Annotated in this window: 41 protein-coding genes; 15 read left to right on the plus strand and 26 right to left on the minus strand. The window is 30.3% G+C overall.

Translation table 11 applies throughout. The features are described 5' to 3' along the window. Positions 1-312: 312 nt before the first annotated feature. From JX287_RS00820 to tpx, 8 genes are all read right to left on the minus strand, one after another. Entirely contained in the window at positions 313-1419 is a 1107-nt protein-coding gene (locus JX287_RS00820) for a YSIRK-type signal peptide-containing protein (protein ID WP_204641345.1), read from the minus strand. Positions 1420-1557: 138 nt separating this feature from the next. Further along, on the minus strand, positions 1558-2751 hold the full coding sequence (gltS, locus tag JX287_RS00825) for a sodium/glutamate symporter (RefSeq protein WP_239650295.1): 1194 nt from the start codon (positions 2749-2751) through the stop codon (positions 1558-1560). Between the two features lie 491 nt (positions 2752-3242). Beyond that, the gene (locus tag JX287_RS00830) at positions 3243-3854 is read right to left on the minus strand and encodes an NUDIX domain-containing protein (RefSeq protein WP_204641347.1); all 612 of its coding nucleotides are present in this window, start codon (positions 3852-3854) and stop codon (positions 3243-3245) included. 22 nt (positions 3855-3876) lie between these two features. Next, positions 3877-4827: a DNA-binding protein WhiA gene (gene whiA, locus JX287_RS00835; protein WP_204641348.1), complete on the minus strand. Its 951-nt coding sequence runs from the start codon at positions 4825-4827 to the stop codon at positions 3877-3879. Between the two features lie 147 nt (positions 4828-4974). After that, positions 4975-6405 (minus strand): ABC transporter ATP-binding protein, encoded by a 1431-nt coding sequence (locus JX287_RS00840; RefSeq protein ID WP_204641349.1) that lies wholly within the window; start codon positions 6403-6405, stop codon positions 4975-4977. 1 nt (position 6406) lies between these two features. Beyond that, a complete protein-coding gene (locus JX287_RS00845) occupies positions 6407-7099 on the minus strand; it encodes an energy-coupling factor transporter transmembrane component T (RefSeq protein ID WP_204641350.1) in 693 nt (230 codons plus the stop codon). 1 nt (position 7100) lies between these two features. Next, positions 7101-7721, minus strand: coding sequence for an MptD family putative ECF transporter S component (locus JX287_RS00850; RefSeq protein WP_204641351.1), 621 nt, complete (start codon positions 7719-7721; stop codon positions 7101-7103). A gap of 11 nt (positions 7722-7732) precedes the next feature. Continuing rightward, positions 7733-8230 (minus strand): thiol peroxidase, encoded by a 498-nt coding sequence (gene tpx / locus JX287_RS00855; protein ID WP_204641352.1) that lies wholly within the window; start codon positions 8228-8230, stop codon positions 7733-7735. Positions 8231-8411: 181 nt separating this feature from the next. Here tpx and JX287_RS00860 point away from each other — a divergent pair, with 181 nt between their 5' ends. Continuing rightward, positions 8412-10361 carry a DUF5776 domain-containing protein gene (locus JX287_RS00860; RefSeq protein ID WP_204641353.1) on the plus strand — a complete coding sequence of 650 codons (1950 nt, stop codon included), beginning with the start codon at positions 8412-8414 and terminating at the stop codon, positions 10359-10361. Between the two features lie 85 nt (positions 10362-10446). On the opposite strand, the gene metG is transcribed toward JX287_RS00860, so the two are convergent. Together metG and pepT are read right to left on the minus strand one after the other, a co-directional pair. Beyond that, entirely contained in the window at positions 10447-12447 is a 2001-nt protein-coding gene (gene metG, locus JX287_RS00865) for a methionine--tRNA ligase (protein WP_204641354.1), read from the minus strand. Positions 12448-12758: 311 nt separating this feature from the next. Beyond that, positions 12759-13985 (minus strand): peptidase T, encoded by a 1227-nt coding sequence (gene pepT, locus JX287_RS00870; protein WP_204641355.1) that lies wholly within the window; start codon positions 13983-13985, stop codon positions 12759-12761. Positions 13986-14181: 196 nt separating this feature from the next. On the opposite strand from pepT, the gene JX287_RS00875 reads away from it, so the two are divergent. Next, entirely contained in the window at positions 14182-14682 is a 501-nt protein-coding gene (locus JX287_RS00875) for an acyl-CoA thioesterase (protein ID WP_048803160.1), read from the plus strand. A 46-nt stretch (positions 14683-14728) separates the two neighbouring features. On the opposite strand, the gene JX287_RS00880 is transcribed toward JX287_RS00875, so the two are convergent. Both JX287_RS00880 and deoD read right to left on the minus strand, forming a co-directional pair. Then, positions 14729-16450 carry a phospho-sugar mutase gene (locus tag JX287_RS00880; protein WP_204641356.1) on the minus strand — a complete coding sequence of 574 codons (1722 nt, stop codon included), beginning with the start codon at positions 16448-16450 and terminating at the stop codon, positions 14729-14731. A 37-nt stretch (positions 16451-16487) separates the two neighbouring features. Beyond that, positions 16488-17198, minus strand: a complete 711-nt coding sequence (deoD, locus tag JX287_RS00885; protein ID WP_204641357.1) for a purine-nucleoside phosphorylase — start codon at positions 17196-17198, stop codon at positions 16488-16490. Positions 17199-17588: 390 nt separating this feature from the next. Between deoD and mbhE the strand changes: the two genes are divergently transcribed. From mbhE to JX287_RS00940, 11 genes are all read left to right on the plus strand, one after another. Then, positions 17589-19955, plus strand: coding sequence for a hydrogen gas-evolving membrane-bound hydrogenase subunit E (gene mbhE / locus JX287_RS00890; RefSeq protein WP_204641358.1), 2367 nt, complete (start codon positions 17589-17591; stop codon positions 19953-19955). Next, on the plus strand, positions 19945-20370 hold the full coding sequence (locus JX287_RS00895; protein WP_003147002.1) for a Na(+)/H(+) antiporter subunit B: 426 nt from the start codon (positions 19945-19947) through the stop codon (positions 20368-20370). The genes mbhE and JX287_RS00895 overlap by 11 nt, the downstream gene beginning before the upstream one ends. After that, positions 20370-20729: a sodium:proton antiporter gene (locus tag JX287_RS00900; protein ID WP_204641359.1), complete on the plus strand. Its 360-nt coding sequence runs from the start codon at positions 20370-20372 to the stop codon at positions 20727-20729. Before JX287_RS00895 ends, JX287_RS00900 begins: the two co-directional genes overlap by 1 nt. Then, positions 20722-22203 carry a proton-conducting transporter membrane subunit gene (locus JX287_RS00905; protein WP_204641360.1) on the plus strand — a complete coding sequence of 494 codons (1482 nt, stop codon included), beginning with the start codon at positions 20722-20724 and terminating at the stop codon, positions 22201-22203. The genes JX287_RS00900 and JX287_RS00905 overlap by 8 nt, the downstream gene beginning before the upstream one ends. A 2-nt stretch (positions 22204-22205) precedes the next feature. Beyond that, positions 22206-22703 (plus strand): Na+/H+ antiporter subunit E, encoded by a 498-nt coding sequence (locus JX287_RS00910; protein WP_204641361.1) that lies wholly within the window; start codon positions 22206-22208, stop codon positions 22701-22703. Then, positions 22696-22986, plus strand: coding sequence for a monovalent cation/H+ antiporter complex subunit F (locus JX287_RS00915; protein ID WP_204641362.1), 291 nt, complete (start codon positions 22696-22698; stop codon positions 22984-22986). Before JX287_RS00910 ends, JX287_RS00915 begins: the two co-directional genes overlap by 8 nt. Then, positions 22973-23341 carry a cation:proton antiporter gene (locus JX287_RS00920; protein ID WP_048803152.1) on the plus strand — a complete coding sequence of 123 codons (369 nt, stop codon included), beginning with the start codon at positions 22973-22975 and terminating at the stop codon, positions 23339-23341. The genes JX287_RS00915 and JX287_RS00920 overlap by 14 nt, the downstream gene beginning before the upstream one ends. Before the next feature lie 310 nt (positions 23342-23651). Beyond that, entirely contained in the window at positions 23652-24995 is a 1344-nt protein-coding gene (gene glmM, locus JX287_RS00925) for a phosphoglucosamine mutase (RefSeq protein WP_204641363.1), read from the plus strand. Positions 24996-25731: 736 nt separating this feature from the next. Beyond that, positions 25732-26460, plus strand: a complete 729-nt coding sequence (locus JX287_RS00930) for a metal ABC transporter ATP-binding protein (RefSeq protein WP_204641364.1) — start codon at positions 25732-25734, stop codon at positions 26458-26460. Next, positions 26453-27289 carry a metal ABC transporter permease gene (locus tag JX287_RS00935; protein WP_204641365.1) on the plus strand — a complete coding sequence of 279 codons (837 nt, stop codon included), beginning with the start codon at positions 26453-26455 and terminating at the stop codon, positions 27287-27289. The genes JX287_RS00930 and JX287_RS00935 overlap by 8 nt, the downstream gene beginning before the upstream one ends. 220 nt (positions 27290-27509) lie before the next feature. Then, positions 27510-28460, plus strand: a complete 951-nt coding sequence (locus JX287_RS00940; RefSeq protein WP_204641366.1) for a metal ABC transporter substrate-binding protein — start codon at positions 27510-27512, stop codon at positions 28458-28460. A 48-nt stretch (positions 28461-28508) separates the two neighbouring features. Here the strand turns inward: JX287_RS00940 and JX287_RS00945 are convergent, their stop codons facing one another. From JX287_RS00945 to JX287_RS00955, 3 genes are read right to left on the minus strand one after another with little or no spacing between them, the layout of a single operon-like run. Then, the gene (locus JX287_RS00945) at positions 28509-29651 is read right to left on the minus strand and encodes an FtsX-like permease family protein (RefSeq protein WP_204641367.1); all 1143 of its coding nucleotides are present in this window, start codon (positions 29649-29651) and stop codon (positions 28509-28511) included. Positions 29652-29655: 4 nt separating this feature from the next. Further along, the gene (locus tag JX287_RS00950) at positions 29656-30336 is read right to left on the minus strand and encodes an ABC transporter ATP-binding protein (RefSeq protein WP_204641368.1); all 681 of its coding nucleotides are present in this window, start codon (positions 30334-30336) and stop codon (positions 29656-29658) included. Next, a complete protein-coding gene (locus JX287_RS00955; RefSeq protein WP_204641369.1) occupies positions 30337-30912 on the minus strand; it encodes a TetR/AcrR family transcriptional regulator in 576 nt (191 codons plus the stop codon). Between the two features lie 134 nt (positions 30913-31046). Between JX287_RS00955 and JX287_RS00960 the strand changes: the two genes are divergently transcribed. Together JX287_RS00960 and JX287_RS00965 are read left to right on the plus strand one after the other, a co-directional pair. Then, positions 31047-31955, plus strand: coding sequence for a TDT family transporter (locus JX287_RS00960; RefSeq protein WP_204641370.1), 909 nt, complete (start codon positions 31047-31049; stop codon positions 31953-31955). 39 nt (positions 31956-31994) lie between these two features. Continuing rightward, positions 31995-32321 (plus strand): hypothetical protein, encoded by a 327-nt coding sequence (locus JX287_RS00965; RefSeq protein ID WP_204641371.1) that lies wholly within the window; start codon positions 31995-31997, stop codon positions 32319-32321. 66 nt (positions 32322-32387) lie between these two features. Here JX287_RS00965 and smc read toward each other — a convergent pair whose 3' ends face one another. The 11 genes from smc to JX287_RS01020 all read right to left on the minus strand — a co-directional run bounded on the left by smc (position 32388) and on the right by JX287_RS01020 (position 53181). Then, positions 32388-35942, minus strand: coding sequence for a chromosome segregation protein SMC (gene smc / locus JX287_RS00970; protein WP_204641372.1), 3555 nt, complete (start codon positions 35940-35942; stop codon positions 32388-32390). Between the two features lie 21 nt (positions 35943-35963). Next, entirely contained in the window at positions 35964-36677 is a 714-nt protein-coding gene (gene rnc / locus JX287_RS00975; protein WP_204641373.1) for a ribonuclease III, read from the minus strand. 101 nt (positions 36678-36778) lie between these two features. After that, complete coding sequence (gene hemW / locus JX287_RS00980; protein ID WP_204641374.1) at positions 36779-37912, minus strand: radical SAM family heme chaperone HemW; 1134 nt, start codon at positions 37910-37912, stop codon at positions 36779-36781. Continuing rightward, entirely contained in the window at positions 37912-39729 is a 1818-nt protein-coding gene (gene lepA / locus JX287_RS00985) for a translation elongation factor 4 (RefSeq protein WP_048802316.1), read from the minus strand. Before lepA ends, hemW begins: the two co-directional genes overlap by 1 nt. 12 nt (positions 39730-39741) lie before the next feature. Continuing rightward, entirely contained in the window at positions 39742-40527 is a 786-nt protein-coding gene (locus JX287_RS00990; protein WP_204641375.1) for a RecX family transcriptional regulator, read from the minus strand. Between the two features lie 138 nt (positions 40528-40665). Beyond that, positions 40666-41397: a Panacea domain-containing protein gene (locus JX287_RS00995; protein WP_204641376.1), complete on the minus strand. Its 732-nt coding sequence runs from the start codon at positions 41395-41397 to the stop codon at positions 40666-40668. Between the two features lie 14 nt (positions 41398-41411). Further along, positions 41412-42044 carry a hypothetical protein gene (locus JX287_RS01000; RefSeq protein WP_204641377.1) on the minus strand — a complete coding sequence of 211 codons (633 nt, stop codon included), beginning with the start codon at positions 42042-42044 and terminating at the stop codon, positions 41412-41414. Positions 42045-42293: 249 nt separating this feature from the next. Continuing rightward, a complete protein-coding gene (locus JX287_RS01005) occupies positions 42294-43808 on the minus strand; it encodes an ABC transporter permease/substrate-binding protein (RefSeq protein WP_239650296.1) in 1515 nt (504 codons plus the stop codon). Then, complete coding sequence (locus JX287_RS01010) at positions 43808-44542, minus strand: ABC transporter ATP-binding protein (protein WP_275576615.1); 735 nt, start codon at positions 44540-44542, stop codon at positions 43808-43810. Before JX287_RS01010 ends, JX287_RS01005 begins: the two co-directional genes overlap by 1 nt. Positions 44543-44933: 391 nt before the next feature. Beyond that, positions 44934-45965: a PDDEXK nuclease domain-containing protein gene (locus JX287_RS01015; RefSeq protein WP_204641378.1), complete on the minus strand. Its 1032-nt coding sequence runs from the start codon at positions 45963-45965 to the stop codon at positions 44934-44936. Positions 45966-46404: 439 nt separating this feature from the next. Then, positions 46405-53181: a YSIRK-type signal peptide-containing protein gene (locus tag JX287_RS01020; RefSeq protein WP_204641379.1), complete on the minus strand. Its 6777-nt coding sequence runs from the start codon at positions 53179-53181 to the stop codon at positions 46405-46407. Positions 53182-53402 lie beyond the last annotated feature (221 nt).

Raw genomic sequence — 53402 nt, forward strand, 5'->3', positions numbered from 1 at the left:
ATTTTGTACTAGTGGTGTTGTTTCATATGCTTGTTGTTTACCATATTCATAACCAGCAAATGCTGACAGTCCGATTACAAGTGAACCACAGGCACTAGTAATAATCATTTTTCTCTTGTCCATACAATTTTCTCCTTAATTTAATAATTCGTAATAATTCCGTTTTATTATAACACGACTTTTCGTTTTTGTAAATAGTAATCTTTACGATTAATTCGTTGCTCACCACGCCTTAAAAACATGTAGCACTATAAAATAAAAAATAAAGAGGAACGATTAATATTTAAATCATTCCCCTTTACATACGGTATCTTAATTATTATTTTGTTCTCTTCTTAATAACATAGCTACTAAAATCAACATAAATCCAATAATTTCTACAGCCATAGATTCTATACCTGTTTTCGGTAATACTGTGTTTTCTTTAGAATTATCTATCGGCTTTGTTAATGTTTTTGGTAGTTCGTCATCTTTGTTCTTAGTATTTTCCATTATTTCTGGAATTACTATTTGTGCTCTTTCTTCTAAATCCTTATGACCAACTTTAATACGTTCTACAATTGTAAACTTACTAAAATGATTAACACTAAATTGTAATTCACCAGATGAATATTTACTATTCATTTTTTCAAGAGAATTATCATTTGCAACATGATATACTTCTAATTCTACATTATCCTTCTTAGCAATTGCTATTGTTACTGTACGTTCTTGATTACTATCTATCTTCTTGTCATCTTTCTCAAAATGAATTTCGAAAGTTTCAACAACTTTATAATCTTTTCCTAACTTATTTTCAATAGATTTATTCAATTTACTATTATTTATAGATTCAACATATAACTTATCAACAGAAATACTTCCTTTTTTATATTCTACTCTTATATCACGTCCTGATAAACTAGCAATCAATAAACCTTTATTAGACGTATTATTTGAATCATAATGTTCTTCTTTGTCCATAATTGTCGGAAATTTATCACCATCTTGTATCTCTGGTGAGTTATCTTCTTTCGATTCTACCAATTGTTTTCTATCCGATTTAACAGATGGCTTACTTGTTGGTTTCTCGATTGTTTTTTCTGTTTGTTTAACAGGTGACTTATCCTCTGTTTTCTCAGTTGGCTTACTTCCTGTCTGTTCTATAGGCTTAACAGATGGCTTGCTTTCTAGTTTTTTGTTTGGTTTTTCTGCCGGTTTAACAGGTAGTTTATTTATCGATTCTTCTGATGAATTTTTTGGAGAAATTGGTTCAACATCTGGTCTTACTCCATTTTCATCGATAATGACTTTTTTATCTGTTGACATTTCAGAATTTGCTGCAGCATTTGTCGTACTAATTTCTCCGGCACTTAACCCAATAATAATACTAGCAATACCAGCAGAAATTTTTCTAATAGAATACTTATTATTCTTCACTTTTTATCTCCTTAATTAATTGTTAAATCTATCAAAACTATCTTACAATTATATTACACATTAAAATTTTCATCAAGTTAAAACCTATAGAAAAGAGTTGATTAATAATTTAAATTACTAATCAACCCTACCTTATCATTATCTTGATAAAAATGAGAAAAATCCACTTATAATAGCAACATTAAAGAAGTCGATAAATAACGCTCCTACTATTGGCATTACGAAGAATGCTATATGTGAATGTTTATACTTATCACAAACGCTTTGCATATTTGCTATACCATTCGGTGTTGCTCCAAGTCCAAATCCAGCGTGCCCTGCAGATAAGACTGCAGCATCATAATTTCCACCCATTGCCCTAAATGTAACGAAGTAGATAAATACCCATGCTAATACTGCCTGAGCTAATAATAACAATGCAAGTTGCCCTGCTACATTACTAAGTTCCCACAGTTTTAAACTTATCATAGCCATTCCTAAGAATAGATTTAACGAAACATCTTCTAAAATATGAACCTCTTCATAGTGCAAATCGAATTTTGTAGTATGATCAGAAATATTTCTTAATACTGCTGCCACAATCATCGGACCTATATAATTTGGAAAATTTAAAAATTGATTTAAAAATGTAGACACATAACTACCGATAAACATTGATAATAATATTAAGAAGAATGCTTTAGCAAAGTTCTCTCCATCTAATTTCTTAACATCATTATTAAATAAAAATTCATCATTTTTTACTTTTTCATTATCAACTTCTTCAACAACAACTTCTAACTTTTTCCCATTTATTAACCTATTAGCTAATGGACCTCCAAGACTTGATCCAGCTATAAGTCCAAATGTAGCTGCCGCTATTGCTACACTCTTAGCTCCTGTATGTCCTAATTCTTCAACAATAGGTGCCATTGCTGCCGCAGTACCATGTCCACCAGTCATAGCCGTTGATCCCGTTAATAAAGCTATTAATGGATCAATACCTGTAGCATATCCAATCCCCACTGCAACAATATTTTGTAATACTACTAAAATTATAGCCATTATTAAAAACATAATGACTTTTCTTCCACCAATTTTTAATAATCTCCAGCTTGCATTAAAACCTATACTTGTGAAGAACAACGTCATAAAGAAACTTTGTAAAGTATTATCAAATTCAAAAATTACTAAATTTGTTTGTCTTAAAATTAAATTTATTATTGCAAATAAGAATCCACCTATAACTGGAGATGGTATACAATATGTTTCAAAAAATTTAACTTTTCTCCTTAGTAATCTACCTATAATTAATATCACAACAGCTAGTCCAACTGTTTGTATCATATCCATTTTTATATTGAACATATTATCATCCTCTCTATATTATGTTATATTTTCTAACACTAAATTATTAACTTTTCTTCAGAAAGTACTTTTTAAAATAAATATTTTTGTAATTTATAAATTTTTATAATATATATTAAATCGTATAACTTTATATTACACTCTTTCATAATTTTATTCAAAAACACGTTAGATTTTATTACATTTTCATATTGAAAATTTTCTTCATAAATAAATGAAGCAACTAAACTCACGATTTTATAGAAATCGTTTAGTCAAGCCGCTCCTATATATTTCATCTAGGGAGTGACTCAAAAATCGTGATTTCGGAGAAATCGATTTTATGAAGTCACCCCCGCACAGGTTATTAGATATCTAAAAAGCTTTTGTAAAGCAAATTTAGATATCAATAAACCACTGCGCCTATGAATTCTCATATACATTTTATTAAAATTTAAGTCTTTTGGGTCAGCCCCATATTTTTCTAATACTATTTGTTAAAAAATTGGTTTTAAAAACTCTGACCAAGTTTCATAGTTTTCTTCTGCTTTAGCTTCATCAGCTGTCATCCATTTGATAACAAGTGTATCATCTTCTTTTACTTCTACTTTACTTTTATCAACTTTACATTCATATACAACACCTACATGTACTTGCCCTACTTCAGTCTTGTCATCATTTATTAAACCTATAAAGTGTAAGTTGTTCAACGCTTCTTCTTCTGAGACACCCACTTCTTCATTTAATTCTCTAGCTGCGTTGATTTTTAACATTTCAAAAATTGTTTTTCCTTCAACCTCATTCATATGACCACCAATACCAACAGAAGCTTTTCCATGAAGTCTTGCTTCACCTCCACCTACTAAACGCTTATATACAAGAACTTCATTTGTATTCGTATCTTTTAATAGAACGTATCCTATTAATTGTTTATAACTTGGATCTTCTTCCATATCCCCACGACGTTTTACTTCATAAGATTCGAATGTATCAATAATTTTCTTTGTTTTTTCATCATTTTTTTCTATAAATCCATAAAAATGATTTTCCTCATTATTAAATAATTCTTTTCTATTTACTACTAGTATTTGTTCATCCCACTTACTCATATCTTTTTCTCATCCTTTCTTTTTATTTTGCTTGGTATGTTCCTTCTTTTAATTCTTTTGCTATTTTTGCAATTTTTCTAAACCTATGATTCAACCCTGATTTTGATAACTTTCCATCCTCAATCATTTCGGCAATTTCTTTCAATGGATATTCTGGATACTTAAGCCTTGCCTCTGCTACAACTCGAAGCTTCTCATCGATATTATCCAATCCTATTCTTTCCTCAATTATATTAATATCCTCAACCTGCTTTGCAGAGGCATTAACAGTCTTATTCATATTCGCCATGTCACAATTTTGCATTCTATTAACGGAGTTATTTATATCTCTAACAATTCTTTCATCCTCAAATTGGAATAGAGCTTGAAAAGCCCCTACTAAATTAATAAACTCAGCTATTTTCTCTGATTCTTTAATATAAACTATGAAACCTTTTTTTCTTTCAAGACTTCTAGCATTTAACTTATAACTATTTAATAATTCATTTAGTTCTTTATTGTGTTCCTTATATGATGAGAAAATTTCCATATGATAACTTGATGTACGAGGGTTATTAATTGAACCTCCAGCTAAAAATGCACCACGCAGATAAGCCCTTTTTTTCTCATCAGTATCAATCAATTCTTTAGCTATATCTATTCTCATTGTATAATTTTCATTTAGAATATAAAGATCTGTTAAAATTTCTTTTACATTTTGATCTAAACGACATATATAAACATTATTTTTCTTTAACTTTAACTTTTTTCGGACCGAAATATTCACATGAACATCATAAAAATATTTGATTAAAGAAAACATTCTTCGTGCAATTGAGGCATTCTCAGTTTGAAAACTTAAACTTAACCTACCATTCGATATATTTAATACACCGTTCATTTTTATAAGAGCAGATAACTCAGATAAAAATTCTCTGTCTTTTGTTATCTCTATTAAAGTTAACTCTTTTTTCATATCTGAAGCGTATGACATAAATTCCCTCCTATCTTCATTTTTCTATAACCTATATATTTTATCATGATAACAGTAAATTAACAAATCATTTGAGTCGAAAATAGAGTTAACATCGTACATTTGTAAATGATGTGAGACAAAAAAAGAGTTAACATACTATGTACATTAACTCATCTTTTCTAATATTTTATTTTTATTATTCTCATTTACCTCTATACGTTCTTTTATCCCTTGTTTATCAAGATAAAGAACTTCATCGGAAACTTGACATAGGAACTCATAATCATGTGTAATTATAAATATTACTACATCATTCTTAGCTATTTGTTCAATTAAATGACTTAATTCTATCATATTCACATAGTCTAGACCACTAGTAGGCTCGTCAAAAATTAAAATTTTCTTATTAGATAGTAAAGCAGATGCTATTGCTACCCTTTGTTTTTCTCCTCCAGATAATGTATTAGGATGGCGATTTAAGAATTTCCTAATGTTTAATTTATCAACTACCTCATCAAATAACTCTAGATTATTACTTCCTAGTTTTATCTCTTTCTCTACAAGATTAGTAAACAATTGATAGTTCACATCTTGCATTACTTGGAAAGTGCTTCGTATTAAATCTTTTTTGTTAAGATTTTTATCGTTCAAATTAACTTTATGCTTAGATCTGTGTAAACCACTTAGCGCATTAGCAAAGGTAGTCTTACCGCATCCATTCTCGCCAATTATAGAATATATTCTCGATGCAGAAAAACTCTCATTTTTCAAATATACTTGATGATTATGTACTTTATAATCAAGCTGTTCTATATTCAAATAATTTTCCTTAATATTTCTAGGTTCTTTCTTACCAAGTTCAACCTTAGATAAATCTATTTGTCTTGTTTGACATGATCTACTATCAAAGTCAGAGAGCTGTTCTTTAGTAACTTCGTGAATCAATCTTCCATCTTTAATAATATACATTCTATCAATTAAATCTTTTAAATAATATATTCTATGTTCAGCAACAATAATAGTCTTACCTTTTTTCTTCAATGTTTCTATTATTGAGGAAATTAACTGAATTGACTTTAGATCTAGATTACTCGTAATTTCATCTAAAACATATACATCAGCATCTAACATCATACTAGCCATAAAAGCTAATTTTTGTTTTTCTCCACCACTTAACTCAAAAATATTTCTATCTAATAGATATTCGGCAGAGAAATCTGATACTACTTCATCTATTCTATTTTTTATTTCCGCTTTAGAATACCCATAATTCTCCATACTGAAAGCAAGTTCGCTAGTAGAGTCCAAATTAAAAAATTGGTTTTTAGGATTCTGAAAAACACTACCTACTACTTTTGAAAATTCTTTTAATCGATCTCCTATGCTTAAATGTGCCACTTTAAATTCACCACTAAAACCACCATCAAAAAATTCAGGAGCTAAACCATTTAAAACTCTCATAATTGTTGTTTTTCCACAACCACTTGCCCCTGTGAAAAGAACACATTCACCTTTATTAATTTCTAGCGACAAATTTTCAATATTTAATTGTTTTGATTCTATATATTTATAATTAAAATTCTTAAATGTTATCAACTTACCACCTCATAAACATAATAAAACAAAAAATTATAGTAACAGCTACCATGACCAAATAATCAATCTTGTTAAATTTCAATTCGATATAACTACTTGGTTTTTCCTCATTATCAATCCCTCTACATAAACACGACACTGAAAGTTCGTTAGCAATATTCGTACTTATAATTACATAAGGAACAAATATATATTCAAAAAATTTAAATGGATGAAGTAAGTAGTAACCTCTACTTACTCCAATCCCCTTCATTTTTAATGAATTTTTAATTAACCTATAATCTGTAAGTAATACTGGGAAAAACCTATATAAGACTGCTAAAACAATAATCATTTTCTTTGGTAATCTTATACTTCTTAAAAAACAGATTAATTCAGACACTTTCGAGCTACTTACTAATGCCATACCAGCACACAATGGAAAATATAAAGTTTTAAACATTAATCCTGTTAGTAATAAGAAACTGTCTATAACTTGAAGTGTCACTGCATGTGCAAAAAACACCTCATAAACAGTAAAGAAAAGATATATCCCAAAAAATCTAGACATTCTTTTTATGTTAGAACTTATACCTAAGTATATCGAAAAACAAAGTGCAACCAACAAGTGAATATTAACTGTCATTATTTTAAACATTAATATATTGGCAACAACTAATATAAAAATCTTAGTTCTAATATCTAGCTTCAACATATTATAATCCCGCTTTATTGAAGTTTTTAAAGTATAATTTTCTACCTAAGTATGTTCCTACTATTGAGAAAATTATTGTAAATATAACTATAAAAACAAATGTCTTCATATCTGTAGTGCTCATAACTAATTTAATTTTTTCATCAGAATAATTTCTATTTTGAAGATGTTTAACATATGAATCTTTCATAAAGAACATCGGTAAAATTATCCCAATAGTCCCTAAGTTAAAGAATAAGTATGATAGATACTCATTACCATATCTAAAAGCAATCTCCGCTAAAATTGCCGCAAAGATTAATACTATTCCTCCCACTACAGAGTGACCAGAAACAGACATGAAAATCCCTATAATTGCAATCATAATGAATATTGCCATATTTTTATTAATTTTGTTAAAAATTAAACTATATACACTTCCACAGACTAATGCTGAAGTTATAGATGTATATGTTGCGAAATAAACCTTTCCGCCAAATACAACAGCGGTTAAAAGTGTAGAAATACCAATTCCAACAGCCATAACAAGAATTAATAAAATAGTATATAATCCTAATGTTATTAAGTCTTTAATTTGTAAGCTCTTATTTTCTTCTTTATTTATATATTTTAATTCTGTCATCTATTACCTCACTATAGTTTCTTAAGCGCTTCTAGAGCATTGTTATAATTTGGCTCTTCACCGATTTCCTCTAACACCTCTTTATAACGAATAACTCCTTCTTCATCAAGAACAAATACAGCACGAGATAATAAACCTAATTCTTCAATTAAAAGACCGTTGTTATTTTCAAAATCACGGTATTTATAATCAGAAACTGTTATCGCATTATTAATTTCTTTATCCGCGCAAAATCTACCTAATGCGAATGGTAAATCTTTCGATACTGTGATTACTACTGTATCCGCTAGGTCTCCTACTGCTTTATTAAAGCTAATAGTTTGTAAAGCACATATTCCCGTATCTACTGATGGAAAAGTATTAACAATTACTTTTTTTCCTTTATAATCAGCTAGTTCAAATTCTGATAATGTTTTTGTAACAGCTCTAAAATTTGGAAATACTTCCCCTACATTTAATTTATCCTCAATAGTTACTGGAGTTCCTTTAAAGCTTATTGTTTTTTTCATAATCAATACCTCTTTTAAATTAAAAATTTGTTGATAAAACTATCTACCCTAATGATAACATATTTCAATTAGACTTAAAAGTTTTTTACATAATTTAATGTGATTTTAAGCGTTTTTTATGTAGTTTTGTTACAATTTTATGATATAATAGAATGGAATATTGCTTGAAAGGATTATTTTTATGTCAAAAGAAGAAAAAGATATAGTAGGTAATAAAGATGCTACAGACACGACTGAAGAAAAAGATAACTCTACATCTTTTTTTGGTCGTATAAAAAAACAAGTTAAGACTCTTAATTTTAAAAACAACGAATCTACAAGTTCTGAAAATGGAGACTCTCATATTGATGAAACTACTTTAGAAAAAGAGCTCCGTAAAAAAGAAGAAGAAGTAAAACATCAGGAACAAGAATTAAAAAAACGCGCTCTTGAATTAGAAAAAGCTAGAAAACAATTTGAAGAGCAACAACGTAAAATAGAAGAAGAGAAAAAGAAAAATGAGCTTGCTAGAGCTGAAAAAGAAAGATTAGAAAAAGAACGTCTTGCTCGTGAAAAGGAACTTGAACGTCAACGTATTGAAAAAGAAAAAGCTGAAAAACTTGAACAAGAACGCCTTGAAAAAGAGCGTATCGCTCGTGAAAAAGAATTAGAGCGTCAGCGTATTGAAAAAGAAAAAGCTGAAAAACGCGAAAAAGAACGTCTTGAAAAAGAACGTATCGCTCGTGAAAAAGAACTTGAACGTCAACGCATTGAGAAAGAACAAGCTGAAAAAAGAAAACGAGAATACAGAAGAAAAGAAAAAGAATTCCAATTACTAGAAGATAGAAAGAAACTAGAATTATTACAAAAAGAAAATGAAATGAAAGAACACGAAAACACACTTCTTTCATTACAAACTTCATTAATTTCTCTAGAAGATAAAATTGAAGAAAAGAAACTGACTGTTTCTACTCTAAAAAATAGAAAAGCTGATAAAGAAAAAATAACTCTTGAAGAAAAAAGGCTTAACAACTTAAATTCTCAAAGACAAATTGTTTTAAAGGATATTACATCTGAGAAAAAAGCAATTGAGAAGATTCAAAAAAATCTAGAAATAGAATATAAATTAGATGGTCTAAAAAAAGAAATACATAGTATAAAAAAAGAAGTTGTTAACGAAGATGAAACAGCCTTTAGAGTTAAATATATTGATAACAAATCAAAAAATATATTTATTGTTTCACTATTAAGCATCAAAGCTTTTATTTCTAAAAATATATTCAAAAACAAAATTGAAAACTATGATAAAATAAGCAAAGTCTCAAAAAACATTAAAGTGAAAATTGCTACATCAATTATTTTAGCACTATTATTATCAATTTGTTTCTTAATTACACTGAAATTTATATCTTCTGCAAAAGAACACTATGTAAGTTTTGGAGAAACTAATACTACATCTGTCGATACAACAGAAGAATTGAAGAAACAGAAAGAAGCTGAAGAAAAAGCTAAAATTCTGAAAGCTCAAGAACAAGCTGATGCTGCTCGTATCGATTCAGATGCGCAAGATGAAGAAATTACTGCAAAACTTGCAGGAACATTTACATCATATTCTTTTGATGTAGATCGTGAAGTAACAGTTAATAAGAAAATTCATGCATTCAAATCTGCTGGTTGGTCTGAGCCTGGCGATGTAATCGAACCTGGAACTAAATTAACAGTCGATAAAATAATTTCGCCTGCTGGATATGTTATGTATCATATTTCTTCTGGAGACCATCAAGGTCAATACATTACAGCTAATGAAAAATTTGTCTCTGTTGATAAGAAAAATGATCAACTTGAGAACTTTATTTCTCGTCCAGTAGCAATTAAATTCTTAACTACACAAAATATTTATTCTGATGAATCACTTAGTAGCGTTAGATCAACTTATGGTAATGGAGCACAGCTAAACATTAATGGTATAGGTATCTCTAAAAACAACAGATTAGTTTATCATGTAACTGATGGAACATTTGTTCCTGTAAATCCTGTGCGTGTAACCGAAGTTAACAGAGAATCTCCTAAACCAAAGAATACCGAGAGTGATAATAAAAATACTGCTAATACAACCAATTCACAAAATACTCAAAAAAGAACAACGAGATAACAAACTAAACTACCTTGGTACTTTATCAAGGTGGTTTTTTATAAAAGAAAAGAGAACATAGCTTTAAGCTACATTCTCTTATTTACTATCTAATTTCTGCACCATTAGGAATTTCAGCATTAATTTCTACTACACGTAAAATTCCATCTTTTTCTGCTGATAAAATCATTCCCTCACTTAATTCTCCACATAATTTAACTGGTTTTAAGTTAGCTACTACAGCTACTTTTTTACCAACTAATTCTGCTGGATCATAATATTTAGCAATACCAGAAACTATCTGTCTTTGATGATTACCTAAATCTAATTTGAATTTTAATAGTTTAGAACTTTTCTTAACTTTTTCACATTCTAATACTTCTGCAACCCTTAAAGAAGTCTCGAAGAATTTATCGATTGTAATTTCTTCAGCAAGCTCTACATAAGTATCGTCTTGTTCTTCTTTTGATTCAGTTTCTAAGTTTTCTAAAGCTTTTGGAGACATCTGAGTTTTAATATACTCTACCTCTACTTCTTTATCAAATCTTGGGAATATTGGTGTTGGTTTTTCTACAACTTTTACAGTCCCATCAAACACTCCAAATGTTTTAGCTGATTCGAAGACTAGTAAATCTTCTTTAATTCCTAATTGCTTAGCAATTTCTACTGGAGCTTTTGTTAAAGCTGGAGCTATTAAAATTGTAGCAATACGAAGACTCTCAGCCAAGTAGTTCATTACCTTATCTAATTCAGCTTGATTAGCTTTATCTTTTGCTAATATCCAAGGTGTTGTTTGATCGATATATTTATTAGTTCTAGAAATAAATCTCCACACTGCTTCTAATGCTTTAGAGAATTGCATATTTTCCATATATTCTTCGTACTCAGCAATAACTTCTTTTGATAATTCTATTAATTCTTTATCAAATTCTGTAGTTGGTTCAACAAATTTTGGAATTACTCCACCACAGTATTTATTAATCATCGAAATAGTTCTATTTAATAAGTTTCCTAAATCATTTGATAAGTCTGAGTTAATTCTATCGATAAAACTTTCAGGTGTGAAAATTCCATCTTGACCAAACGGTACTTCACGTAATAAGTAATAACGAGCTGCATCTAAACCATAACGTTCTATTAGCATATAAGGATCTACTACATTACCTTTAGACTTACTCATTTTTCCGTCTTTCATTAATAACCAACCATGAGCAAAGACTTTTTTAGGTAGTGGTAAGTCTAATGCCATAAGTAATATCGGCCAATAAATTACGTGGAAACGCACGATTTCTTTACCAACTACTTGTACATCTGCTGGCCAGTATTTTTTGAATAATTCTTCACTTTCTCCAGTTGCGTATCCTAAAGCTGTAATATAATTAACTAAAGCATCAATCCAAACATACACCACGTGTTTTGGATTAGATTTTACTTTTACTCCCCAATCGAAACTTGTACGAGTAACAGCTAAATCTTCTAATCCTGGTTTAATAAAGTTATTAAGCATCTCATTTTTTCTACTTTCAGGTAGAATGAATTCAGGATGCTCATCATAGTATTTCACTAATCTATCAGCATATTTACTCATTTTAAAGAAGTAACATTCTTCACTTACTAATTTAACTTCATTTCCACTTGGTGCAATACCACCAATCATATTACCTTCTTCATCTCTGAATACTTCTTGAAGTTGTGTTTCTGTAAAATATTCTTCGTCACTGATAGAATACCAACCTTTGTACTCTCCTAAATAAATATCACCTTTTTCAACTAATCTATCAAAAATTTCAGCAACTGCTCTTTCGTGATAATCATCTGTAGTACGAATAAACTTACTATAGTTAATATCCATCGCTTTCCATAATTTTTTAATATCTTTAATCATTTCATCCACATAAGCTTGTTCTGAAATTCCTTTTTCTTGAGCTTTTTGTTGAATTTTTTGACCGTGTTCATCTGTACCTGTTAAAAAGTATGTATCATATCCACTTAATTTTTTATATCTAGTTAATGCATCACAAGCAACTGTTGTGTAGGCATGTCCTATGTGTAAGTTACCACTTGGGTAATAAATAGGAGTTGTAACATAAAATGTTTTTTTTGTCATCTTACAACCATCCTCTCTTTCAATTTTTTAGTTAATATACATTACTATTGTACCATATATCGCGAGTTAATGCATATTTTTTTATCATTTTTTTCAAATTTCAAAATACTTTTATATAAAAAAGACATTACTCCTTAAGTGAAAAAAATCAAAAGCAAGATTCGTTACAAACCTTGCTTTTGAGCTACTCTTCTATTAAGTTTCAAATTAATTCTTGAACTAATTTCCTCACAATGAACTTAATATTATTATAATCGAGTATATATTATATAGTTTCATAAATTATCTTTGACACCACGGTGTTATTTTTTCTACTTTTTTGCTAGTTTTGCTATCTCCACTATTGTATCAGCTGCTTTTTTCATATGTTCTAAACAACTGAATTCATATTGTCCATGGAAGTTTTCTCCACCAACAAAAATATTAGGCGTTGGTATTCCCATGTAAGAAATTTTAGAACCATCAGTTCCTCCACGTATTGGAATAATTAATGGTGTCACACCAACATTTTTTATAGCTTGTTCAGCTACATCAACGCAGCGTTTATCTTCTCTAATTATATCACCCATATTATAATATTGATCATATAATTCATACTCTACTACATTTCCATATTTTTCATTAATTTTAGCTGCAACTTCTTCTGCAAATTTTTTACGAGACAAGAATTTTTCTTTGTCATGATCACGAATTATATAAACCATTTCAGCTTCTTCTATTCTTGCTTGCATATTATGCAATAAATAGAATCCTTCATATCCTTCAGTATGTTCAGGAACTTCTTTTTCCGGGAATAATGAAGCTAATTCAGCAGCAATCATATTTGCATTTTTCATTTTACCTTTTGCTGTACCAGGATGTACACTTACACCAGTAATTTTATATGTAATTTGAGCTGCATTGAAACTCTCGTATTGAAGTTCTCCAAGAACTCCACCATCCATAGTATAAGCATAATCAGTAGCAAATCCCTTGGCATCAAAATGATCAGCTCCACGTCCAATTTCTTCATCAGGACCAAAAGCAATACGAATATCTCCATGTTCTATTTCAGGATGTTCACTTAAATATTTAATAGCTTCAACAATTTCCGTAATTCCAGCTTTATCATCAGCTCCTAGTAATGTTGTACCATCTGTAGTAATTAATGTAAGACCTTTATAATTGTTTAAATTAGGAAACTCTTCTTTAGTCATTACAATATTTAATTCTTTATTTAAAACTATATCTTCTCCATCATAATTTTCAATAACTTGTGGATTTATTCCTTCTACATTAAAATCAGCTGTATCTACATGAGAAATAAAACCTATTTTGTCATAAGGCTTATCAGTGTTAGCTGGTAATGTCGCAGTTAAAAACCAATTTTCTTCATTTAAAACTATATCACTAAGATTTAGTTCTTCTAGTTGACCTTTCAACATACGTAAGAAATCTTTTTGCTCTGGAGTAGACGGGATTGTTGTACTAGCCGCATTAGATCTAGATTTGAAATTAACATATCCTAAAAAACGTTCTAACATAGTTTCATATTTCATTATTCTTCACCTCATTTGTATTTTCTTTTATTATAATATACTTTTTAACAAAATGTAAAGATTATAATCATATATCTTTTTTATAATATTATAAACAATCTTACTTAATAAATCTTTATATTTATGTTACAATTACATAAGTATTCTAATTTTATATTAGACATTAGTAAAATTAAATTTTAAGGAGATCTTTTTCATGCAAGAAGTTATGAATTATAAAGATACTAGGATTGAAAACTTCCATACTATTTATCCTAACCATATGAACAGACATGACACATTATTCGGCGGACAAACTCTATACTGGCTTGACGATGTACAAGGTTTAGTAATACGTAGATATACACACCTACCCTTCTTTACAGCAAGTATTGATACATATCAATTTTTAGATGTTGTCCATAGACACGAAGCATTAATTATTGATAGTTATATTTCTAGAGTTGGTACAAGAAGTGTAGAAATTTTTGCAGAACTAAGTGCATTTAATCATGAAACTCGACATACTCGTCTAGTTGGAATCTGTTTCTCAACATTCGCTATTAGTAGAGAAACTGTCCTTGAGAAACCTTTACCAAAAGTAGAATATACTGACGAAATTTCGAAATTTGTTAGTTCTTCATACGCAGATAGACAAAGCGGGAAATTATCAGCAAGACAATTTTGTAAAGAATACCTAAAATATTATAATAAATAGCAAAAAAAGGAAGTGAGATTTTTTCTCACTTCCTTTTTTCTTATTATTAATCAATTGAGTAAAGTAATTCTAATACTTTTTCTTCAAATTTAACTAATTTTTCTTCTGCAACCTTCTTATCTGCATCTTTAACATAGATATAAAGTTTTACTTTTGGTTCTGTTCCACTTGGACGTAAAGTATACCAAGATTCGTCTGAATAGCTGAATTTAACAGCATCAGTTTTTTCAATTTCGATATCTTTTTCTTCACCAGTAGTTACAGTTTTTTCTTTTTGTACTAGATAGTCAGTAATAGCTACTACTTCACTTCCAGCAATTTCACGAGCAAAGATTTCACGATATTTTTCCATCATACGTTTAATTCTTTGAGCACCTGCTGCGCCTTCTAAAACGATTGAGATAGTTTTATCTAAGTAGTACCCATATTTTTCATAGAATCCGTCAAGTACGTCAACTAATGTTTTACCTTGTGTTTTGTAGAATGCTGCAGCTTCTACTAATAACATGGCGATTGTTACACCATCTTTATCACGTAAGAATGTACCAACGTTGTATCCGATACTTTCTTCATATCCCATTACATAGTTTTTCTCACCTGTAATATCCCATTCATTTGGTAATGCACAGATGTTTTTGAATCCAGTTAGAACGTCAATTACTTCTACTCCGTATTCTTTACAAAGTGGTTCAACCATTTTAGAAGTTACGATAGATTTAACTAATACTGGGTTTTCAGGAAGTTTATTTTGTTTAGCAAGATTTTCAATAACATATTGTACTAATACCGCTCCAGCTTGGTTACCATTTAGAGAAACTACTTCACCATTGTGAATTACTTCTACAGCAAGACGGTCACAGTCAGGGTCAGTCGCGATGATTACATCAGCATTAACTTCTTTAGCTAATCTTTCACCATATTCAAATGCTGCAGTATCTTCTGGGTTTGGATATTCAATTGTTGGGAAAGTTCCATCTGGATCTTTTTGTTCTTCAACAACATGAACATTTTTGAATCCACGACGAGCAAGAACTGTTGTTACAGCTTTGTACCCCGCTCCATTTAATGGAGTATAAACTACAGAAATGTCTTTATCAATATTTCCATCATTAATTGCACAATTTAAAGATTCTCTATAGAATTCTTCATCAATTTCTTGACCAATGTAAACTAGTAATCCTTTTTCTTGAGCTTCTTCTTCTGTTAAAGTAACATAGTTGTCAAAGATATCCATTGAGTTAATGTATTCTAAAACTTTATCACTTATGTCAGATTTAATTTGAGATCCTTCTTGCCAGTATACTTTATATCCATTATATTCTTTAGGATTATGACTTGCAGTGATATTGATACCACTAGCTGTTCCTAAGTAACGAACTGCAAATGATAATTCTGGAGTCGGACGTAAATCTTCGAATAAGTATGCTTTAACTCCGTTGCTAGCCATTACTAATGCTGCTAACTTAGCAAATTCTTTTGAGAAAAGACGTGGATCGTGCGCAATAGCAATACCTTTTTCTTGTAATCCATTATCGATAATAGTTTGTGCTAACGCTTTTGTAGCACGAGCGATAATAAATCTATTCATTCTATTTGAACCCATACCTACTTTACCACGTAATCCCGCAGTTCCAAATTCTAATTCTTTATAAAATCTATCTTCTTTTTCAACTTCATCATCAGCTACGTTTTTTAATTGAAGTTTTTCTTCTTCTGTTAAAGCTGAACTGTTTAACCATTTTTCATATAATTCTTGATAGTTACTCATATAATATTACCTCTAAATTATCTCTTAAATTTTAATTTTATGCTAGACCTAAAGCAATTTCCATCATTTTAGTAAATGCTGTTTGTCTTTCTTCAGGAGTAGTTTCTTCTCCTGTTACTAAAGAGTCACTTACTGTTAAAATTGTTAAAGCATTAACTCCTGCTGCAGTAGCGTTAGCATATAATGCAGTACTTTCCATCTCAACAGCTAAAACTCCCATTTTAATCCAGTTTTCCATAGCTTTTTCGTCAGCATTATAGAAAATTTCACTACATAAGATATTTCCTACGTGAACAGCCTGCCCCATTTCTTGAGCTTTATTATACGCTTTTAATAATAAATCGAATGACGCTGTTAAGCTATAGTTTCCTGGGATGTTGTATTGGTGCATGTAATTTGAATTTGTAGAAGATCCCATACCTAAAATTACATCATATAATTTCACTTCTGGTTGCAATGCTCCACAAGTTCCAATTCTAATTAAGTTTTTCACTCCAAATGTATGAATTAATTCATAAGAATAAATACCGATACTAGCTGGTCCCATACCAGTTCCCATTACAGAAATCTTTTTACCTTTGTATGTTCCAGTATATCCTAGCATACCACGCACTTCATTAAAACAAACGGCATCTTCTAAGAAAGTTTCAGCAATAAATTTCGCTCTTAAAGGATCTCCTGGTAAAAGAATCGTTTCTGCGATCTCTACTCCATTTGGTTTAATATGCGGTGTTTGTTTATGTGACATCAGTTAGTCCCCCTGTAAATATATTAATAACTTTATTATACCTTTTTTTTTTATCTTAAACAAGCTATATTAGAAAAATAATTGTCTATATTTTTCATTAAATATTCAGAAAACAATAAGTTTTCCACAATGCTTTCATCAGAATTTTCATTCATAAACTCTATACAACATATATTCTAATCCTCAAGAAAAATAAAATTATATTTATTCTTTTTGAAAAATAATTAACACATAATTTCATCGTTTATTTAAGAATACATAATGCTATTTTATTATATACAACAATTTTTATTGAAAAATAATTAGATAAAAATTGAATATTAATAGTAATTTAATCAATTTTGTTATATAATTAATGTTATAAAAAATAAATTAGAAAGAGGTTTTTTTATGTTACAATTAGCTGTCTTTTTCCCAGTAATTGCGATGTTTTTGATTCCTTTTTTAAGGAAAAACTTCAAAAATATCCATACTGGTAAATTTGTTATAATTGTGCCATTAATTCTGTTTGGATATTTTGTTTCAAATATTAAAAATATCTATTCAGGTGGGACAATCTATAAAAAATTAGCATTTGTTTCTAATGCAGGACTTGATATCAACCTAAATCTTGATGGTTTATCACTTCTTTTCTCATTACTAATTACAGGAATTGGTACCTTAGTAATCTTGTATTCATGTTACTATATGAGCATTACAGATGAAAAATTACATAAATTTTATATATTCTTACTAATATTCATGTCAGCTATGCTAGGAGTTGTATTATCTGATAATATGCTAAGCATGTACATGTTTTGGGAGATGACTTCTGTATCTTCTTTTCTACTTATTAGTTATTGGCACGAAAATGATGCTTCAAGAAAAGGTGCATTAAAATCACTAATAATTACCGTTTTTGGTGGTGTTTTAATGCTAGCAGGTGTTTTTGTCCTTAATAATATTACTGGTAGTTTTAATGTTAGTGAAATAATAGAATTCACTAAAAATCATGGTTATAATAATAAATATATAATCGCAATGATTTTAATAATATTTGGTGCATTCACTAAATCAGCACAATTTCCATTTCATATATGGTTACCTGATGCAATGGCTGCTCCAACACCGATCAGTAGTTACCTTCATTCAGCTACAATGGTTAAAGCTGGTATTTATTTATTACTTCGAATCGGAATTATATTCGCATTCTCAACTACTTTCGGTAATATCTTAATTATTTTTGGAACAATTACGATGTTAATAGGATCAATATCTGCAATCTTCTTAAAAGATTTAAAAGGTGTTTTAGCCTATTCAACAATCAGTCAACTAGGTATGATGACTCTTATGATTGGTATTGCAAACTTAGGACTTTATAATGATAATCATTATATTTATACATTTGCATTTTATGCAGTATGTTTCCATATTATTAACCATGCTGCCTTCAAAGCAAGTCTATTTATGATAACTGGTATTATAGATCATTCATTCCATTCTAGAGACATCGAACAACTTAGAGGGTTAAGAGTATATATGCCACTTGGATTCATATTAAGCATTATTGCTGGTTTCTCTATGGCAGGAATTCCACCACTAAGTGGATTCTATTCAAAGGAATATTTCTTAACAGCTGTATATGGCTTATTAAATTCTAGTATGCTATATATAATAATAGTAATAGCTGTTGTAATCGGTGCTCTAGGAACAGCTGTATATTCATTAATATTAGCTTTCAAACCATTCCTAGGTACTTTCGATAGCAAAGTACTTGGAGACAAAAAACTTCATTTACCAAAAAATGGAATGTTTATATCTCCAATAATACTTGTAATATTTGTTATTATTAACACGTTTATTAAAGATTATATTGTAATTCCAGCTCAACAAGCTGCTCTTGCAGTAAAAACAACAAATAATGAGGTAATAACTCATGTTCATCATGATAGTTTCATATCATCTGAACTTCTTACTTCTATTTTTGTTATAATCGCAAGCTTTGTAATTTATAAAGTTCTTGCTAATGGTAATGGTATTTATTCAATAAATCCTAGCATTGTATCTATTCACGGTGCATACAACAATTTAGGAATATTATTACATAAAGTTAGTGGTAGACTTCACAATGCATTCATCACTAATCAACTTAGAAGAAATATGAGTTATATATTCTGTGGCCTATCAGCGACTATTATCGGCGGTTACTTTGCAATTGGTAGACCTATGATAATAAATAACTTCTCTACTATTCATTATATGAATATATTCATTGGACTATGTATTGTCCTTTGCTGTGTAGCTCTTACAAGAGTTTACAATAGATTAGTACTTATAATCCTTTCATCTGGTGTTGGATTTATGATGACTGGTTTATATGTAACTTTCAGAGCACCTGATTTGGCAATGACACAATTTGTCATCGAGTCAATTTCTACAATTATCTTCTTGATAGCTTTCATTCTATTAACTGATAAAACAAAACAAGTAGAAAAAAATAGTTTCAAACTTACAAACGCAATTATTGCAACACTGACTGGTGTTAGCTTTATAATTGTAGGACTTGTATCTTATGCATACAAAAACCCATCAGAAATTAGCCAATTTTATTTCGACAATGTTGTAGCTTCTGGTGGAGGAAACATAGTAAATGTTATTATCGTTGATTTCAGGGGATTTGATACCCTATTCGAAATCACAGTTATGACAATGGTAGCTCTAATAATTTATGCTATGTTCAAAATCATTAAAAGAGGAGGACCAAAAGATGAAAACTAATGATGTAATTTTAAAATCATTATCTGCAATTATTTCAGGTTGTATATTTCTACTTTCACTTAGTTTATACTTCGGTGGGCACTTCCTTCCAGGTGGTGGTTTCGTAGGTGGACTCCTTTGTACAATGGCTCTTGCTTTATCTATGTTCACATATGGAATAGACAAAGTTACTAAACTACTTCCAATTAATTACGTTTATGTAACAGCAATCGGCTTACTTTTCTCTATTGGAACAGCTTTTAGTGGAGTCGTTGTTGGAAAAAATTTCTTTAAACATCACTTCACTCATATCCATGTTCCAATTATGGGAGAGATGGAATTACACACAGCTGCGATTTTTGACTTAGGTGTTTACTTCGTAGTTGTTGGTGTATTAATGTCAGTAATATTAGCTTTTGGAAAGGATGGTAAATAATGGAATTTTATATGATTATCTTATGCGGTATTCTTGTTGGTTTTGGTGTTTACCTTATGCTTTCTAAGAGTATGATGCGAATAATTATCGGTGTTGGTCTTTTTGGACATGCTGCTAACCTAATTATTCTTATCGCAGGTGGTTTATATGATGGAGATATCCCTATTATCTCAGAACTAGGAAAAAATTATATAGACCCAATTCCAGCAGCACTTATTCTTACTGCTATCGTTATTGGTTTTGCAGTAACTTGTTTATTAATTTCAATTTATATCGCTAACTACAAACTAAAAGGAAGCGATAATGTAATTGATCTTGAAGATGTTGAAAATATGAAGGAGGAGAGAAATAATGTATAGTAATTTACCTGTTATTCCAATATTTATACCCCTTCTATTTGCTGCGATAACAGTATTATTCAGAAAAAGGATAGCCATGCAACGTTTACTAACAACATTGGCTACTCTGTTAGTCTTAGCATTTTCAATCTACAACATCTATCTTGTAGATAAACATAAAATACTAATATTAGAAATGGGGAACTGGGCTAGTCCATTCGGTATTACATTGACTTTAGATGGACTAAACAGTGTTTTAGTTACAACTTCATCATTAGTATTTTTAGCAACTTTATTATATTCTTTTAAAACAATAGATAAAATTCGCGAACTTAGCTTCTTCTATCCTGGTTTTTTATTAATAATGGTAGGTATTAACGGAGCGTTCACTACAGGAGATATTTTTAACCTTTTTGTTTTCTACGAAATCTTACTTATGTCTTCTTACTTACTATTGTTAGTAGGTATAAATAAAGAACAGCTTAAATCTTCTATTAGTTATGTACTAATGAACGTTTTTGCTGGTAGTTTATTTGTTATTAGTATCGGTTATCTTTACACAATTGTTGGTAGTTTAAATATGGCATACATATCACAAACAATTTCTTCTATGTCAGATCGAAGAGGATTATACCTTGTCGGCGCAGTAATGATATTTGTGTTCTGTATGAAAGGAGCATTATTCCCACTATTCACTTGGATGAATAGATCATATGTAGCACCTCCAATTGCTGTCTCAATTATCTTTGGGGCGCTATTAACAAAAGTTGGGCTATACTCGATTATTAGAACTTATGGACTATTCTACTACGAGTCAAACTTCATTAAATCATACTTATTAATTTTAGGTGCTATATCTATAATAGCCGGATGTATTGGTGCTATTTACCAAAAAGATTTAAAACAAATAGTAGTATTCAATATCGTTATTTCTCTAGGAGTAATGGTTTGCGGAACAGCTACATTAAATACATTTGGTGTTAAAGGAGCCTTATTCTACGCTGTTAACGACATATTACTAAAAGCAGCATTATTTATAATCGTAGGATTAATAATTTACGTTAGTGGTGTTAAATACATTCAAAAATGTGGTTTAATCAATAAATATCCACTTCTAGGTTGGACATACTTTATAGTTGTTCTATCTTTATCAGGAGTACCTCCATTTAGTGGATTTTACGGTAAGGCTCTGATTATTAAAGGACTAGTTACAAACAACAATTTATTTATTGCAATACTTGTTGCTTTATCTGGATTAGTTGTGTTTTACTCATTAATTAAAATTTTCTTGAATGTCTTTTACGATAACATTAATAAAAATCTAATTCTAAAACCACTCCCTAAAGGAGTTCAAATCCCTCTTATTGCTATCGTTTCGATTGCGTTAATAGTTGGAGTTAGTACTAACTTATTAGATGGATTCTTTGATAAAGGAATACAAATGGTGTTAAATCCTCAACATTATATTGATTTAGTACTTAAGAAAGGAGCATAATTATGGCACTACAATTTTTAATTAATATATTAGTTGGTGTAATATGGATGTTCTTTTCAGGAAGTTATAATTCTGAATATTTTGCAGTTGGATTTTTCTGGGGAATGGTATTATTATTCATCTTCAGAAAGACATTTGTTAAAAATATTTTAGGAGAACAACTATACTACATTTATGTATACAAATGGATAAGATTAATCTTAATGTTTTTAGTTGAATTGCTAAAAGCAGATGTGAATGTTCTAAAATTAATGTTCAAAAAAGATCTTGATGTTAATCCTGTCATTTTTGAATATCCTCTTGAAGTAAAAAAAGCTTGGCAAATTACTCTTTTAGCCAACATGATTACTTTAACACCTGGTACTCTTACGGTGAATGTTAGTCATGATAATAAAGTCTTACATATTCACTGTTTAGATACTGATGATATTCCTGGTGAAATTGAAGGTATAAAAAATAGCTTTGAAAAAGCAATATTGGAGGTTGATTTAGATGGATAAAATTGTAGAGTATTCTATTTTATTGGGGATTTTCGCTAGTATTGCAATGATATTTTTCTTATTAATTTACATCGTTAAAAGACCTAGCATCTTCGATAAATTAATAGCAAGTGATCTTCTTGCTATGCCTCTTATGTGCTTAATAGTTTTAGTAAGCATGTACTATAAAACTTTTTCATATATTTCACTTATACTTATAATAGCTATTATCTGTTTAGTTGGTACAGTTGTTACTGCTAGATTCTTAGCTAAAAAGGAGGTTTTCAGTGATGATACTAAATAATATTTTAGACATTATTATAATACTTCTAATTTTAGTTTCGATTGTGGCAATGTTAGCAACTGTCATTGGATTCATTAGATTACCAGATGAGCTGACTAAAATTCACGCTGCCGGGGTTACTGGTTCTTTCGCAGTGGAATTAGTTCTTATTGCAGGATTTGTTTATTTCTATAGATATTTACATGTCTTTGAATTAAAATTTTTCTTAGCAATTGGATTCTTATTCTTGGCTGCCCCAGTTTCAGCACATATGATTTCTATAAGTGCAATAATATATAATAAACATGTATATTCTAAAAACAATAAAGATGAAGCTAAAAAAGTTTTAGAAGACATAGAAAAATTAAATAATTAATAATAAGTTTATCAAAAAAGTTAAAAACATTTAAATACTCGTAAGTATATAAATCACTCTTTAACTTAATGAAAAACTACAAATCTAAAAGAAGCGACTTGAAAATATGATTTTTAATCAATCTATATTTTAAGTCGCCTCTTTATTTTTATATTTTTACACACTAAACCTATCTGATTTTATAAATATAAATAACTACTTATATGATATTAATTCCCCACTAAAACGCTTAAAACAACCCTAAACCTTGACTAATTTGATTTTATATAGTAATATTCATATAGATTATAAAACAAGGAGTCATTTTTTTATGAGAAAATATTTTGGAACAGACGGTATTCGTGGTATCGCAGGAGAATCACTAACTGCCGATTTAAGTTTTAAAGTAGGTAAAGCTCTTGGTAAATTACTTACTGAAAAAAAAGAACATCCAAAAGTAATAATAGGTAGAGATACAAGAATTTCATGTGATATGATTGAACAAGCATTAACAGCTGGATTAACTAGCACTGGTGTCAATGTTATGACAGTAGGAACAATCCCTACTCCTGCTATTGCATATCTTACAAAAACTATTGAAACTGATAGTGGAATAATGATTTCTGCTTCTCACAATCCTTATCAAGATAACGGAATAAAGATTTTTGGACCCGATGGATTCAAACTTACTGATGATCAAGAATTAGAAATCGAACATTTAATAGATAACACTGATGAAATTAAAAATGCTAGTTTTGAAAAAATCGGAAAATTATATAGTGGAAATGAACTAACGCAAAAATATATTCAACATATAAAACAATCAATTTCTGGAGATTTATCTGGAATAAAAATTGCCTTAGATTGCGCTAATGGTGCTACGACTGGCGTAGCTCCATTTATCTTCGGTGATTTAGAAGCTGACATTGAAACTATAGGATGTAAACCGAATGGTATTAATATCAACGACAATGTTGGTTCAACTAAAATAGACACTATTGCAAATTTCGTAAAAGAAAATAACGTAGATGTAGGTTTCGCCTTTGATGGTGATGGTGATAGAGTTTTAGCTGTCGATTCAAAAGGAAATATTGTCGATGGCGATAAAATAATGTTTATTCTTGCAAAACACCTTAAAGAACAAGGTGAATTGAAAGATAACATGGTGGTATCTACTGTAATGAGTAATATAGGTTTCTATAAAGCAATAGAAGAAAATGGATTACACTCAGTAAAAACAGCCGTTGGAGATAGATATGTTGTTGAAGAAATGAGAAATAACGACTACTCTCTTGGCGGAGAACAATCAGGTCATATAATTCTTATGAACTATGCTACGACTGGTGATGGTATACTTACAGCAGTGAAACTTGCTGATATTATCAAAACTTCTGGTAAATCACTAGAAGAACTAGCTGGTGAGGTTAATATATATCCACAAAAATTAGTAAATATTAAAGTAATAGATAAAAAATCTGCTATGGAAGATGCTGAGATTTTAGCTGAATGTGAAAAAGTAGAAAAAGAATTAGAAGGTAACGGCCGTATTTTATTACGTGCTTCTGGTACTGAAAATCTGATTCGAGTAATGGTCGAAGCAAGTAGCGATGAACTTACAGATAAATATTGTGAACAAGTAGCTAAAATTATTCGAGAAAAATTTGAAGTAAAATAAATTATAAAAAAGAAGTTAGCATTAAAAACTAACTTCTTTTTTATTTTGTATTTCAAAACAAACACTTGTAATTCTAATAAATCTATAAAATCAATTTACATAAGAAAATTTACCTCTTATTTTTTATATATTATCTCAAATATTTTTTTATATTAAGGTATTTCACTTTAATAAGACTTAACTTAATATTACATTAATTTTCTTTAATATTTAATTGGTACTTTTTAAATGTATATATATAAACAAGATATTTACATCTTTACAGTAAACAAATCTCTCCTTATTTTTACTATAATAATAGTATTACTTGTAGTTAAACTACAAATTTATAAATATATTATTCTCAAAACTTTAATCTTTTTATATAAATCGAGTTTTATTAATATTTTACCAAAATAAAACGACACTATTTCAAAAAAAATTGTATTTTCCTATTGTTTTTTGTATATACTTCTGTTATACTTATAGGTGAAGTAATTGTTATATTACTTCATATGTTCTTTTATTATAAGTCTCCCTAGCTTATAATAAAGACTTTTCATATTTACTCCCTTATTTCTACCTTACAATATTTTTTGTAAGGTAGGTTTTTTTATTTTCTAAAAACGATATCATTTTCACTTAATTTTCATACACTACATATTTTTTTCTCATTACAACAAAATTTACTTGACTTATTTTCTTTCCTAAGGTAAACTTTAATGTATAGAGAAAATAAAATAAAGAAGGGAAAAGTATGATAAAAACTGAAAATCTGAATGTTGCATATAATCAAACACCAGCCCTTTCTGATATCAACTTAGAAATAAAAGGGCCTGGTATAACAGGTATTATAGGTCCTAATGGTGCAGGGAAATCTACATTGATAAAAGCCATTTTAAATATAATCCCCTCAACAGGGATTGCAAAAATAGATGATAAAATATCAAAAGAAAATTTAGATAATGTTGCTTATGTTGAGCAAAAAATTAATATCGATTATAACTTTCCAATAAAGGTAAGAGAATGTGTTTCTCTTGGTTTATATTCTAAAATTGGAATTTTTAAAAAGTTAAAAAAATCTGATTGGCAAAAAGTTGATGAAGCATTAAAATTAGTTGGTTTAGAGGAATTTTCTAACCGTCAAATCAGTGAGCTATCAGGTGGACAATTCCAACGCGTATTAATAGCTCGTTGTCTTGTTCAAGAGGCGAAGTATATATTTTTAGACGAGCCCTTTGTTGGTATTGACTCGGTAAGTGAAGAGATAATCATGGAAACATTACGAAATCTTCGAGATAAGGGACATACGATATTAATAGTGCACCATGACTTAAGAAAAGTTCATTCTTATTTTGATAACGTTCTTCTTCTAAATAAAAAAGTCATTGCTTACGGTAATACTAAAGAGACTTTCACTAGAGAGAACTTAACAAATGCTTATGGTACCGACCTATTCTTTATGGGAGGTGGAGAAAATGATTAAAGAATTTATTGATGGGCTTTATAGTTTTCATTTCTTACAAAACGCACTTATTACTGCCATTGTTATTGGGATAGTTGCAGGCGCTGTAGGATGTTTTATAGTACTTAGAGGTATGTCACTTATGGGAGATGCAATCTCTCACGCAGTACTTCCAGGTGTAGCTGTTTCGTTTATTCTTGGAATTGACTTCTTTATAGGTGCAATCGTTTTTGGACTAATGGCATCAATCATTATTACTTTTATCAAAGGTAATTCAATTATTAAAAGTGATACAGCAATAGGTATAACATTCAGTTCATTCTTAGCACTAGGAGTTATTCTAATTGGTGTCGCAAAAAGTTCTACAGACTTATTCCACATCTTGTTCGGTAATATTTTAGCTGTTCAAGACTTAGATATGTATATTACAATTGGAGTTGCTATTTTCGTATTACTTGTAATAAAACTATTCTACAAAGAATTATTACTAACTTCATTTGATGAATTATTGGCAAAAGCAATGGGAATGAAAGTTAATTTCTATCACTATTTACTTATGATACTTTTAACTTTAGTATCTGTTACAGCTATGCAAAGTGTTGGTACTATCCTAATCGTTGCTATGTTAATTACACCAGCAGCTACAGCATATTTATATGCAAACAGCTTAAAAACTATGATTTTCTTATCATCAGCTATCGGAGCTGGTTGCTCAGTATTAGGGTTATTCTTAGGATATTCATTTAATATCGCTGCTGGATCTAGTATCGTTTTGACATCAGCTATTGTTTTTGCAATAAGTTTCTTTATTGCACCAAAACAACGCTTTGTTAAGCATAAAAAAAAATAATTTAGGTAATAACATACAAAGAATAAACTAGTTTTTATCTAATCTAAATTAATATAATAATCCCTTTAAATAAACTTATTAAAATAAAAAATACTTCCAAAGTGAGTTTATTTAGAGGTGTTATTAAAAAGGTTTTAATTGATAATGATTATTATTAGTTATGTAAATCTATTTTATTCTCTGTCTTACAAAAAAAAAAATAATAAAGGAGGCCTATAATATGAAAAAATTAGGTTTTAAAAAATTAAGTTTTCTAGCCCTTATTTTTACTTTAGCAGTTGGACTTTTCGCATGTTCTAGTGCTAAACAAAATTCAGGGTCTAATGATGCTACTAAATTAAAAGTAGTAGCAACTAACTCTATCATTGCTGATATTACTAAAAATATCGCTGGTGATAAAATTGATTTACACAGTATCGTACCTGTTGGACAAGATCCTCATGAGTACGAACCGCTTCCTGATGATGTTAAAAAAACATCTGAAGCTAATCTTATCTTCTACAACGGTATTAACTTAGAAACTGGTGGTAACGCTTGGTTTACTAAATTAGTTCAAAATGCTAAAAAAGAAGAAAACAAAGATTACTACGCAGTTAGTGAAGGTGTTGATGTAATTTACCTTGAAGGTCAAAGCGAAAAAGGTAAAGAAGACCCACACGCTTGGTTAAACCTTGAAAATGGTATGATTTATGCTAAAAACATTGCAAAACAATTAGAAGCTAAAGATCCAAAAAATAAAGATTTCTATGAAGCTAACCTTAAAACTTACTTAGAAAAACTTTCTAAATTAGACAAAGAAGCTAAAGATAAATTCAACAACATTCCTAAAGAGAAAAAAACTATCGTAACTAGTGAAGGATGCTTCAAATACTTCTCTAAAGCATACAATGTACCTTCTGCTTATATTTGGGAAATCAATACTGAAGAAGAAGGAACTCCAGATCAAATTAAAACTCTAGTTGAAAAATTACGTAAAACTAAAGTACCTTCTCTATTCGTAGAAAGTAGTGTTGACGAACGTCCAATGCAAACAGTATCAAAAGATACTAATATTCCAATTTACGAAAAAATCTTCACTGATTCAATTGCTGAACCAGGACAAAATGGAGATAGCTACTACAGCATGATGAAATGGAACTTAGATAAAATTTCTGAAGGATTAGCTAAATAATTACTCCTAGAACAACTCCCTGTATAAATATACAAGGAGTTGTTATTTTTATTCCATCATAATTTTTTTAACATTTAAACCTTTTATCTTATTACTATAGTATAAAGTAAAGATTTCATATATTAATACAAATGCTATAAAACTACCAATTACTGAAATTAAATCAAAGTTATATGTTGTTTCGCTATCTAATTTTTTAGATAAAACTTTTAGTAATGCTCTTATTAAAAAATACTGATAAACTGTTCCTACAGCAAAACCTATGTATGCTACTACTCTATAACCTGATAATACTATTTTTGAACATTCACTTTTTGAAAAGCCCATAATATTTAAAATAGATATATTTTTTATATTACTACTAGCAATCACTTCTAATGAAATTAATAATATAGACAACGATAATATCACACCTATTATCATCATCATAATTCTTATTGTTCCATCAACAAAATCTCTCATACCAAATGCCATTTGAATCATTGAAGAAAATGATAACGAAGCAAAAATAACAAAGAATAATAGGGTTTTATTACTAAATAATACTGTTGCTCTTAATTCTTTAAAAAAGTTTTTATATTGTCTAAATTTTCTTTTTCTAATTATTTTATTTGTTGAATTTATTTGTTTAAGTAAGTTAATCGTTGGTAAATTTAAATTAAACAGTACATACACAATTGATATTACTAAAAACAATAGTGATGGTAATATAACCATTATTAATAAAAGTTGGGGATGAAAGTTCATTGTAAGTTCAGATAATATATTATCTGTATTTCTACTCTCATAAAATTTCGGCATAAATAAATGCGAACTACTATACCCTAATAATGAACCTAAAAATACTAAAAATCCAAAAATAGAAAACTTAGATGCTATAAAGTTATTACTATAACCTTGAGCTTTTAATATTCCAATTTTATGTTTAGAATCATCGATAAATTGTTTTATATAGAATATTAACATTACGGCTGCACTTATTGATAAGACAGCTCCTGTTATAATAACTACAAATTTAGAAACAATAAGCTGAGCATCATAAAACTTTTTCTGCATTATATTAAATCCCGTAATATCTAGGCCTTTCAAATCTAAATATAAGTTAGAAAAAAGTGTAGTTATAAATACCGCACAAAAACTTACTATCACTACTGCAATTGCTTTTCTTAAATCTTTTAACTGTACTAGCATATAATTACCACCCTATCTCTTCTACAGATTTAGGTGTACGGTTTTCTTCAATAGAAGTTACTCTACCACTACCTACATGAATTATCTTATTTGAAAGTTCAGCAATATTCTCATTATGAGTTACCATTATCATTGTAAAGTTTGATTTATCTTTTAGTTTTAATAAGTACTCTAATATTTTTCTTCCAGTCGCCTCATCTAAAGCTCCTGTTGGTTCATCTAAAAATAGTACAGTTGGCTTCTTAGCTAATGCTCTCGCAATTGAAACACGCTGTTGCTCTCCTCCAGATAACTCATTAGGATATTTACTTAATTTATCTTCTAAACCTAATTCCTTTATAATATCAACATACTCTTTATTATTTGCTAAATTAGCTCCTACTTTAACATTTTGTTCTACTGTTAAATTATTTAATAAATAATATTGTTGGAAAACAAATCCTATTTTGTCTTTACGAAACTTTGTTAATTGTTTTTCTGAGTAATCACTTATAGACTCATTATCATATATAACTTCTCCTGAATCTGACTTTTCTAAACCAGATAAAATATTTAATAATGTAGATTTCCCTGAACCTGAAGCCCCAAGTATAACAACAAATTCATTTTTATCAATTTTTAAATCTATTCCCCTTAAAACTTCTTGATCATTATATTTTTTCTTAATATTTTTTGCTGTAATCATTTAATCAATCTCCCTTAAATATTGTACTATTAAACTTTTAGCTACTTCTTTCATGTACTCAATAATTTCAGACTGTGTAAAATTATATATTCCCGTAACTGTTAATGTTGCAATACCATGACTATATATAAATAAGTGCTCATAAAATTTTTTTGAATTTTCTATTGAAATTTTATACTCTTTATCTATAGACTCAATTACTGATTTATATTCATAGTCTCGCATTGGAAGAAAATCTTTAAAACTTTCTACTTCTATACCTTTTCTCATAAATAACCATTGAAATAATTTAGGTTCATTTTTTGAAAATAATATATACTCTACTCCTAATCGTTTAAATGGACTATCATCTTTTAAAGCTAAATTAACTTTTTCTGAAAAAATATTTTCTGCAACAAACTTTGCTTCATCTTCTAAATTTTTCATATTAGAGAATAAACTAAATATTACTTTAGTAGATGACTGCAATTTTTTAGCTAGCTCTCTTGCAGTTAATGCTTCTATTCCATTTTCTCTTATAAAGTCTATAGTTACAGTCAAGACCTCTTCTTTAGTAAATTTAAATTTTGGTGCCATATTCAAACCTCCATCGATAGGTAACACTTGTTTCTTATTGTAAATTATTTTGTATGAAATGTCAACAGAAAAATTATTGAATTATTACAAGAAATCCTATACAATAAAAGTAGAATAAAAATTAGGAGTTATTTATGAATATAATTAGAAATTTACCTACACCAATTTCAGGTTTAGCATTAGGTTCTGTTGCATTAGGAAACCTATTACAACCATATTCTTCTTCACTACAGTTATTATTTAGCCTTTTATCTTTGATAATAATTGTACTTTTAACTATTAAATTTGTGTTAGGATTTGACAAATTAAAAAAAGAAATGGAGAATCCTGTAGTTGCAACGGTTCTTGCAACCTATCCAATGAGTATTATGCTTTTAAGTTCATTTTCGAAAAAATTTATCGGTGTATACAGTGTTCCCTTTTGGATAATTGGAATTATTCTAGATTTTTTTGTTGTTTGTTATGCAATTTATAATTTTATTTTGAAAGAAAAACATATCAAAAATATTTATCCAACTTGGTTTATTACCTTTGTTGGGCCAGCTGTTGTAACTGTAACAGCAATAAATTACAACTTAGAAACACTAGGATTAATTTACTTCTACTTTTCTTATATTAACTATTTAGTATTATTACCTTTTGTTCTTTATAGAGTTTATAAATATAAACATTATAAAGATGGCGACTATCCTACTATAACAGTATTTTCTGCCCCTGGTGGATTATTACTAGCTAGTTATATGATTGGAGTAACGCAAAAAAGCAACATAATTTTAGCAGTTTTAATACCACTTACAATATTATTATTTATATTTGTCTTAATTCAATTACCATATCTGCTAAAAAGAAAATTCTATCCTAGCTTTTCTGCTTTTACTTTCCCCTTAGTAATTTGCGCGATAGCATTTCAAAAAACTGGTATTTACTATCAAATAGCTGAATTTTCTGTTTTGAATATTTTAATTCATCTAAGTGAATTGCTGGCAATAATTATTGTAATTTATGTATGGTATGGATTTATTAAGAATTTATCTTATAAATAATTAAACCACTTTTATAGAATATTTAAGGAGATGGTTCGTATGAGTAGAAAAAAATACATTAGCATTATATTATTATTTACTATTCCTGTAATCCCTATCTCTATATACATAGATAATACTAAATTTAAAGGTGCAGGAACTGTACTATTTCTCTATCTACAATCTTTTGTCTGCTTTTTTACATCTTATCTACTTATATATAAAAAAAGCTATAATATTCTCGCTGGTATGACTGAAGAGGAATTTACAAGAATAGAAAAAATACCTAAAGAAAAAGAAAAAATGGAAAGAGTCTCTAAAAGAGTTGGCTATATATTTGCTTTTATTGGTATTCTATTATTATTATTCACTATTTATTTTATATGATTAAAAAAGACACAGTTTAAATTTAACTGTGTCTTCATTCTTTGAATTATAAATTATAATTTTTATCTACTCTACTGCCTCTTGAAAGTTCTCGATAACATCTTTTAACTCTAATTCTAAGATATAACTAATACCTTTTTCTTGCATTGTCACACCGTATAAAGTATCCATAGCTTCCATAGTTCCTCGTCTGTGTGTGATAACTAAGAACTGATTATTCTCTGAATAAACTTTTAAGAATTTTGCAAATCTATTAACATTTTCTTCATCTAGTGCCGCTTCCACCTCATCAAGCACTACAAATGGAGGATTTTTAACCTGTAATATCGCAAATAATAAACTTATCGCAGTTAAAGATTTCTCCCCACCTGATAATAATGAAAGATTTTGAAGTTTTTTACCAGGAGGTGAAGCTTCGATTACTATTCCAGTATTTAATATGTCATTTGGTGATTCTAAAGTCATATCTGCATAACCACCTTTGAACAATTCTTTAAATATTTTATTGAAGTTCTCTGCTACTTTAACAAATGTTGTTAAGAAGCGTTCTTTTACTTCTTTATCAATCTCTGCAATAGTCTCTTCTAGTTTTTCTTTCGCTTCTACAAGATCAGTAATTTGCTCATTATAAAAGTCATAACGTTCTTTAACCTCTTCGAACTCTGCTATAGCATTTAGGTTAATATTACCTAACTCTACTATCTCTTTACGAAGTCTTGCTACATCGTGTTTATATGAAGGTACCTCATCTATAATATCGGCAGTTAATCTATTGGATACACTCTCATACGTTACATTATAATTAGTAACAAGGTTTTCTAGATATTCATCAATTTTAACTTCTATCTTCGTCTGTTCTACTGTTAATTTTTCAAATTCTGAAGTTTTTTGACGTAGACTTTCGTTATTTCTTTGTTGAGCTACCGTAATTTCTTTTTCACGTTTAAACAATCCTGTTTTTTCCATATCAAGATCTGATAATAACGTCTTAAGCGTTGTTAATCTTTCACTACACTCAGCAATTATTTTAGAATTATTTTCTAGTATTTGAAGTTCATCTTCCTCACTTAAAGACTCCGCATCTTTAGATATTTCTAATCTTGTCAACTGTTCATTCACATCTGATATATCTGCTAATAGTGATTCTATTAACTCTAAACCATGCTTAGTTATTTCTTCTAATTTTGATTTTTCAATCTTAAGCTCAGCAATTTTCTCTAAGAACAATTCCTCAGCACTTTGAGCATTTTGTTTTTTACTACTTTCTTCTTTAATTTTTTCATCAAGTTTTTGCAGTTTTACTCTAATTTCCTCAAGATTTTGAGTTAATTCGATAATATTACTTGAATCATTTTCATTGTCTTTAAATTCTAATAATTTCTTCTCATTAAATTCTATATTTGCTTTAATATCAGCAATCTCAGAAGTTTTATGATTTACACTTAATTCTAATTGCTTAAGTTTTAAAATCGTTTCTTCTTTTATCGATTTTAAACTTCCAATTTCATTCATTACTACTTGTTGTTGATTTTCTAATTGATGTTTTTCTCTATCTAATTTTTCAATCTTATCATTAATTTTAACAAGATTTTGTGAAAGTTCATCAAGTTCAGCTTTGTGTTTAATAGATGAATTGTTATTTTTATTAATAGCTCCCCCAGTGATAGATCCACCACTGTTGATAATTTGTCCATCAAGGGTAATAATTCTATTCCTAAAATTAATCTTACGAGCTATTCTATTGGCATTATCCATATTATCAACGATAAGAACAAGCCCTAATAGGTGAGATATTATATTTTTATACTCACTATCAACAGTTATAAGATTCTCAGCAATATTGATAAATCCTTCTTCATTTACAACTGTTCTATGAACATCACTTGCTATAGCTTTTGCTTTAATATTATTTAATGGTAAGAATGTAACTCTACCTTTATTAGTTTTCTTTAAGTGATTAATACACTCTTTAGCAACATTCTCATTTTCTACGATAATATTTTGTTGTGCTTGCCCTAAAGCAATATCAAGTGCGACGGCATATTCGTTAGAAAATTCTACAATATTTGCTACACTATTATGAACACCATCTAAAGAATCTTTATTTGCAAGAATCTCTTTTACCCCAATATTGTAAAAACTTAAATTATTAATTTGATCTTCTAAGAACTTCTTACGATTTTCCAAGTTACTCTTGAAGTTATATCCAGTACGAATTTGCTCCTCAATATTTTTCCCATTTGAATTAATTAAAATATTTTTCTCAACTAATATATCTAGTTCTTTTTGAAGATTAGATAATTGTTCATTTAATACCTTTTGTTCTTCAGTAGCTGCTACAAGTTCTTCTGTTTTTATACCTAAAACTTGCTTTTGTCTTTCAATATTATCAAGAATCTCTTTACTGTTTTCATCTGCACTCTCTAGATTCTTCTTAGCAAACTCTATACTATTTTCTAGTTTAGTTTCTTCGTTTATTAAGCTATAATAAATATCTTTTAATTCTTCTATATTTCTTTCAATTAATTCTAGTTTACTTTCTTCACCTGATTCTAACGAAGATATTTCCTTATTAATTTTTTGAATTCTCCCCTTAGTATCAGCATTTAGTTTTTCTCTTTCTGCTAACTTACTTTCAAGGTTTTGTTTTCTTTCCTCAAGATACTTAATGTCATCGTTAATTTTTTCACTTCTAAGTGTTCTATTATTTTTTCTTTCCTGAATTACACTTAATTGTGATTGAAGAGATTCTTTCTTTTGAACTAATTCTAACTCCTCATCATGATATTTCATATAAGTTCTATCGAGTGAAACTAAACTATTCTTGATGCTTTCTAAATCTTTAATAAGTTCTTCTTGTCTACTTTCAAGTCCAAGTTTTTCTGATTCTTTTTCTTGTTTAACTTGAAGTAAATCTGCAAGTCTTTTTTGATATTCAGCAATATTGTAAACATTTAATAAAATATCTTTTTCTTCAAGCTCATTCGAATAATCTAAATATTTTTGAGTTTTATTCTTTTGATCTTCTAGGATTTCATAGCGACCTGAGATTTCTGAGAAAATATCATATAACCTCATTAAATTGTCATTTGTTTTTTCTAATTTAAGATTAGTTTCTTTTTTCTTATTTTTATATTTTAATACCCCCGATGCCTCTTCTATTATAGCTCGACGATCAACAGGTTTAGATGAAATAATATCTTCCACCTTACCCTGAGTAATAATGCTATAACTCTCTTTATTAATCCCAAAGTCTAGATAAATATCCGTAATATCTTTTAATTTTGCACGTTTATTATCAATGTAGTACTCACTGTCACCATTTCTATACAAACGTCTTTTAATTTCACAATTATCTTCTCCGTTAGAAAATGTTACTGCTACTTCTGCAAAGTTCTTTCTTTTCGCATCTTCAGTCCCCGAAAAGATAACATCTTTCATGCTACTACCACGTAAATTTTTAGCAGACTGCTCCCCTAAAACCCAACGAATAGCATCAATTATATTACTTTTTCCCGAACCATTAGGTCCAACAACCCCGATTAAATTATTTTTAAATTCAAATGTTGTCTTCTTTTGAAAAGATTTAAAACCTGTAACTTCAACCTTTGCTAATTTCATCTCTTTTTCCTTTCATTAAGTTTAAATATTTTTGTAACCTAGTTTGCCTAGGGCTTGTTTGGCTGAAAGCTGTTCTGACTCTTTCTTAGTCGTTGCAGTTCCACTTCCATGCTGCTTTCCATCAATTAAAACGGCACTTGTGAAAGTTTTAGAATGTGATGGACCTGTAGAATCAAGTATTATATACTCAATTTCACCCAATTTAATTTTTGAAATATACTCTTGTAGTATAGTTTTATAGTCTACAAAGCTATGATATTCAAGATCTTGAACTTCTGTAAATAACGTATTATGTAAGAAAGTTTTTACCACCTCAATGTTTGACTCTAGGTACATTGCTCCTGTGAAAGATTCAAAAATATCAGCAAGTAAAGCTGCTCGACTTCTTCCACCCATCTTTTCTTCACCTTTCCCCAGGTAAATACATTTATCTAAACCGAGTTGCAAAGCATATTTAACCAATGTTTTTTCACAAACAATAGATGCACGTAGCTTAGTTAGCTCACCTTCAGGAAGCTCAGAAAACTTCTTAAATAAAAATTCACTTGTTGTAAGTTCAACAACAGCATCCCCTAAAAATTCCAAACGCTCATAATTCAAATGCTTCGCGATTCTTTTCTCATTAGTGTAAGAAGAATGAGAAAATGCATTTTTAAAATTCTCACTAAATTTCAAATTGAAACCATACTTTACATTCAAATTATTAAGCAATCTTTCAATATATGTTCGTTCCACAATAATTCTCCTTTCTTTCATTATTGGGAGAAACTCAATAATTTTATATAAATTAACCAAGTTTCTCCCACAAAAATCATTCTCATTATTTAAATATGTTATTAATCCAATAAAAACTCAGAGAAGACATCATTTCCATAGAATAATCCTTTTCTAGTTAATCGAAGTTTATTACCTTCAATTTCCAAGTAGCCTTCTCTTATATTTTTATCAATAACATCTTTGAATATTTCTTCTACTCTTTTTCCATACTTTTCTTCAAAAATATCTAAATCTACACCTTTTAAAAGACGTAGACCCAAGAACATTTCTTCTTCTATTCTCTCTTTATGTGTTACAGCATTTTCTTCACGTCTAGCGTGCCCTTTTTCTAACATACTGTCGATATAGAATTTTAATGCTCCTTGATTAGCATAACGTACTCCGTCAATATAACCATGTGCACCTGCTCCAAGACCATAATATTCAATATTCTTCCAATAACTACTATTATGAACACTCTCATGACCAGGTCTAGCAAAATTACTAATTTCATATTGCTCATAACCATTTTCTGTTAAAAAGCTAATAACCTCATTGTACATTTTCTCTTCTGTCTCATTAGAAGGCAACGTAACTTTCTTATCTCTAACCTGATTATAAAGCTTAGTCTTCTGTTCCAAAATCAATGAATAACATGAAATATGACTAATATTATATTCGGCAACCTTCTTCATACTATCATACAAGTCATCCATAGTCTGCTTAGGTAGTGAAAACATTAAATCAACATTTATGTCTTCAATACCATGTTTTTTACAATTAGCAATCGCCATATCCACATCATTAGCAACATGTCCTCGTCCAAGAATTTTTAACAACTCATTATTAAAAGTCTGGACCCCCATGCTAATTCTATCAACTCCGTAGCCCTTTACCAAAGCAACCCGAGAATCAACAAGATCCTCAGGGTTAGCTTCAAAAGTAAATTCACGCAGTTGTTGTGGAATTTTATTTCTTAATGCAGTTAGTAAACGATGAAGTTGTTCGTCACTTAATGCACTCGGTGTTCCACCACCAATATAGATAGTTTCAACATTTTGAATATTTTCCATACTCTCGATTTCTTTGATTAAGCAATCTATATACTTGTCGACAGGTTGTCTTTGTATATAAAACTTGTTGAAATCACAGTATGAACAAATATACTTACAAAATGGAATATGAATATATACTCCGCGTGGATAACTCTTCATTATTCTTCATCCATTTTAAGAACAGCCATGAAGGCATCTTGAGGAACCTCCACGCTACCAACAGCTTTCATTCTCTCTTTACCTTTTTTCTGTTTCTCTAATAGTTTACGTTTCCTACTGATATCCCCTCCGTAACATTTAGCAAGAACGTTTTTACGCATCGCTTTAATAGTTTCACGAGAGATAATTTTATTTCCAATTGCAGCTTGGATAGGAATTTCGAATTGTTGTTTTGGAATAAGTTTTTTAAGTTTTTCTACAATAACTTTACCACGTTGGTAAGCAAATTCTCTGTGAACAATGAAACTTAAAGCATCGACTTGTTCACCATTTAATAGAATATCCATCTTAACAAGATTACTATCTTTGTATCCTGTTAATTCATAGTCAAATGATGCATATCCTTTTGTATTAGATTTAAGTTGATCGAAGAAATCAAAGACGATTTCTGATAAAGGTATATCATAAGTAATATTAACCCTTGTATCATCGATATATTCCATATTTAAGAAAATACCACGTTTCTTCTGACAAAGATCCATAACAGCACCTACATAGTCATTTGGCACCATTATGCTCGCCTTAACAAATGGCTCGGTAATCTTATTAATTTTTTGCGGATCTGGCATTTCCGATGGGTTTGACACATCTACTAGAGTTCCGTCAGTTTTTTCAACTTTGTAAATAACCGATGGTGCAGTTGCAATGATATCAATATTAAATTCACGCTCGATACGCTCTTGAATAATTTCCATATGTAACATCCCTAAGAATCCACATCTAAATCCGAAACCAAGTGCTTGTGAAGTTTCAGCTTCATATTGTAAAGCTGAATCATTAAGTTCTAATTTTTCTAGTGCTTCACGTAAGTCATTATATTTTGATGAATCGATTGGATATAATCCACAGAATACCATTGGATTTAATTTTCTATATCCAGGTAATGCTTCTTTAGCTGGATTATTCGCTAATGTGATTGTATCCCCTACACGAGTTTCACTTACATTTTTAATTGATGCACAAATAAATCCTACATCACCTGCAGTAAGTTCATCAACGATTTTTTCTTTAGGTGTGTGAATACCAACCTCAGTAACCTCGAACACACCACCAGTAGCCATCATCTTAATCTTATCTCCAGCTTTTACAGTACCATTCTTAATACGTACTGAAACGATAACTCCTCTATACGCATCGTATAATGAGTCAAAGATTAATGCTTGTAGTGGTTCAGCCGCATCACCAGATGGAGCTGGGATATATTCTACAATTTGTTCTAAGATTTCATCAATACCAATTCCGGCCTTAGCAGAAGCTAGTACGATATCGTCTGTAGGTAATCCAATTACATCTTCAATCTCAGTCTTAACCTTCTCAGGATCCGCTGCAGGTAAGTCGATTTTATTAATTATTGGAATAATTTCTAAATTATTGTCTAATGCTAAGTATACGTTAGCTAATGTTTGCGCTTCGATACCTTGAGCAGCATCAACTACTAAAATAGCCCCTTCACATGCTGCTAGAGAACGTGATACTTCATAAGTGAAGTCTACGTGTCCCGGTGTATCGATTAAGTGAAAAATATACTCTTCTCCATTTTTTGCAGTATATTGTAATTGAACTGCATTAAGTTTAATTGTAATACCTCTTTCACGCTCAATATCCATTGAGTCAAGAAGTTGTGCTTTCATTTCACGTTGTTCTAACGCCTTTGTTTTTTCTAAAATTCTGTCCGCAAGAGTCGATTTCCCGTGGTCAATATGTGCAATTATAGAAAAGTTCCTTATTTTCTTTTGCCTTTCATTTCTTTTATCCATTTTATTCTTCCTTTACAAATCTTGTTTTTCTACGTAGGCTTTAGCTGTATAATACGAAAAACCATCCCTTATTAGCTTTTCAATCAGCTTTTGTTTAAGTGCATATCCTTCATATCTGCGACTATAACTTTGATAAGCCCTTCTAAAATGCTCATCTAATATTTCGTCTTCATTCTCATCTTCATAGTCTTCGAAAAATATGTCAAACACCTTTCTTATTATATCAGATGTAAAGCCATTTGTATAAAGTTTTTGTGTTATTTTTTGAACTTTTTTATTTTTTGTTTCTCTCCTTACTTTATACTCGCGTTCAATAATTTTATAAAGCATTTCTATCATTACTTCTTCTGTACAAATCTTAGCAATATTTTCATCTATAACATCTCTATCTAAGCCTTTTTCTAATAATTTTCTTTGTATCCAGTATGGCCCCTTTAAATTTAGATTAAAATAATCTGTCACCGCTGCTTCTACATAGTGATTATCATTCAAATAACCAATTTCTATTAACTTCTCAATTACTTCATCAATAATATTATTAGCAATCTCTTTTTTCTGAAGATATTCTCTTATATCCTGCTTTGTTCTTAGACCAAATTGTAAATAATGAACTGCTTTGCTATAGGCACTTTCTATACTCTCATGAGCTATAATTTCTTTTAGTTGCTCTTTTGATAAATCTATTTTTTTTATAAGTCCATATTTAATAATCGTATCTTCAGAAACATAAAAATGTTTACCATTTTCCAAGTCTATTTTATACTTAACTTTTAGCTTTGTTATATTTGTAACTTGCAAATTTACACCTACTTTCTACATTCCTCGCTAAAAACTCTTACCTTTAATTTTATCAAAAATCACATAAAAAAGGAAATGTTAGAAAGAAAAGATTAACGAAATCTAACTAGTACAAAAAATTAGTTTCGTTAACCTTTTTTATTTTTCTACATGATGATATTTCAATATATTCTCATCAGTAATAATATCGTTTATGTCTGTATGGTCCCAAGGTGTTCCTTTTCTATGGGTTATTGTAACTAATTCACTTGCTGTAAAATGCCCATATTTTTCAAACGTACTTTGGATAGAATCGATTACATTCTTTTCATCTAAAGATTGAAGAAATCTCGCTAATACCATTGGTAAAGTTATATCTTTAGCAACAATTTCCTCATCATTACCTATTTTTATATCATTTCGTCCATGATCTTTATAATACTCATAAACACTTGGAACAACAGGTCCATACTTGAATGCAATAATATCATCTTTGAAAAGTTTTTTTCCTGTTTTTTCTAAATACTCTGCATACACTAAATAAATCATTTTTTGAAGTTTCAAATTAGTCATTGACTTAAGACTAAGCAAAAATTTCGAAACATCTAAAGCCGTAATTTGAGAATCTTCCTTCATCTCTAATAGAAATTCCTCTAAATCAGTAAAAACATGAATATCCTCAAAAAAACTATCCAGTTCTATCACGCTTTCCCATTTAGGAGAGTTTGTTGTTAATCTATGTACTGCATATTTTGGTTCTAAAATAATTTCAGAGGTTTTCTCAAAAATATAGTTTATTATATCTTTACTAATATATTCAGACGCATAATGCCACCCTATTCTTCTTTTAGTTCTATACGAACTCGAAAATAAAATTATATGTTCGAACATATAAACACCTCCTTCTACTCTTCTCTTTTATACATATCAATCCAATTTATATATTTTCGTTTTGATTTATGATTTTTATGTTCACTTTCATTAACTTGTTCATCTTCTTTTTTCCAAATTTGAACTTCCCAAGGTAAATAAATATTACTTGAACTCTTTAAATATATGTGAATCGCATGATAATTTTCATCTTTTCTTACATATTGTCGAAAAAGCTGTACTTTTAATAGGCTTGAATTTTCTATTTTCTCTAGCAATTCATCATAACTTAAATTAGATTCTAGTATTATCCTAAATCCCATAATATCATTTAAACATTTTTGAACGGGAATTTGAAATTCAGCCCTACCAAAACGATAATAATATAATTTATTTAGTACCGACTCCCTATTCTTTCCTCTAAATCTTATAGTAAATTTACTAGAATTCGATCTAATTTCTGAAACTAATATCTCCTTTGAAATTAGTTTTATATACTCATCTATTAAATCCATAAATAAACCATTATAACTTTTTTCCTTTAAGATCTTATCTATAGTTGTCTTTTTAAGGTTTATAATTTCTTTATTCTTATAAAAATTATTTGAAAAAGTTTTATGGTATTCTCCTATATTGTTTAATAATTGTACAATCTTTTCAGTCTCCATAATGACATTCTCCTATACTATTATTAATGATACAATCAAAAATAGAAAAAATCAAGAAACATACTTAAATTTCATCAAATTGTTTTATAAACGCCTTTCCTCCCATAATCGCTAATAAAAATACCTAAACAGGGCTGACTCGACAAAATCGATTTCTACGAAATCACGATTTTTGAGTCACTCCCAACTAATCAAAAAATTCCCAAACCACAAGGCTTGAGAATTTTTATTTTCAACTAAGATACTACGTTATTTTTTAATTAATCCTTCTTTTTGTAGGTATTCTTTTGCAACATCATAAGCAGGTTTACCTTCAATATCTACTTTGTAGTTCATTTCAGTCATTTCTTTTTCTGTTATTTTTCCAGCAAGTTTATTCAAGATTTTTTCAAGTTCAGGATGTTTTTTCAATGTCTCTTCTCTTAATAACGGTGCCCCTTGATATGGTGGGAATAAATGTCTATCGTCATTTAATAATTTAAGCTTATTAGTTATTATTTTACTATCCGTTGAGAATACATCGATAATATTTACATCACCATTCGAAATAGCTTGATATTTTAACGCTATTTCCATAGTTTTAACATTAAGATTTAAGTGATAAAGATTTTTAAGTCCTATACCACCGTCTTCTCTATCATTGAATTCTAATGAGAATCCAACTTTTGAAGAATTTTCTATTAATTTTATATCTGAAATATTATTTAATTTATTTTTATTTGCAAAATCTTCTGTTACAGCTAAAGCATAAGTATCCTGGAATTTTGTAGGTTTAAGGTACACAAGATTATCTTGTTCGAAAATTTTATTTTTAGCAACTTCATAAACCTCATCAGGATCATTAGAAGGAACAGTTTCCGGTGTTTTTAATAATGTTGTTGTAACAGTTCCTGTAAATTCTGGATAAATATCAATACTTTTACCTTTTAACGCCTCATACAAGAAGCTTGTTTTACCAAAATTAGGTTTAACTTCAACATCAATATTTGTCTCATCTTCTATTAAAAGTTTATACATATTTATTAATATCTCAGGTTCTGCTCCTATTTTACCAGCTATTATTAGTTTATCATTAGACATTTTTCCAATTGGGAAGAAGCTAATAGTTAAAGCTACTACAGCCGCAAGTAATGATGCTAAAATAGTTTTTGGTTTTTTATCTTGTAAAAATTTAATTAATAACCCAAATAGAATCGCTAATATTGCAGATGAAATAGCACCAATTAGAATCAACGCTGAATTATTTCTATCTATTCCTAGTAAAATAAATGAACCTAATCCTCCTGCTCCTATTAAAGCGGCAAGAGTTGCTGTACCAATTATCATAATACTCGCCGTTCTCACACCACTCATAAGTATTGGCATAGCGAGTGCAAGTTTAAATTTTTTCAACTTCTCTAGTTTTGTCATACCAAAGGCTGTTGCTGCTTCTTCTAATGATGGATCAATCTCCGATAATCCTGTAATTGTACTTTGTAGTATTGGGAATATTGCATAAATTACCAATGCTACGACTGCCGGTAATGTACCAATCCCCATAAATGGAATGAATAACCCAAGTAATGCAAGAGAAGGAATAGTTTGGAAGATACCCGTAATTTGTAAAAACCATTCACTTGTCTTCTTATTACCTGAGATAATTATTCCTAACGGAACTGCTATAAAAATTGCAATAATAAGTGATAATAATGAAATTTGAAGATGTTCATATAAACCAGTCATCCAATCACTTTTTCTTTCTAAAAATGTACTTACTAAATTCATTATTTATTCCCCTTTTCAAAAAATTCGCGAACAAAGTCATCCGCAGGGTTTTCTTTTAATACTTCCGGTGTAGCAATTTGAACTACTTTACCTTCTTTTAAAACACAAATTCTATCAGCAAGTTTCATCGCTTCATCCATATCGTGAGTTACAAAAACTGTTGTCATTTTATATTCATTGTGCAAAGTTTTAATCAAATCCTGTAATTGAACTTTACTAAGCGGATCTAGTGCTGAAAATGGTTCATCCATCAATAAAATTTTAGGATTAGCAATTATCGCACGTAATATTCCTACACGTTGTTTTTCTCCTCCAGAAAGTTCCTTAGGAAGACGATTCATATAATGTTTTGGATCTAATCCTACTTTTTTCAGTAAATCCTCAGTCTTTTCTTTAATTTCTTTTTTGTCAAAGTTTTTCATTTCTGGAATTAGCGCAATATTTTCTGCAACCGTGAGATTCGGAAATAGTGCAATTTGTTGAAGAACATATCCAGTTTTTAATCTTAATTCTCTTAAATCATAGTCTTTTAATCTCTTATCTTCAAAATAAATATCACCGTCTGTTTGTTCTATCAATCTATTTATTAATTTTAAAGTTGTTGTTTTTCCACTTCCACTTGGTCCAACTAGAACAAAAAATTCTCCTTCTTGTATTTCAAAATTCAATCCGTCAAGTATTAAACCATTTGTGGAACAACATAGCGATACATCTTTATAGTTTATCATTTTCATACCTTCTTCCTTATTTTTGATTATAAGAAGCGGAAGTGACTCAAAAATCGTGATTTCGAAAAACAAGATTTTTCCGGGCCAATCCCCGCTAATATTTTTATATAATTCCTAATTTCTATAATATTTATTCTATACCTCTAATCTACAAGTGTCAATTTTTTAGATTTTTAAAAAAGGCGATAAAGAAATATTTTACAATTTATAAAAAATGAGGAGTGACTCGAAATCGTAATTTCATAGAAATCGATTTTGTCAAATCACTCCTGCACAGTTCACTAGACATCTAAAAGATTTTTAAAAGAGAATTTAGATATCAATAAGCCACTGCTCTTATATAAACTTTTTAAAATTTAGAACTTTTGAATCGGCCCTTTTAAATTAAAAACATGAGTTATTCATTATTTTCTTCGGCAATCTCTGCATATTCTTTTAATTTTCTTTGTAGCAAATCCTTATCAATAAGCTTTAATGTATACTCTGATACCATTGTAGGTGAAAGGCTTCTACTAAGTGTATATTCTACTACCTCATCATCTCTTGAAGTACAAAGGATAACACCTACACTTGGATTTTCAGTTTCCTTTTTCACTTCTCTATCTAATGCTTCTAAATACAAATTCATTTTTCCTATATATTCTGGCTTAAATTCTCCCATCTTCAATTCAAATGCAACTAAGCAAGATAATCCTCTATGATAGAATAATAAATCTATATAATAATCATGTTTACCAACCTGTACCCTATATTCATTTCCTATAAATGAGAAATCTTTACCAATTTCCAATATAAAATTCTTCAGATTTTCGAGAACTGATTTTTGAAAATCTCTTTCATTCCCTATCTTTGGTGCATCAAGAAATTCCAATACATACCTATCCATAAACAAATTATTTGTTTCATTCTTTATCTTTTGTATAGCAGGTAAACTCTCACCATTAGAAAGTATATATCTTTCATAATAACCACTATCCATCTGCCTTACTAACTCACGATGTGTTAGATTTTCTTTTATCGTTAAATTAATATAAAATTCTCTTTCTTCTTTGCTTTTTGAACCGGACATTATTTTTAAATGATTAGACCAACTCAATTGTGTCAACAGTGTTGACACTTTTTCATCATCCTTATACAACTCATAGAATTGCTTCATTCTATATAGCCCTCTGCGGGTAAATCCTTTTAACTCAGGATAGTTTTCAGAGAAAAAAGCAGCTACATTATCGACAAAATTTGATCCATAACTCGCTTCTTTGCTTTTTTCACTTATATACTTACCCACTCCCTGATACATTAAAATAAGTTCTTCATTGACTTTACTATAAGCACGTGCCTTTGCACCTTCGATAATCTTAACAATATCATCAAACTGACGGTTATTCTCTCCTTCATCCATATTATGTGATATTAACTTATCCTTATTCATAATCTTCTCACCTCTAAAAGTATAATAGTATTTTTTGAATATTCTCCTCATCAAAATCTCTGGAACTTTTAATCTTTACTCTATATTTTTCTTAACTGAAAAAATAATATAATCTACCTTTTCGTATTCTAACACTCTCTTGTCCTTTTAAGAATAACAACTTATTTCTTTAAAACTGCTTTTGTAGCATCTAAAATATATCTTGATTGTTATCATCTACATAAATTATAACATTATTTTTAATCTTTTCCCACAACTAAATGTCAATTTCAAATTATTTAACTTACTATATATATTATCCTCCATTTATAATTTACAGGTGCAAACAACTCAGATTTAAAAAAGTAAGAAGTCCTAAAGAGTACCTTTAATACTCTAGGACTTCTCACTCAATATTTAATTATTATAGAAAGATTTATAGTTAAATATTCTAAATATTTTATTCTTCATCTTCTCTACGTCTTTTCGCAACAGCTAACAGACTTCCTAACATAGCTAATCCTAAACCTGCTAGTCCTGTATTAGTTTCAGCTTCACCTGTATTTGCTAAACGTTTTGTAGCTTTTTCAACTTTAGCAGTTGGTTGTGGTTTATTTCTTTCACCGTGCTCTTCTCCATTACCTGCTGGTTTACTTGGAGTAACTTTTCTGAAGATATGAGTTACAACGTCACCTTTAGTTTCTGTTCTAACGAATACATAACCTTCAATTTCTCCTGCTTCTAATGCTTCATTCGCTTCACCTAATACTGTTGGAGCCTTCGCATCTGCTGGTTTCAATTCGTTACCTTTTTCATCAACCCATTTAGTGATGATTAACTTAACTTTTGGTAACTCTACCGGATCTGGAAGTTCTCCATTTACTCTACCGTTGAATTCTGGTAAATCTGGTTGAACTTCTGGTTCTCCTTTTTTAGATGAAATTTGTACTTTTACTTCCACATTCACCGTTACTGGTGTATCTCCATCATGGCTTACAGTTACTGGAATTGTCACAGTTTTCTCTTCGTCTGTTCCCCATTCTTCTTTTGTGAAGCTTGGTGTTCCGGTGATTTGTCCTTTATCATTCACGCTTAATCCATGCGATGGCGTTGAGCTGATTATTACTCCTGGTTTGTTTGCTGTTACCACTACATCTGTATTTGTATATGGTTGCCCTTCTACCACTGGAGTTGTTGGATTATGTGGCTCTGCTGTTAACGCAGTCTTAACTTTTGGAGTTGAATCTTGATTATCATCGATTCCGTCGCCATCGTCGTCGTTATCTGTCTTATCTGGTGTTCCATCTCCATCTGTATCTCTCAATACTTTCACGACTACGTTTTTCGTAACTGGTGTATCTCCATCATGGCTTACAGTTACTGAGATTGTAACGTTACGCTCTTCTTCTTCATCTCCCCAGTTGCTAATTTCTGGTGTTCCTACTACCTTACCTGTCTCATCTACTCTTAGTCCATTGACTGGTTGTGATGTGATTGTACTGTTTGGTTTGTTTGGTGTTACCACTACTGCACTTGTGTACTCTGCTTTTTCCTTCGCTTCTGCTGGTGTTCCTACTGTGAAGTCTAACGCAGTCTTAACTTTTGGAGTTGAATCTTGATTATCATCGATTCCGTCGCCATCGTCGTCGTTATCTGTCTTATCTGGTGTTCCATCTCCATCTGTATCTCTCAATACTTTCACGACTACGTTTTTCGTAACTGGTGTATCTCCATCATGGCTTACAGTTACTGAGATTGTAACGTTACGCTCTTCTTCTTCATCTCCCCAGTTGCTAATTTCTGGTGTTCCTACTACCTTACCTGTCTCATCTACTCTTAGTCCATTGACTGGTTGTGATGTGATTGTACTGTTTGGTTTGTTTGGTGTTACCACTACTGCACTTGTGTACTCTGCTTTTTCCTTCGCTTCTGCTGGTGTTCCTACTGTGAAGTCTAACGCAGTCTTAATAACATTTCCATTCAACCTAATCTCTGGTGTTGGGTCACTAGTTCCTACACCTGCACCTTTATGTCTGTAAGTTACATCCCCGTTTGCTGCTACTTCTAATTCAGCAGTATTGACTGACGGGTTCGCTTTTTTCACGGCTGCTTTAACGTCTTCTTTTTCTTTGTTAGTTAATGCTGTAACTTCTAGTACCGGAACTTTCTCAACGGGTTTCAATCCTGCGAATGCTTCTGTCTCGTATGAATCAACTTTTCCGTTCTTATTGCTTTCGTGACGTGTTACAACACGATCTCCTGCTTGGAATGTTTCATTTCCTAATAAGTTAATTGTAATGCTTCCATCTGAATTCACAGTAATATCACGGTCGTTACGGCTATTTGTGTAGCCTGTAGCTGTTTTTGTTAATTGCATTCCAACGCCACGAATTGTTACGTGTAATTTATCTCCAGTTTCTACCGTCGTGTTTGGTTTTACTGTTACAGTATTGTCTTTTTCGTTAAATGCTGTTGTGATGTCGATTGGTTTAACTTCTAAAACTGGAACTGTAACATCTTTCTTCGTATTATCACTGAATGTTAATCCTACAGTAACTACATTTTTACCATTTACCACACTGATACGTCCGTTATTTTTCACTTCTTTAGTAGTTGGTTGTGGTTGTCCTTGTGGAACTGTAACGTTGTTCAATACACGATTATATTCAGTTGCTGGTACGCTTCCTTGTTCGTTCTTAGCTTTAGCTGCTTTAACAGATACTTCTGGAATTGTTAAAGTTGGTTTTGCTTTATTCGCATTTGTTGTATCTAGTGGAACTTCAATATCTTCTCTTGAACCATCCGGATAAGTAACTGTTGCTGTGATATATAATGTACCGTCTTGTTTTGTTTGGACTGTACTATTCTTCATTGCAAAAGTTAAACCAGATGTGTTTTTATTAACTTTTACTTCACCACGTGTTGATGAGAACGTTAACGTATCTTTAATCTTGTTAAATTCAGCGGCTGTAATTGTTGTATTCGCTTGAGTGATATCACGTTCAATCTTAGATTTACTTACTGTCGGTGTATATTTCGTTGCTTGAGTTAATGTTTTGAAAACAACACGATATGGGTTTGAAGCATCATTTTCTCTACTTCCTGATTTTTCCCTAATATTATTTTCTGCAGCGTCCATTGCTGAAGCATAACGCGTTACAATTACCTCTTCGTCTCTCCACAATGTATTTGCAGATTTTTCTCTATTTAATGTTCCAGTAACTGTCAATGTATACGGTGCGGTAGTAATAGTATCTCCATTTCTTGGAACCAAATTGTAAGTAAGACCATAATTTCCTAAGTGTGTAGTAGGTGGATTATCACCTGAATAGAATACAGCTTCTAATAATTTGTTAGAATTATCAGTAATAGTTGCAACATCAATGTTTGTATCTTCAGTTGGCGTAATATATACTACACGATCCCCTAGAGCATCTATCACAGTATTTTTAAATTCAATTTCCGGTAAAACCGCATCTCCATTACCTGCTATACCTGTTGCAGAAATACTTTCAACGCTACCTGTTCCATCTGTTGTAAGAGCTTTAGAAGTTACCGTTGTACCATCTTTTACAACACGGTCTTTTAATCTAAACACGCCTGTTGTCGGATCAACTGTTAACGGTGCACCCGAACCAAATTGCCATACTCCACTAGCATTCTTCTTAGCTGTGTAGGTTACTTCTGTAGAGTCATCTTGTTTTGTAAAGGTTACGCTAACTTTATCCACATTTGTTTGATTTGTTGGTGTAATTAAGACATCACCATTATCTTTTGGAGTCACTGTTGGAGCTGTTGGTTTTACAACAAAGTTAATAGTTTTCTCCATATAACGACGCCCATTAAGTTGAGTATCGGTATTCCCTGTTACTACTTCACTCACTTCATTTGTTCCAGCATAATCTACTGGGAAATAAGCTCTTGCTTTTACAACATAACGACCTGGAGCATCAGGCAACTTAGAAATAACCGTGTTCGTAGTACTATCTACCATACGGAATGTCATTCCACTTGGGAAATTATTCTGATCTTGGCGATTTGTCCCAGAATTAACCGTTAAATAATTATTCGCATCTTCAAGATTTTGTCCTTTTGTAGCAGCAACTGTTGTTGATGATTGATTAGGTTCAGCCACTCGCCCTGGTTCAAAGTCTAAATCTAGCACTCTTACACGGAATTTTACTTCTGAATGATTCCCTTTAGATACATCCCCATCTTTTGAATCGGATACTTTAAGCGTAACTGTAGAATAGCCTAACGTTGCATCAGCAGCCACCTTACCTTCTACCGTATGCGTTGTTGGATTAGTTTCAGTTACTCCTGTGAGCGTTAACTTATTATCAGTTCCACCAAACGAAACTCCTTTTGGTAAACCTGAAACATATTGAACATTTACACGTCCTTCTGAGGCATTATCTGAAAATTTCAAAGGTAAAACTAACTTAGCACCACGGAAAATTGTTATAGCTGTCCCATCTGTTCCATCTGTTGATGTTGGTACCGTATTGGTTAATACTGTTTCATTCTTTGCAATTAGATTTGTTAATTTCACAGTAGGAGCGACAGAATCCGTCACATTAAACGTCTTTGATACTGGTTTTTGAACAGGTGTGTAAATTGTATAATCTACATTATCAATTCGTTTTGTACTTACAGTATTAGGGAATACTGCCGTTGCGATATACTTAGTAACACTTCCTACCTCATTTAATTTCGTATTATTAGCAACATCAGTAAATGAAAAAGTACTAGAATTGAATTCTTTCCATTTAAACTGCATACCCGTTGGATAGTACTTATCACTGTCTGAACTAGCGCTATCTGCCACTTTGATTTGATTATGAGGATCTCCTAATTCACTTCCAACAGCACGATTTTCTGGAGTGGTACTCCCCGCTTGTACGTCGACTATACGATATTTAAATTTATATGTTGCACTATTACGACCATCATTTGCAACCACAGTTGCAGTACTTTCTCCAAACGGAGCGTCATTTCCTACAGTATTATCAGGAATTGTATAATTGAACTCCTTACTTCCATTTGTCGAAATATTTCCCACACCATTAGGAAGACCTGTAATAGATAATGTGACATTATTCTTATCATCTTGAACTCTAAATGTAGGATTGAAGTTTGCTCCACGATAAATAATAAAACGATTATCATCCGCATTTGCTGTTAATGCTTTTCCGTTAATTGATACTGTTGGAGCAACATTATCTGGAACTTCTGTTGGTGTTACAGCATCACTTCGAACAGAAGTCACTACTCCACCATTATCTACGATTGTCTCTGCTGTAATAGGTTTACCAGGCAAAGCTCCAGAAACAACAACAGTAGCTGTTTCACCATTTGTTGTCCCTGTTCCAATAACTGTATTTCCATCATACAACTTCACTGTAGAACCAGATTTAACTCCACTTCCTACATTCACTCTAATCGATTGTCCAGTTAAACCTTTTTTATGTTCTACATCGCTGGCTGTAATAGTAGGTTTTTTAGGGTTAACCGTAAAGTAAACTCGTCCATCTGACCCTGAATTTGCATCTTCTGATGTTGTTTGATCGCCATACGTTGCGATTGCAGTATAAGTGAACTTCCCAGCACTTGCTGTACTTGGAGTAGTGTTGTTTTTCCAACTCCAGCTCATTCCTGCAGGAAATTCTCCTGACCCTTTACGCGTAATATATCCATCCGCTACGGGGTTACCTGTATTAGGGATTACATCTCCTACTGTTTTTATATGACTACCACCTTGGATAGGATACAATTGTGCATCTGGTCTGCTTTCCAATCTCGTTCCAGTAGCAGAATACACATATGCCGCATACGCAGTTATAGATTTCCCTTCTTTAGCGGTTACAGCCATAGTTCCCGCTGTTTTGGCTTGTTCAGGCGTAACATCATCTCTTAAACGCATCTTAACGTGATATTTATAAGCATAATTTTGTCCACCGCTAACCGTTAATACGTGAGAATATGACAACTTAGGATAAGGTCCATTTGGATCATTATTTAATCGAATAATACGATTTAGATCTTCATTATTTTCTAATTTTTTCAACATTTCTTGTCGTTTATTATTATTATTCGGACCACCATCTAATTGATAAAGACTAATCTTATCGCTCCATTGTCTTCTCGTACTATCATCCTGAACACCACCGTTTCTTCGAAGCTGTTCAAGTGCATTATATGTGTCTACTTTAGTAAAATTGTTAGGATTTTCAGAAAGTATTCCAGTACCTACATGATTTCGATAACGTTCATAGTATGCTTCAGCAATAGTATCTCCTACATAGTTACCACCGCTATACAACAGATCTCGAGGTGGGTAGAACCAAAATGCATTTCCGGTATTTCCAATCAAAGCTTTACCATCATTTTGGAAGTAAACATCATAAGTAATAAATTTCTTATTACCTTCCTTACTATATTTTGCTGTCATGAATGTTTTTTCAATTGTTCGGGTACGTTGTCCTTCAACTGTAGAACCTTGTCCTGCAGCCTCTGAGATATACTCTTTTACATTAATTAACGCACCTTCTACACGTCCCTCATTAGTCGTAGTTGCTCTAAATCCAACACCTTCACCCATATTTAACCCATTACGTGAATCACGTGATCCAGTATTAGCAATCGTATTTTCTCCTTCTTTTACAACCTTTTTGGGCGCATTAACCTTAGGCATTGAAGACAACACAAAGATTTTCTCATTAAGGTTTTTAGCTACTGCATCAATTTCAGATTGTGTAAGTTCAGTACTAGTGCTATTAAGTGTATTTTTAGCATTTTCTAAATCTATTTTAATCGCAGCTAATGTAGACGCAGGAGCTTTATCTTTGTTAATTTTTTCTAAAAGTTCTTCTACTTTTTCAATATTAGTTTGTAATTTCGTTTTGTCTAATACTTGTTTTTCTACTATTTTTTCAGTATTAGCATTGTTGTTTACAGCTGGAATGTTTCCACTTGCTAATTCCTCTTTTTTAGCAGGTTTCACCTCTTCTTTTACGGGCTTCACTTCTTCTTTGCCAGTTGTACCTTCTAATTTTTCTACTTCAACATTTTTCTCTACAACTTCTCCTGCATTGGCTATACCAGCACCAAAAAATATACTAGCACCAATTACAACCGAAGCTGCTCCAACTTTAAACTTTTTAATAGAGTAACTTTCAACCTTTACTCCACCTTTTGTATCCCTTAAATATTTGTTGTTTTTTCCTATCACGTACATTTCTCCTTCCTTAATATTACTTAAAGATAAATAAAAACAATTCTATCAACTAAAGTTATACATGATAAATAGCTCCTTACTAAACAGTCCCCCTATTTATCTATGTTTCCAATTTATCATTATACTATTTTTACTTAAAATATACTTTAAGTTACATAAATATATAAAAAAATACACCACTTAAAGAAAGTGATCAATTTATATTATAAGCTATATATATA

It is taken from the genome of Gemella haemolysans (assembly GCF_901873445.1).
GTDB classification, from domain to species: Bacteria; Bacillota; Bacilli; order Staphylococcales; family Gemellaceae; genus Gemella; species Gemella haemolysans_C.

Coding starts and splice junctions, on each gene's coding strand:
- JX287_RS00940 (WP_204641366.1), top strand. CDS start 27,510: ATGAAAAAATTAGGTTTTAAAAAATTAAGTTTTCTAGCCCTTATTTTT.
- tpx (WP_204641352.1), bottom strand. CDS start 8,230: ATGAAAAAAACAATAAGCTTTAAAGGAACTCCAGTAACTATTGAGGAT.
- JX287_RS01010 (WP_275576615.1), bottom strand. CDS start 44,542: ATGAAAATGATAAACTATAAAGATGTATCGCTATGTTGTTCCACAAAT.
- lepA (WP_048802316.1), bottom strand. CDS start 39,729: ATGGATAAAAGAAATGAAAGGCAAAAGAAAATAAGGAACTTTTCTATA.
- JX287_RS00830 (WP_204641347.1), bottom strand. CDS start 3,854: ATGAGTAAGTGGGATGAACAAATACTAGTAGTAAATAGAAAAGAATTA.
- JX287_RS00860 (WP_204641353.1), top strand. CDS start 8,412: ATGTCAAAAGAAGAAAAAGATATAGTAGGTAATAAAGATGCTACAGAC.
- JX287_RS00880 (WP_204641356.1), bottom strand. CDS start 16,450: ATGAGTAACTATCAAGAATTATATGAAAAATGGTTAAACAGTTCAGCT.
- smc (WP_204641372.1), bottom strand. CDS start 35,942: ATGAAATTAGCAAAGGTTGAAGTTACAGGTTTTAAATCTTTTCAAAAG.
- deoD (WP_204641357.1), bottom strand. CDS start 17,198: ATGTCACATAAACAAACACCGCATATTAAACCAAATGGAGTAGAGATC.
- JX287_RS01015 (WP_204641378.1), bottom strand. CDS start 45,965: ATGAATAAGGATAAGTTAATATCACATAATATGGATGAAGGAGAGAAT.
- JX287_RS00920 (WP_048803152.1), top strand. CDS start 22,973: ATGATACTAAATAATATTTTAGACATTATTATAATACTTCTAATTTTA.
- JX287_RS00930 (WP_204641364.1), top strand. CDS start 25,732: ATGATAAAAACTGAAAATCTGAATGTTGCATATAATCAAACACCAGCC.
- JX287_RS00950 (WP_204641368.1), bottom strand. CDS start 30,336: ATGATTACAGCAAAAAATATTAAGAAAAAATATAATGATCAAGAAGTT.
- JX287_RS00935 (WP_204641365.1), top strand. CDS start 26,453: ATGATTAAAGAATTTATTGATGGGCTTTATAGTTTTCATTTCTTACAA.
- JX287_RS00915 (WP_204641362.1), top strand. CDS start 22,696: ATGGATAAAATTGTAGAGTATTCTATTTTATTGGGGATTTTCGCTAGT.
- JX287_RS00960 (WP_204641370.1), top strand. CDS start 31,047: ATGAATATAATTAGAAATTTACCTACACCAATTTCAGGTTTAGCATTA.
- gltS (WP_239650295.1), bottom strand. CDS start 2,751: ATGGATATGATACAAACAGTTGGACTAGCTGTTGTGATATTAATTATA.
- JX287_RS00910 (WP_204641361.1), top strand. CDS start 22,206: ATGGCACTACAATTTTTAATTAATATATTAGTTGGTGTAATATGGATG.
- glmM (WP_204641363.1), top strand. CDS start 23,652: ATGAGAAAATATTTTGGAACAGACGGTATTCGTGGTATCGCAGGAGAA.
- hemW (WP_204641374.1), bottom strand. CDS start 37,912: ATGAAGAGTTATCCACGCGGAGTATATATTCATATTCCATTTTGTAAG.
- JX287_RS01005 (WP_239650296.1), bottom strand. CDS start 43,808: ATGAATTTAGTAAGTACATTTTTAGAAAGAAAAAGTGATTGGATGACT.
- mbhE (WP_204641358.1), top strand. CDS start 17,589: ATGTTACAATTAGCTGTCTTTTTCCCAGTAATTGCGATGTTTTTGATT.
- JX287_RS01020 (WP_204641379.1), bottom strand. CDS start 53,181: ATGTACGTGATAGGAAAAAACAACAAATATTTAAGGGATACAAAAGGT.
- JX287_RS00965 (WP_204641371.1), top strand. CDS start 31,995: ATGAGTAGAAAAAAATACATTAGCATTATATTATTATTTACTATTCCT.
- JX287_RS00945 (WP_204641367.1), bottom strand. CDS start 29,651: ATGCTAGTACAGTTAAAAGATTTAAGAAAAGCAATTGCAGTAGTGATA.
- JX287_RS01000 (WP_204641377.1), bottom strand. CDS start 42,044: ATGGAGACTGAAAAGATTGTACAATTATTAAACAATATAGGAGAATAC.
- JX287_RS00895 (WP_003147002.1), top strand. CDS start 19,945: ATGAAAACTAATGATGTAATTTTAAAATCATTATCTGCAATTATTTCA.
- JX287_RS00850 (WP_204641351.1), bottom strand. CDS start 7,721: ATGACAGAATTAAAATATATAAATAAAGAAGAAAATAAGAGCTTACAA.
- JX287_RS00900 (WP_204641359.1), top strand. CDS start 20,370: ATGGAATTTTATATGATTATCTTATGCGGTATTCTTGTTGGTTTTGGT.
- metG (WP_204641354.1), bottom strand. CDS start 12,447: ATGACAAAAAAAACATTTTATGTTACAACTCCTATTTATTACCCAAGT.
- JX287_RS00955 (WP_204641369.1), bottom strand. CDS start 30,912: ATGGCACCAAAATTTAAATTTACTAAAGAAGAGGTCTTGACTGTAACT.
- pepT (WP_204641355.1), bottom strand. CDS start 13,985: ATGAAATATGAAACTATGTTAGAACGTTTTTTAGGATATGTTAATTTC.
- JX287_RS00995 (WP_204641376.1), bottom strand. CDS start 41,397: ATGTTCGAACATATAATTTTATTTTCGAGTTCGTATAGAACTAAAAGA.
- JX287_RS00845 (WP_204641350.1), bottom strand. CDS start 7,099: ATGTTGAAGCTAGATATTAGAACTAAGATTTTTATATTAGTTGTTGCC.
- whiA (WP_204641348.1), bottom strand. CDS start 4,827: ATGTCATACGCTTCAGATATGAAAAAAGAGTTAACTTTAATAGAGATA.
- JX287_RS00875 (WP_048803160.1), top strand. CDS start 14,182: ATGCAAGAAGTTATGAATTATAAAGATACTAGGATTGAAAACTTCCAT.
- JX287_RS00905 (WP_204641360.1), top strand. CDS start 20,722: ATGTATAGTAATTTACCTGTTATTCCAATATTTATACCCCTTCTATTT.